At 71.9% G+C, this 57,671-nt stretch carries 52 protein-coding genes and 2 pseudogenes (1 of these 54 only partly in view); 36 read left to right on the top strand and 18 right to left on the bottom strand.

The features are described from left to right. Positions 1–481 carry the 3' portion of a hypothetical protein gene (locus tag ACLZOT_RS08630; protein WP_416968166.1) on the top strand. It extends 311 nt beyond the left edge of the window, so only the last 481 of its 792 coding nucleotides appear in the window; its start codon lies beyond the left edge, outside the window; it ends in the stop codon at positions 479–481. 34 nt (positions 482–515) lie between these two features. On the opposite strand, the gene ACLZOT_RS08625 is transcribed toward ACLZOT_RS08630, so the two are convergent. The 9 genes and pseudogenes from ACLZOT_RS08625 to ACLZOT_RS08585 all read right to left on the bottom strand — a co-directional run bounded on the left by ACLZOT_RS08625 (position 516) and on the right by ACLZOT_RS08585 (position 11,312). After that, positions 516–1,076 carry a hypothetical protein gene (locus ACLZOT_RS08625; protein ID WP_416968165.1) on the bottom strand — a complete coding sequence of 187 codons (561 nt, stop codon included), beginning with the start codon at positions 1,074–1,076 and terminating at the stop codon, positions 516–518. Further along, entirely contained in the window at positions 1,073–3,214 is a 2,142-nt protein-coding gene (locus tag ACLZOT_RS08620; protein ID WP_416968164.1) for an MMPL family transporter, read from the bottom strand. Before ACLZOT_RS08620 ends, ACLZOT_RS08625 begins: the two co-directional genes overlap by 4 nt. 5 nt (positions 3,215–3,219) lie before the next feature. Further along, positions 3,220–5,013 (bottom strand): polyprenyl diphosphate synthase, encoded by a 1,794-nt coding sequence (gene uppS, locus ACLZOT_RS08615; protein ID WP_416968163.1) that lies wholly within the window; start codon positions 5,011–5,013, stop codon positions 3,220–3,222. 56 nt (positions 5,014–5,069) lie between these two features. After that, on the bottom strand, positions 5,070–6,485 hold the full coding sequence (locus ACLZOT_RS08610; RefSeq protein WP_416968162.1) for an NAD(P)/FAD-dependent oxidoreductase: 1,416 nt from the start codon (positions 6,483–6,485) through the stop codon (positions 5,070–5,072). Positions 6,486–6,496: 11 nt separating this feature from the next. Next, positions 6,497–7,171 (bottom strand): hypothetical protein, encoded by a 675-nt coding sequence (locus ACLZOT_RS08605; protein ID WP_416968161.1) that lies wholly within the window; start codon positions 7,169–7,171, stop codon positions 6,497–6,499. Positions 7,172–7,378: 207 nt separating this feature from the next. After that, positions 7,379–8,788, bottom strand: coding sequence for an MFS transporter (locus ACLZOT_RS08600; protein ID WP_416968160.1), 1,410 nt, complete (start codon positions 8,786–8,788; stop codon positions 7,379–7,381). Beyond that, positions 8,785–9,945 (bottom strand): MFS transporter, encoded by a 1,161-nt coding sequence (locus ACLZOT_RS08595; protein ID WP_416968322.1) that lies wholly within the window; start codon positions 9,943–9,945, stop codon positions 8,785–8,787. The genes ACLZOT_RS08600 and ACLZOT_RS08595 overlap by 4 nt, the downstream gene beginning before the upstream one ends. Positions 9,946–10,221: 276 nt before the next feature. Then, positions 10,222–10,698: pseudogene (locus ACLZOT_RS08590) on the bottom strand (potassium channel family protein). Positions 10,699–10,967: 269 nt separating this feature from the next. Beyond that, positions 10,968–11,312: a hypothetical protein gene (locus tag ACLZOT_RS08585; protein WP_416968159.1), complete on the bottom strand. Its 345-nt coding sequence runs from the start codon at positions 11,310–11,312 to the stop codon at positions 10,968–10,970. Between the two features lie 26 nt (positions 11,313–11,338). Here ACLZOT_RS08585 and ACLZOT_RS08580 point away from each other — a divergent pair, with 26 nt between their 5' ends. The 8 genes from ACLZOT_RS08580 to ACLZOT_RS08545 all read left to right on the top strand — a co-directional run bounded on the left by ACLZOT_RS08580 (position 11,339) and on the right by ACLZOT_RS08545 (position 21,384). Next, positions 11,339–11,473 (top strand): hypothetical protein, encoded by a 135-nt coding sequence (locus tag ACLZOT_RS08580; protein ID WP_416968158.1) that lies wholly within the window; start codon positions 11,339–11,341, stop codon positions 11,471–11,473. A 411-nt stretch (positions 11,474–11,884) separates the two neighbouring features. After that, the gene (locus ACLZOT_RS08575) at positions 11,885–12,397 is read left to right on the top strand and encodes a hypothetical protein (protein WP_416968157.1); all 513 of its coding nucleotides are present in this window, start codon (positions 11,885–11,887) and stop codon (positions 12,395–12,397) included. A gap of 120 nt (positions 12,398–12,517) precedes the next feature. Next, positions 12,518–14,443: a flavin monoamine oxidase family protein gene (locus tag ACLZOT_RS08570; protein WP_416968156.1), complete on the top strand. Its 1,926-nt coding sequence runs from the start codon at positions 12,518–12,520 to the stop codon at positions 14,441–14,443. Positions 14,444–14,716: 273 nt separating this feature from the next. After that, positions 14,717–15,577, top strand: a complete 861-nt coding sequence (locus ACLZOT_RS08565) for a hypothetical protein (RefSeq protein ID WP_416968155.1) — start codon at positions 14,717–14,719, stop codon at positions 15,575–15,577. 169 nt (positions 15,578–15,746) lie between these two features. After that, on the top strand, positions 15,747–17,261 hold the full coding sequence (locus ACLZOT_RS08560) for an aminotransferase class V-fold PLP-dependent enzyme (RefSeq protein WP_416968154.1): 1,515 nt from the start codon (positions 15,747–15,749) through the stop codon (positions 17,259–17,261). A 451-nt stretch (positions 17,262–17,712) separates the two neighbouring features. After that, complete coding sequence (locus ACLZOT_RS08555; protein ID WP_416968153.1) at positions 17,713–19,317, top strand: benzoate-CoA ligase family protein; 1,605 nt, start codon at positions 17,713–17,715, stop codon at positions 19,315–19,317. Between the two features lies 1 nt (position 19,318). Further along, positions 19,319–20,584, top strand: coding sequence for a wax ester/triacylglycerol synthase domain-containing protein (locus ACLZOT_RS08550; protein WP_416968152.1), 1,266 nt, complete (start codon positions 19,319–19,321; stop codon positions 20,582–20,584). Further along, positions 20,581–21,384, top strand: a complete 804-nt coding sequence (locus ACLZOT_RS08545) for an SDR family oxidoreductase (RefSeq protein ID WP_416968151.1) — start codon at positions 20,581–20,583, stop codon at positions 21,382–21,384. The genes ACLZOT_RS08550 and ACLZOT_RS08545 overlap by 4 nt, the downstream gene beginning before the upstream one ends. Positions 21,385–21,396: 12 nt before the next feature. Here the strand turns inward: ACLZOT_RS08545 and ACLZOT_RS08540 are convergent, their stop codons facing one another. The 3 genes from ACLZOT_RS08540 to ACLZOT_RS08530 all read right to left on the bottom strand — a co-directional run bounded on the left by ACLZOT_RS08540 (position 21,397) and on the right by ACLZOT_RS08530 (position 23,228). Then, positions 21,397–21,939, bottom strand: coding sequence for a hypothetical protein (locus ACLZOT_RS08540; RefSeq protein ID WP_416968150.1), 543 nt, complete (start codon positions 21,937–21,939; stop codon positions 21,397–21,399). A gap of 5 nt (positions 21,940–21,944) precedes the next feature. Further along, on the bottom strand, positions 21,945–22,496 hold the full coding sequence (locus ACLZOT_RS08535; protein ID WP_416968149.1) for a hypothetical protein: 552 nt from the start codon (positions 22,494–22,496) through the stop codon (positions 21,945–21,947). Between the two features lie 186 nt (positions 22,497–22,682). Continuing rightward, the gene (locus ACLZOT_RS08530; RefSeq protein WP_416968148.1) at positions 22,683–23,228 is read right to left on the bottom strand and encodes an EF-hand domain-containing protein; all 546 of its coding nucleotides are present in this window, start codon (positions 23,226–23,228) and stop codon (positions 22,683–22,685) included. A gap of 56 nt (positions 23,229–23,284) precedes the next feature. Here ACLZOT_RS08530 and ACLZOT_RS08525 point away from each other — a divergent pair, with 56 nt between their 5' ends. From ACLZOT_RS08525 to ACLZOT_RS08480, 10 genes are all read left to right on the top strand, one after another. After that, positions 23,285–24,088 carry a tyrosine-protein phosphatase gene (locus ACLZOT_RS08525; protein WP_416968147.1) on the top strand — a complete coding sequence of 268 codons (804 nt, stop codon included), beginning with the start codon at positions 23,285–23,287 and terminating at the stop codon, positions 24,086–24,088. Positions 24,089–24,149: 61 nt separating this feature from the next. Continuing rightward, complete coding sequence (locus ACLZOT_RS08520; RefSeq protein WP_416968146.1) at positions 24,150–25,244, top strand: LacI family DNA-binding transcriptional regulator; 1,095 nt, start codon at positions 24,150–24,152, stop codon at positions 25,242–25,244. A gap of 76 nt (positions 25,245–25,320) precedes the next feature. Further along, complete coding sequence (locus ACLZOT_RS08515; RefSeq protein ID WP_416968145.1) at positions 25,321–26,919, top strand: FAD-dependent oxidoreductase; 1,599 nt, start codon at positions 25,321–25,323, stop codon at positions 26,917–26,919. Positions 26,920–26,969: 50 nt separating this feature from the next. Further along, positions 26,970–29,099 (top strand): hydantoinase/oxoprolinase family protein, encoded by a 2,130-nt coding sequence (locus tag ACLZOT_RS08510; protein ID WP_416968144.1) that lies wholly within the window; start codon positions 26,970–26,972, stop codon positions 29,097–29,099. After that, on the top strand, positions 29,096–29,719 hold the full coding sequence (locus tag ACLZOT_RS08505; RefSeq protein WP_416968143.1) for a hypothetical protein: 624 nt from the start codon (positions 29,096–29,098) through the stop codon (positions 29,717–29,719). Before ACLZOT_RS08510 ends, ACLZOT_RS08505 begins: the two co-directional genes overlap by 4 nt. Before the next feature lies 1 nt (position 29,720). After that, complete coding sequence (locus ACLZOT_RS08500; protein WP_416968142.1) at positions 29,721–30,992, top strand: transporter; 1,272 nt, start codon at positions 29,721–29,723, stop codon at positions 30,990–30,992. A 15-nt stretch (positions 30,993–31,007) separates the two neighbouring features. After that, the gene (locus ACLZOT_RS08495; RefSeq protein ID WP_416968141.1) at positions 31,008–32,009 is read left to right on the top strand and encodes a hypothetical protein; all 1,002 of its coding nucleotides are present in this window, start codon (positions 31,008–31,010) and stop codon (positions 32,007–32,009) included. A 79-nt stretch (positions 32,010–32,088) separates the two neighbouring features. Further along, positions 32,089–32,934 carry a hypothetical protein gene (locus ACLZOT_RS08490; RefSeq protein WP_416968140.1) on the top strand — a complete coding sequence of 282 codons (846 nt, stop codon included), beginning with the start codon at positions 32,089–32,091 and terminating at the stop codon, positions 32,932–32,934. A 606-nt stretch (positions 32,935–33,540) separates the two neighbouring features. Next, positions 33,541–34,308: a hypothetical protein gene (locus ACLZOT_RS08485; protein WP_416968139.1), complete on the top strand. Its 768-nt coding sequence runs from the start codon at positions 33,541–33,543 to the stop codon at positions 34,306–34,308. 199 nt (positions 34,309–34,507) lie between these two features. Further along, positions 34,508–34,753: a hypothetical protein gene (locus ACLZOT_RS08480; RefSeq protein ID WP_416968138.1), complete on the top strand. Its 246-nt coding sequence runs from the start codon at positions 34,508–34,510 to the stop codon at positions 34,751–34,753. Between the two features lie 27 nt (positions 34,754–34,780). Here the strand turns inward: ACLZOT_RS08480 and ACLZOT_RS08475 are convergent, their stop codons facing one another. Then, on the bottom strand, positions 34,781–35,935 hold the full coding sequence (locus tag ACLZOT_RS08475) for an ROK family transcriptional regulator (RefSeq protein ID WP_416968137.1): 1,155 nt from the start codon (positions 35,933–35,935) through the stop codon (positions 34,781–34,783). Between the two features lie 168 nt (positions 35,936–36,103). On the opposite strand from ACLZOT_RS08475, the gene ACLZOT_RS08470 reads away from it, so the two are divergent. The 9 genes from ACLZOT_RS08470 to ACLZOT_RS08430 all read left to right on the top strand — a co-directional run bounded on the left by ACLZOT_RS08470 (position 36,104) and on the right by ACLZOT_RS08430 (position 44,579). Next, on the top strand, positions 36,104–36,985 hold the full coding sequence (locus ACLZOT_RS08470) for a carbohydrate ABC transporter permease (RefSeq protein WP_416968136.1): 882 nt from the start codon (positions 36,104–36,106) through the stop codon (positions 36,983–36,985). A gap of 15 nt (positions 36,986–37,000) precedes the next feature. Beyond that, positions 37,001–37,900, top strand: a complete 900-nt coding sequence (locus ACLZOT_RS08465) for a carbohydrate ABC transporter permease (protein ID WP_416968135.1) — start codon at positions 37,001–37,003, stop codon at positions 37,898–37,900. 13 nt (positions 37,901–37,913) lie between these two features. Then, positions 37,914–39,242 carry an ABC transporter substrate-binding protein gene (locus tag ACLZOT_RS08460; RefSeq protein WP_416968134.1) on the top strand — a complete coding sequence of 443 codons (1,329 nt, stop codon included), beginning with the start codon at positions 37,914–37,916 and terminating at the stop codon, positions 39,240–39,242. A 29-nt stretch (positions 39,243–39,271) separates the two neighbouring features. Further along, complete coding sequence (locus ACLZOT_RS08455; RefSeq protein ID WP_416968321.1) at positions 39,272–40,474, top strand: Gfo/Idh/MocA family protein; 1,203 nt, start codon at positions 39,272–39,274, stop codon at positions 40,472–40,474. A gap of 106 nt (positions 40,475–40,580) precedes the next feature. Beyond that, the gene (locus ACLZOT_RS08450; RefSeq protein WP_416968133.1) at positions 40,581–40,808 is read left to right on the top strand and encodes a hypothetical protein; all 228 of its coding nucleotides are present in this window, start codon (positions 40,581–40,583) and stop codon (positions 40,806–40,808) included. Continuing rightward, positions 40,805–41,401 carry a methyltransferase domain-containing protein gene (locus ACLZOT_RS08445; RefSeq protein WP_416968132.1) on the top strand — a complete coding sequence of 199 codons (597 nt, stop codon included), beginning with the start codon at positions 40,805–40,807 and terminating at the stop codon, positions 41,399–41,401. Before ACLZOT_RS08450 ends, ACLZOT_RS08445 begins: the two co-directional genes overlap by 4 nt. Beyond that, positions 41,398–42,681, top strand: a complete 1,284-nt coding sequence (locus ACLZOT_RS08440) for a salicylate synthase (RefSeq protein WP_416968131.1) — start codon at positions 41,398–41,400, stop codon at positions 42,679–42,681. Before ACLZOT_RS08445 ends, ACLZOT_RS08440 begins: the two co-directional genes overlap by 4 nt. A gap of 135 nt (positions 42,682–42,816) precedes the next feature. Further along, positions 42,817–43,821: an NADP-dependent oxidoreductase gene (locus tag ACLZOT_RS08435; protein ID WP_416968130.1), complete on the top strand. Its 1,005-nt coding sequence runs from the start codon at positions 42,817–42,819 to the stop codon at positions 43,819–43,821. Positions 43,822–43,907: 86 nt separating this feature from the next. Further along, positions 43,908–44,579 carry a TetR/AcrR family transcriptional regulator gene (locus ACLZOT_RS08430; RefSeq protein ID WP_416968129.1) on the top strand — a complete coding sequence of 224 codons (672 nt, stop codon included), beginning with the start codon at positions 43,908–43,910 and terminating at the stop codon, positions 44,577–44,579. 11 nt (positions 44,580–44,590) lie between these two features. On the opposite strand, the gene ACLZOT_RS08425 is transcribed toward ACLZOT_RS08430, so the two are convergent. Beyond that, positions 44,591–45,103 carry a TetR/AcrR family transcriptional regulator gene (locus ACLZOT_RS08425; RefSeq protein ID WP_416968320.1) on the bottom strand — a complete coding sequence of 171 codons (513 nt, stop codon included), beginning with the start codon at positions 45,101–45,103 and terminating at the stop codon, positions 44,591–44,593. 31 nt (positions 45,104–45,134) lie between these two features. On the opposite strand from ACLZOT_RS08425, the pseudogene ACLZOT_RS08420 reads away from it, so the two are divergent. The 8 genes and pseudogenes from ACLZOT_RS08420 to ACLZOT_RS08385 form a co-directional block, all read left to right on the top strand. Then, positions 45,135–45,854, top strand: a pseudogene (locus ACLZOT_RS08420) (SDR family NAD(P)-dependent oxidoreductase); the annotation flags it as partial. Between the two features lie 9 nt (positions 45,855–45,863). Beyond that, a complete protein-coding gene (locus ACLZOT_RS08415; RefSeq protein WP_416968128.1) occupies positions 45,864–46,328 on the top strand; it encodes a winged helix-turn-helix transcriptional regulator in 465 nt (154 codons plus the stop codon). A gap of 171 nt (positions 46,329–46,499) precedes the next feature. Further along, positions 46,500–47,843, top strand: coding sequence for an SCP2 sterol-binding domain-containing protein (locus tag ACLZOT_RS08410; protein WP_416968127.1), 1,344 nt, complete (start codon positions 46,500–46,502; stop codon positions 47,841–47,843). Positions 47,844–47,893: 50 nt separating this feature from the next. Next, a complete protein-coding gene (locus tag ACLZOT_RS08405) occupies positions 47,894–48,856 on the top strand; it encodes a PDR/VanB family oxidoreductase (protein ID WP_416968126.1) in 963 nt (320 codons plus the stop codon). A gap of 244 nt (positions 48,857–49,100) precedes the next feature. Beyond that, positions 49,101–49,577, top strand: a complete 477-nt coding sequence (locus tag ACLZOT_RS08400; RefSeq protein WP_416968125.1) for an SDR family NAD(P)-dependent oxidoreductase — start codon at positions 49,101–49,103, stop codon at positions 49,575–49,577. Positions 49,578–50,111: 534 nt separating this feature from the next. Beyond that, complete coding sequence (locus ACLZOT_RS08395) at positions 50,112–51,554, top strand: aldehyde dehydrogenase (RefSeq protein ID WP_416968124.1); 1,443 nt, start codon at positions 50,112–50,114, stop codon at positions 51,552–51,554. Between the two features lie 274 nt (positions 51,555–51,828). Continuing rightward, positions 51,829–52,992, top strand: coding sequence for a hypothetical protein (locus ACLZOT_RS08390; protein ID WP_416968123.1), 1,164 nt, complete (start codon positions 51,829–51,831; stop codon positions 52,990–52,992). A 34-nt stretch (positions 52,993–53,026) separates the two neighbouring features. Then, a complete protein-coding gene (locus ACLZOT_RS08385) occupies positions 53,027–54,274 on the top strand; it encodes an ATP-grasp domain-containing protein (RefSeq protein ID WP_416968122.1) in 1,248 nt (415 codons plus the stop codon). A 69-nt stretch (positions 54,275–54,343) separates the two neighbouring features. Here the strand turns inward: ACLZOT_RS08385 and ACLZOT_RS08380 are convergent, their stop codons facing one another. The 4 genes from ACLZOT_RS08380 to ACLZOT_RS08365 form a co-directional block, all read right to left on the bottom strand. Then, on the bottom strand, positions 54,344–55,312 hold the full coding sequence (locus ACLZOT_RS08380) for an alpha/beta fold hydrolase (RefSeq protein ID WP_416968121.1): 969 nt from the start codon (positions 55,310–55,312) through the stop codon (positions 54,344–54,346). 142 nt (positions 55,313–55,454) lie between these two features. Beyond that, positions 55,455–55,580: a hypothetical protein gene (locus ACLZOT_RS08375; RefSeq protein ID WP_416968120.1), complete on the bottom strand. Its 126-nt coding sequence runs from the start codon at positions 55,578–55,580 to the stop codon at positions 55,455–55,457. A 240-nt stretch (positions 55,581–55,820) separates the two neighbouring features. Beyond that, entirely contained in the window at positions 55,821–56,669 is an 849-nt protein-coding gene (locus ACLZOT_RS08370; RefSeq protein WP_416968119.1) for an alpha/beta fold hydrolase, read from the bottom strand. 244 nt (positions 56,670–56,913) lie between these two features. Beyond that, positions 56,914–57,540, bottom strand: a complete 627-nt coding sequence (locus ACLZOT_RS08365; RefSeq protein WP_416968118.1) for a hypothetical protein — start codon at positions 57,538–57,540, stop codon at positions 56,914–56,916. Between the last annotated feature and the right edge of the window lie 131 nt (positions 57,541–57,671).

The raw sequence follows: 57,671 nt of genomic DNA, 5'->3' as shown, positions 1-57,671 counted from the left end.
CAAGGCGGACGCCGCCGACTGCCAGCGCCTCCTCGACGCCCTCTACGACGACGACCTCCTCGGCAAGGTCTCCGGCGCGTCGGCGGTCACCGGTTTCCAGGAGGACGACTCCCGGCTGTACTACCAGACCGCCGCCTACGACTCGCGCGCCCTCGACACCGAGTTGGCCTGGCTGAAGCAACTCCCCGTCACCTGCGCCCAGTTCACCGTCACCGGCGGCTCCGGAGGCACCCGCACCGTCCAGGTCGTCGAGAACCCGCTCCCTGCCGTCGGTGACGCCCGGCAGGGGCTGCGCGTGACCGTCCAGGGCCAGTCGAACGGCGCACCCGCCACACTCACCCTCGACGCCGCCGCCGTCCGCGTCGGTCCGAACGCGATCACCCTCACCAACGGCGGCCTCGACGGCATCGAGACCGACTCGACCGAGCAGGCGGTACGCCTGGGGGCCGAGCGGCTCCAGGACGTGCTTGCGGGGGAGTAGCCGCGTTGTCCCCGCACAGTCCCCGGGAACGGTCTCACCCCAGCACCCGGAACGTCCCCGTCCCGTGCACCGAGCCCAGTCCCCTGCCCGCGCAGGGGGTCACGTCACTGGTCGGGGTGACGCTCCCCGCGGTACGGTGGCCGGACAGGGGACCGCCGGTGATCTTGCCGGCGAGCAGGGAGTCCCCGGGGTTGTAGGTGTTCACCGACGTGAGCGTGGGCTTGAGGGTGGATGTGCCGGCCGGGCGGCCGGAGCGGTCGTACCACTTGATGGTCCCTGAGCCGCTGATCCCTGATGCGCCGCCGCAGCTCGCGCGGCCTGTGCCGGTGGCCGTTCCGGTGCCCATGCGCAGTCGTGAGGCCGTGCCGTCGGACCAGACGCAGCCTGTCAGTTCGAAGGTTCCGGATACCTTGACGGTCCGGGTCCGGAGGGTGAGTTTCGGGGAGAAGGTGATGGGGTGGCCCGGGACGGTCTGGACCCGGCAGCGCAGGGTGGCCGCTGTCTTCTGGTGGGCTGTGGCGGTGGCTGGGGCGGCGAGCGCGGTGAGGGTGACCAGGGCTGTGGCGGCGGCTTTCAGGGCGGCAAGGGAATTCACCGGCGGTCTCCTTGGTGGTAGGTGACGGGATGGGGGTGCGCCTGGGCATCGGCGTCCGGGCGCGGTGGGGGAACGTCGGCGGGCGGCACGTGAGGCGGGGGAAGGAACCGGCTCACCGGGGCCGGCAGCCACCAGTTGCGGTGGCCCAGCAGACGCATCAGGGTCGGGACGACGACCATGCGGATGAGCGTGGCGTCGAGGAGCACGGCGATGGCGACCAGGAATCCGGTCTGCCGGAAGTCCTCGCGGCGGGTGACCATGAGGCCGGCGAAGACGGTGGCCATGGTGGCCGCCGTGAGGGTGATCGGGCGTGCCGTCTCGCCGAGGCCCCGGGCGACGGCCAGGCGGCAGTCTCCGGTGGCCCGGTAGTGCGTGGTGATGCGGTGGACGAGGAAGACCTCGTAGTCCAGGGAGAGACCGAACACAACGGTCGCGGCCAGCAGGGGGATCGCGAGGTGGATGGGGTGTGCCGTGTGCCCGGTCATCCAGACGAGCAGGCCGAAGGAGGCCGCCAGGGACAGGACGTTCATGACGATCGCCTTGAGCGGCAGGAGCAGGCTGCGGAAGGCCAGCAGCATGAGCAGGAAGGCGCCGACCAGGACGATGACGGCTGTCCGGCGCAGTGCGGGGCGCAACGCCTGGTGGAAGTCGGCGAGTTGGGCGGCCGGGCCGGTGGTGTACGCCGGCTGCCCGGACGGCAGGGTGCGGGCGGCGAGTACGCGGATGCGGTCGACCAGGCGTTCGGCTTCGGGGTGGTCGGTCGTGATGCGGTCGGTGACGGTGACCACGGTCAGGTCGCGGCCGTTGTCGAGGGTCGCGACCGTGGTGACGCGCGGGTCGGCGTGCAGGGCGTCGGTCAGGTCGGTGGTGTCCACCGGGCCCGCCGCCGGCCGGTGCGGCAGGGCGAGCAGGGTGACATTGGCCAGGCCGTCCTGTTCCATCTGGGCGAGGCCCCGGCCCGCTTCGGTGTCCGCGATGACGCTCCGGTTCATCTGGAGCCCGGTGCGCAGGGAGCCCACCGGAGCCGCCGCGACGAGCAGGATCGCGAGGGCGGCGAGGAGATAGGGCCAGGGGCGGTCCATCAGCCGCCGTGCCCAACGGGCCCAGTGGTCTTGCCGGTCCGTACGGTCCCGGCGGCGCACCCTGCCCCGGTCGAGCAGCGGGTCGAGGCGGGGCAGGACGGCGGGCAGCAGGGTGGTGGCCGCAGCGGCGGTGACAGCGGCGGTGAGCCCGGCGACCAGGGCCGCCGTGCGGGCGAGCGCCAGCGGGGTCGCCAGGAGCGCGGCGCTGGTGACCAGCACCGCAGCGGCGCACCACAGCACGGCACGCCCGGCCGACCTGATGGCGGCGGCGCTCGCCTGCTGCGGGGCGAGCCCGTCGTCGCGCAGGCTCCGGTAGCGCAGCAGGAGCAACAGGGCGTAGTCGAGGCCCAGTCCGAAGCCGACGGTGGTGACGACGGTCACCATCAGACTGTCGATGTCCAGCACCAGGGCGAGGGCCGCCACCGCGCCCGTGCTGACCAGGACACCCACGGCAGCCGTCGCCAGGACCGTCAGGGCCGAGCCGAAGGAGCCCAGTCCGACGACGAGCAGCAGCAGCGCGGCCGGCACCGTGACCGCCTCCACGGACCGCAGGTCGTCCAGGTCCGCCTTGATCTGCTCGACGAAGACGGGGGTGGCACCGGTCAGGGCGACGGTCACCCGGCCCTGGGAGGCCGCCGCCACCGCCCGGCCGCTCGCCGCGCCCAGCTCGGCCAACACCTCCCGGCGCACGTCGGCGTCACTGTCGATCCCGACGGCCAGGTAGGCGTGGTGCGGGTCGCGGTCCGGGGCGTCCGGCACCGGGATGACCTGGGTCGTGCCGGGCACACCGTCCGCCGCCCCGGCCGCCGCGACCAGCGCCCGCTGGTACGGCTCGCTGTCGGCCGTGAGCGTGCGGGAGTCGAAGGCGAGGGACACCTGTTCGGCGCCGAACGACGGCATCCCGCGCGCGATGAGCGCCGTGGCCCGCGCCGACGAACTCCCCTCCACCTGCACGATCGCGCCCCGCACATGGGCGAGCCCGACCGGCAGTACCAGCACGGCGGCCAGGACCACGACCGCCCACACCGCCACACACAGCCGTCCACCGCGCGCCACGAGCGTCACTCCTCTCCGCCGGCCGGGCCGATGAGCACCGGCGGGCGCGGCGCGGCGGGCACCGTCCCGTACCGGCGCTCGCGGCGCCCGAAGGCGAGCAGCGCCTGCCACAGATCCCGGCGGTCCACGTCGGGCCAGTAGCCGTCGGTGAAGTGAAGCTCGGCGTAAGTCGCCTGCCAGGGAAGGAAGTTGGAGGTGCGGCGCTCTCCGCCGGTACGCCACAGCAGATCCACATCGGGCATGTCCGGATACGGCAGATAGCGGGCCAGGAGGTGTTCGGAGACGCGGTTCGGGTCGAGGTCGCCCGCGACGGCGGCCCGGGCGATCCCGGCCGCGGCGTCGGCGAGTTCCGCGCGGCCGCCGTAGTTGAGACAGACGGTCAGTACGAGATCCGACTCGCCCCGGGTCTCACGCTCGGTGCGCTGCAACCCCTCGACCAGGTCCTCCGGCAGCCCGTCGGGACTCCCGGCCCAGCACAGCCGTACGCCGTCGGCCTCGAAGTCGCATCTCTCCTGCGCGAGCATCTCGAACAGCTTGGCGATCTCGGCCGGTGAGCGTCGCCAGTTCTCGCTGGAGAAGGCGTAGATCGTCAGGTGTCTCAGGCCGATCTCCAGCGCGCCGTGGACGACGTCGCGCAGCGCGGTGTGGCCGGCGCGGTGGCCCTCGTGGCGGGGCAGGCCGCGCTCGGTCGCCCAACGGCCGTTGCCGTCCATGATGATGGCGACGTGCCCGGGCATGCGCTCGGGATCGATCACCGGCGGGCGGACACGGGTGGGGTGGGGGAGCGGGCCACGGCGCGGGACGGCACGGGCTGAGGGCTGCGGTGGGACCGTGGTCGGCCGGACCGGTGGTGGCGCGGGGGTGACGGGGACCTCGACGGGGGTCAGCGTCCAGGCCGCGGCGGCCTTCGTCCGGGCGGGGGCGAGGATCCGCGCCCGGGTGACCGGCCCGAGGCGCGGACCGGCGTGCAGCAGGCGGGGTCCCGCGCGTTCGACGGCCCGCAGCCTGGCCCGGAAGAGGTCGCTGACGGCTCTGAGCAGGATGACGGCTCCCGGGTGCACCGACGTGACGAACCGAGGCGCCTCCACCTGGCGGCGGGCCCGGGCGACGAGATGGGCGATCAGCGCCTGGACGTCCTGGCTCCAGCGCCGTTCCAGCAGGTCGGACGCCTGGACACCGTGGTGTTCGACCACCTCGTTGGGCAGGTGCAGCACACCCCTGTCGAGGTCGGCGGAGAGGTCGACGAGGGTGTCGGTGAGGTAGACGCCGTCCAGGAAGCGGGCGAAGTCACGCTGGTACTGGGGCCGGAGCGGGATGTACAGGCCCGCGCGGCCGAGCAGGGTCAGGCACTGGGCCGCCCAGGTGACGTTGCTGTGCTGGACCCGGGTGCTCCAGTCCGCCCAGGTCGCCGAGCGGCTGCCGGTAGCGTCGGCTTCGATGGCCGCGTACGAGATGTGCAGGTCGCGTGGGGCGAGGTGCCATCGTCGGACCGTGTCGACGATCGCCCGGCGGTAGGGATCGTCGCTGGTGCCCTCGTCGAGGTCCTCCTCCAGCCGCCCGACCCAGGCCCGCATCCGCGCGATCCGCTCGGCGGGAGTTCCGTCCGTGGAGTCGATGATGTTGTCGGGGACGCTGAGCGCCGTCCACAGGGCCCAGCACGCGGGGCGCAGCGCGGCGGGCATGAGCTGCATCAGCGCGTACTCCGTCGGGTTGGCGGCCTGGGCGAATCTGCCGCACGCCGTGTACGCGGCCCGCAGTGCGGGGTCGTCGACGGCGGCCTGAGCGGGGATGCGGGGCAACGGCGGCTTCCTTCGACGAGGGCGGACGAACGGTCCGACGGGGGCGGGTGAGGGAGTTAGGGGAGGGGGAGCCGGGTTTCGATCTCGTGGTCCCGGTCGGGGGTGCGCCGTGGTTGCGGCGGCCGGCCTGACGGCGGCCCGCCGCCCTGACCTGAAGGCACCGACGGCAGCGCGAGCCTCGCGAGGGCGGACACGACCCCGGCCAGGACCCGCGGCGAGAACAGCACCCGCCGCCCCCGCGTCAGATGCGCGAGCCGCAGGCAGGCCCGGGTCACGGCGGCGTCCCGTTCCATGGCGGCGCACAGGGCGGTGCGTGCGAGGTCGGCCGCCCACAGGAACGCGGACCGCCGACGCCCGGACGCGTACGGCCCCACATCGGAGGTGCGGGTGGCGGTCCACGGCACGGTCAGCACCCGCGCGGCCCTGCGGTGGTAGCGCCGGGCCAGCCCCGCGGTCCCGGTGCGCAGACAGTCGCGCAGAGCCTGTGCCTGGAGCGCGGCGACCGACATGCCGTGGGCCAGGGTGGGGTTGGTGGCGCACATCGCGTCACCGATGACGACCAGGCCCTCGGGCGGCCTGCGCAACCGCTCGTAACGACGGCGGAAAGCCTCGGGGAACCGGGCCCGGACGGGTACGTCGAGCGGCTCCGCCTCCCCGAGGATCTGCCGCAGGCCCGGGTCTCCGAGGGAGCAGCCGTACGCCGTGAACGCGTCGGTGTCCAGCGGCGGTTCCTGGTCGAGGACGCCGGCGAGCGTGACCATCCAGCAGCCGTCCTCCGAGGGGTACAGAGCCGCGCCTCGGCGCCGGTCCGGTGTGACGTGCCGTCCGATCGCGAGGATGCCGGGCAGGTGGTGGGATGCGCGCCGGTAGCGCCGGGTCACGTACGTCACCCCGACCCGGACCCGGTCCTCGCGCGGCGGCCGGTACCCCAGCTCCCTCAGCCACAGGGGGGTACGGGAGGCCCGTCCCGAGGCGTCGACCACCAGGTCCGCCCGCAGCTCCAGGACCGGTCCGGGCCGACCGCGCCGTACCGCGCGCACCCCGTCGATCCTGCCGCCCCCGGTGGTCGCCAGCAGACCGGTCACCTCGTGCCGGGGCAGCGTCCGTACGCCGGGCAGGCCCTCGGTGCGAGCCCGGACCCGGCTCTCCAGGAGGGTTCGGCTCATCATCAGGCAGGTCATGTCCGAGGGGGCGCGCTCGACCGGGTGCCCGTCGAAGAACCACGCACAGTCCTGCTGGGGATCGAGCGACGTAGCGCCCTCTGCGACCAGTTCCCCGGAGATCCCCGGGAAGAAGGACTCCAGCGCCTCCAGCCCGCCGGCCAGCAGCCAGTGCGCGTGGCGGGACTGCGGCACCCCGGCGCGGTGCACGGGACCGGACGGCAGAACGTCCCGGTCGACGATCAGCACCTCCTCGTAAGTGCCGGCCAGCGCACGGGCGGCGAGCAGCCCCGCCATGCTCCCGCCGATCACCACGGCTCTCCTCATGACGCCGGGCGCTGCCGCAGGCCCAGCAGCAGCGGCGCCGTGAGGGACGCGAGGCAGTAGATGAAGGCGTATCCGCCGACGATCGCGGACGGCTGAGCGGAGATGGACAGGAGGCCGGTCACGTCATGGGGGCGGTAGCTCACCATGCCCGAGCCGGTCGCCACGAGGTCGTGCGGAACCGTCAGAGCGACGGTCGCGGGAACCCGCGCGGCGGTCTCCGCATGCCGGCACAGGCCCAGGAGCACCACGAACCAGAGAACGTCGACCGTGTCGCCGCGCTCGCCCAGCAGCAGGTCCCAGGCCGCCCACAGCCCGACTCCGGCGAGCGCACAACCGACCGTGAGCCGCCGCGCCGGCAGAGCACGGGTCACCGCGACGACCGCCAGGAAGATGACGGCATGCAGCGCGGGAAGGTACACGGGCAGGTTGCCCAGGCGGTAGTCCCACAGCCCCAGCCACCGGGTGGCCATCACCTCCACCACGGAGGTGATCACGACGACCATCAGCGTCTGCGTACGGACCAGCGCGCCCTCGCGCAGGAGCAGCCCTACGGCCACCGCACCGATCCCCACGGCCAGGGCCAGTTGAGCCGACGGCCCCAGCGGATCCAACAGCCCTACGGCCGAGGAACACACCGCCAGCCCGCCGAACCCGCACAGCAGATCGGTCACCCGGCGACTGTCCACCGGGGGTGACATGTTGCCGACCGCGGTCCCCACAGCAAGATCGCTTTTCACGCCGGGGTAACGAGACATCGGCGCGACGGTCACGCTGAGTGAAGGAACGCCTCCCGGAGGAGCGGCCGGGTGCACCGGGGCGGAGAGGCGAGTGCTCGGACGCGAGGTCCCTCGACGCCATGAAGCGTGAACTCCCTTGCCTCACAAGGCCGTTCGGCTGCTCCACACCGCCGACACCCCCATCAGCAGCACGGCGCCCATCAGGACGAACAGCGGCAGCGGCGGCAGCACCGAGTTCCAGGTGCCCTCCCCGCCCAGGTGGAAGGCGAGGGTGATCAGGGCGACACCGAGGGCCGTGCCCAGAGTCCGGACCATGTTGATCATGCCGCCGCCCGTGCCCGCGAGGTGGGCCGGCACGGCGGCCATGACCATGGTGTTGTTGGGCGGGGTGAAGACGCCCAGCCCGATGCCGAGGACCGCGAGCCAGGCGACCAGCCATCCGTCGGCGGGGGCGGCGAAGGCGAGCCCGGCGAGTCCCGTCAGGGACAGGGCGGCTCCCGCCAGGCAGCGGACGCTGTTGCCCCAGCGCCGGGGCAGCAGCCGCTCCTGGAGGTTGGAGGCGAGCGCGAACCCGGCGGGCAGCGCGGCCAGCAGGAGCCCGGCGCGCATCTCGTCCTCGCCGACGTGTCGTACGAGCGCGAGCGGGACGAGGACCAGCGGGCCGAACAGCACCAGGTACCCGGCGAGCGCGCCGAGCAGTCCCCAGGCGATGTGCCGTTCCCGCAGCAGCGCGGGGGAGACGAGCGGTGCGGGTGCCCGGCTCTCCCGGCGAAGGAAACCGGCGAAGCCCAGCGCGGAGACGGCGATCAGCGTGAGGCCCGCCCAGCCCGGGACGGGGAGTCCGGAGAACACGGAGACCCCGGCGAGGAGCGTCGCCACGGCCGCCGCGAGCCACGCCGTACCGCGCAGGTCGAAGCGGGCGTCGTCGGCGCGTTCGACCGTACGGGGCAGGAGGTACCGGCCGAGGAGGATGGCGGCGACGCCGACCGGGACGTTGATCCAGAACACCCACCGCCAGCCGACCGTCGAGACCAGCACACCACCGACCGTCGGCCCCACCGCGAGCCCCAGCGCCTGCCCGGCCGCCTGCACCCCCAGCGCCGTACGCAGCTTCTCCCAGGGTGCGGCCAGGGTGACGAGGGCGACGCTGTTGGCGGACAGCATCACCGCGCCGAGCGCCTGGACGACCCGGCAGCACACCAGGACCGTCAGGTTCGGGGAGAGGGAGCAGGCCGCCCAGGAGACGGTGAACACCGCGAAGCCGTACAGGTAGAGGAGTTTGCGGCCGAGCAGGTCGGAGAGGTGGCCGACCGTGACCATCGCCGCGGCCAGGACCAGCAGGTAGGCCAGGGAGACCCACTGCACGGTGGCCACCCGCTCGCCGAACTCCTTCTCCAGGCTGGGGTAGATGAGCGTGACGATGCTGGCGTCCAACTGCCCCATGAACGCGCCGAAACACACCGCCACCACGGCCAGTCGCCACGAGTACGGCGACGCGCGCACCCACTCGGGCCGTTCCCGTTCGTCGAGGAGCCGCTCCCGCAGGGTCACCGGCGCTCCCCGGCCGCCGCGCCGAGCGGGGCCGCGACATCCTCCAGCGGGGCCCGTTCCGCCTTGACGCCGACGAACGCCTCCAGCAGTCCGCCGGCGATCATGACGGCGGCGGCGAAGAGGTAGCCGCCGAGCAGCCGGGTCGGGTCCGGGTGGGCCTCGTCGCCGATGAGCGCGGCGAACACGGTCGGCCCGGCCGCCCCCACGAGCTGGCCGATCGCGAAGAACAGGGAGATCGCGCGGGCCCGTACCTCGACCGGGAAGATCTCGCTGACCGTCAGGTACGCCGAACTCGCCGCGGCCGAGGCGATGAAGAAGACGACCACCCACCGGACCGTCTGGGTGGTGGCGTCCAGCACTCCGGCGTGGAAGAGGAAACCGCTGACCGCCAGCAGCGCCCCGGAGACGATGTACGTGCCGCTGATCATCGGCTTGCGGCCCACGGTGTCGAAGAACCGGCCCAGCACCAGCGGACCGAGCAGATTTCCGACGGCGAAGGCGAACAGGTACTTCGGGGTCTGGTGGTCGGGGACGCCGTAGAAGTGTGTCAACACCAGTGCGTAGGTGAAGAAGACCGCGTTGTAGAGGAACGACTGGCTGATCATCAGGGTCGCGCCGAGCAGCGAGCGCGACGGGTAGTCCCGGAAGAGCGTGCGGGCGACGGCCGTCAGCGGGGTCCTGGGCTGAGGCCGGATCTCGATCGCCCGCGCGGGGTCGACCGGCGCCAACTCCCCTTTCCCCACGCCGCGTTCCATCTCCGCGGCCGCCTCCTCGGCCTCCCGCTCCCTGCCGTGCAGCAGCAGCCAGCGCGGGGACTCCGGGATACGGCGGCGCAGCGGCCACACCGCGAGGGCGAGGAGCGGGCCGATGAGGAAGCCGATGCGCCAGCCCACGTCGGAGCCGAGGAGGTCGGGGTCGAGCAGGACGTACGTACCGAGGGTGCCGATGATCGAGCCGAGCCAGTACGTGCCGTTGACGGCGAGGTCGGTACGGCCCCGGTAGCGGGCCGGGATCATCTCGTCGATCGCGGAGTTGATCGCCGCGTACTCGCCGCCGATGCCGAGCCCGGCCACGAAGCGCAGGACGAGGAAGATCCAGAAGTCCCAGGACAGGGCGGTCAGTCCGCTGGCGACCAGATACAGGCCGAGGGTGAGCAGGAACAGTTTGCGCCGCCCCAGCCGGTCGGACAGGTCGCCGAAGACGAGCGAGCACCTGCCCGACCAGGTAGACCGTCGCTGTCAGTCCGACCTGATAGCTGCTCAGGTGCAGGGTGTCGGCCCGTTGCAGCACCGGGCCGACCGCGCTCGCCACGGTGATCTCCAGCCCGTCCAGCACCCAGGCGATGCCGAGCGCGACCACCATCCGGGTGTGGAACGGCGACCAGGACAGGCGGTCGATCCGGGCGGGCACCAGCGACCGTACGGTCTCGTTCATCAGCGTTCTCCCGCGTCGTTCACCAGATGTTCCAGCCGGTCGAAACGTTCGTGCAGGGTGCGGGCGGTCTCGGCCCACAGTCGCTGCGCGTCCGCCTCGGCGCTCCGGACGAGGTGATGACGGCGTTTCGTCTCCCGGCCGACGAACCACGTCGCGAACGCGGCGGTGACCATGCCGTACGCGGTGATATCGACGACCATCACCACCGCGCCGACCACCCGCCCCCACGGGGTCACCGGGTAGAAGTCGCCGTAACCCACCGTGGTCGCCGTCTCGACCGACTACCACAGGGCCTTGGGATACGACGTCAGGGTGGCGCCTTTCGTGCCCGATTCCGCGGCGACGGCCGCCCACGAGCCGGCCGGCATCGTCACGATCAGGGCCGCGGTCGCGCTCCCGGCCGCCTTGACGTGCAGGGAACGGCCCTCCCTGCCGGGCAGCAACTCGATCGTCTTGGTCAGGAATCCCGGCAGCATGATCGGATCGTGCGCGACGATTCCCGGACCCGGTGATCCGACCCGCCCGCAGGTCACCCCATCAGCCGTCGCGCCGCGTGGGCGACGCGGAGTCCGCGTGATCGGGTGCGGAGCGGGTCCGGGCATCGCCCGCCGAGGTTCGAGCCCGAGCCGACTTCGCCTCCACCGGGAGGTTGTTCAGGGGCGGCTGGTGAACGCGGCGAGGCCGGTCACCTCGCCGGCCGGTCCGGTGCCGAGGAACCTGGCGGGGCTGTCGGACGCGTCCAGGTTCACCATGGCGATCTCCCCGGTGGTTGGGGCAACTGACGTACGCGTACGCCCCGGAGACCGCCGCCGTCCTCGAAGGGGACGTTGCCGCAGCCGGTGAGGGTGCGGACCGGGGTGAGGCCGTCACGTGTCTCGTTGATCTTCCAGAGCCTGCCGTCCTCCTGGTCGTCGACCCCCGCGACGTAGTCCAGGGTGGTGACGGCGCGGGAGGCGGTGTCGACCACCGAGATCGTGTTGTCCGCGGTGCTGACGGTGTAGACGTACGTCCCGTCCGGACTCACCGTCAGCGCGGAGACCGTACCCGGCAGCTCCAGCGCGGCTCCCACTGTCTTCGCCGCCGGGTCCACGGCCTTCAGGACGTCCTTTCTTTCGAGTGGCGTCCGACGCGCCGCGCGGAGCGCTGCGGGCCATGGGGATCGTCGTCCCCACCGGCCGGGGCACCCAGGGCAACCGGTCCGCCGCGCACCACCTGTTCGGACTGCTGTCGGTCGACGGAGGAGCCGCATGACGAACGCTGAACCCCGCCGCCGTACCTTTGTCGTCGCCGCCCTCGGCTGGCCCTGCCCGCCGCCCCGACCCGGGCCACGGCCTCACCGGCCCGCACCAACCAGGTCAACCTGTACAGCCAGATCGACCCCGTGGTCATCGGCGCCGACGGCACCGGCACCGCCGAGGTGGTCTGCGGGAACTTCGGCCCCGACGACGCGTGGGGTCCCGTCTCGCTGAAGTTCGTGCTGCCGCCGTACTTCGACGTCCCCGCCCTGCCGGCCGTCCCCGGCGCCTGCGTGGACTGGCTGCACTACTTCACCGCCGTCGGTCTTCCGGGTCCGCTTCCCGTGCGGCATCAAGGCCGGCACCACCCGGGCCGTGTCCTTCACGGCTGTCGTGGACGACCGCTGCCCCGCCCTCGGGCCGGGCCGTGTTCAGCACCGACCCCGGCGACACCTGCGACGTGGACATCGACACCAGCCGCGACGCCCCGACCGTCCGCCCGGTCCGCTCCGCGCTGACCACACCTCCGCCGGGCACCGCCAACCTGGCGTTCAGCCACCGCTCGTTCCCCCTCGTCGCGGGCGGAGACGCGGTGAAGATCCCGTTCAGCTTCGTCAACCTGGCCGGGACCTGCACCCGGCACCCCGCCCGCTTCACCTTCTGCACGCCGTACCACTGCGACATCCCCACCGAAGACCGGCCCCCGGACCTCACCGCCCTCTACGAGAACACCAGCGACCCGACGATCCCCTCCGTCCACCAGCTGGAGATCCCACCCGGCCCCACGGGCAGGCCCCACACCGTCGAGATCCCCTTCCGGATCGCGGCCGGCGCTCCCGTCGGCCCGACGAAGGTCCAGGGCATCATCGTGCCGACGGGCACCGACACCCAGGGCGATCGGTCCACCGCGCACCGCAAGTTCGGGCTGATGTCGGTGTAGGCACGTCGAACCCGCCGGGAGGCTCCCGCGCGCACGTTTACGCGCCCGCGCGCCTACACGATGCGGTGACCGGCACTCAGGTCCCTGCTGTCCCGCGACCGGACGCCGTATCCAGGGAGCATGGACGATCTTCGCGACCACCGACTCCCGCTCTCGCGCCGCCGGTTCACCGCAGCCGCCACGACCGCCGCACTCCTCACCCCGGCGGCGGCCGTCCCAGCCACCGCCGCACCCTCGAAGCAGACCGCCGACTGGGACACCTGCCTCGCAGTAGCGCGAGCGTTGTTGCTCGTCGACGAGGACGACCGCCCCCTCGCCCCCGCGTACGAGAGGTACCTCACCGACGGCCTGCCCCACGCCGGCGCGAAGGCGAGGCGGGTCCTCGTCGTCGGCGCCGGGCCCGCCGGCCTCGTCGCCGCCTGGCTGCTGAAGCGGGCCGGGCACAAGGTGACGCTGATCGAGGCCAACGGCAACCGCGTCGGCGGCCGGATCAAGACCTTCCGCACCGGCGGCCACGAACAGGCGGCGCAGCCCTTCGCCGACCCCCGCCAGTACGCCGAGGCCGGCGCCATGCGCATCCCCGGCAGCCATCCGCTGGTGATGTCCCTCATCGACCAACTCGGCGTGAAACGACAGCCGTTCCACCTCCAGGACGTCGACGGCCAGGGCAAGCCGGTCAACAACAGCTGGCTGTACGTCAACGGCGTCCGCGTCCGCCGGTCCGCGTACGCCCGCTCCCCGCGCCGCGTCAACCGCTCCTTCGGCGTCCCGCGCGACCTGTGGGACACACCGTCGGCGACGATCCTGCGCCGCGCCCTGGACCCCGTACGCGACGAGTTCAGCACTGTCGGAGCCGACGGCAAGCGCGTCGACAAGCCGCTGCCGGAACGGGTGCGGGGGTGGGCGCGGGTGATCCAGCGGTTCGGGGACTGGTCGATGTACCGGTTCCTGACCGAGGAGGCCGGCTTCGACGAGCGCACGGTCGATCTCGTCGGCACCCTGGAGAACCTCACCTCACGGCTGCCGCTGTCCTTCGTGCACAGCTTCATCAGCCAGTCGCTGATCAGCCCGGACACCGTGTTCTGGGAGCTCGTCGGCGGCACCGCGAGCCTGCCGGACGCGCTCCTCGAACACGTCCGTGACGTCCTGCGCACCGACCGCCGCGCCACCCGCATCGAGTACGGCCGGGGCGTGTCCGTCGACACCGTCTCCGAGGGCCGCGACGGCACGGTCGTCCGCGAACGGTTCACCGGCGACCTCGCGATCGTCACCGTGCCGTTCTCCGGGCTGCGGCAGGTGCAGATCAGCCCCCTGATGTCGTACGGCAAACGCCGCGCGATCGCCGAACTGCACTACGACAGCGCCACCAAGGTGCTCCTCGAATTCGGGCGCCGCTGGTGGGAGTTCAGCGAGGACGACTGGAGGCGGGAGCTGGACGCGGTGCGGCCCGGGCTGTACGAGGAGTACCGGGCCGGGAAGGCGCCGGACGACGGCAGTCTCCTCGGCGCCCATCCCTCCGTACCCTCAGGGCACATCAGCGACGCCCAGCGCGCCCACTACGCCGCCACCCGCTGGGACACCCGCGAACAGCCCGAGGCCGCGCACGTCGTCGGCGGCGGCTCGGTCGCCGACAACTCCAACCGGTTCATGATCCACCCCTCGCACCCGGTGCCCGGCAGCCAGGGCGGTGTCCTCCTCGCCTCCTACAGCTGGGCCGACGACGCCTCCCGCTGGGACTCCCTGCCCGACGACGCCCGCTACCCGCACGCCCTGCGCGGCCTCCAACAGGTCTACGGCCAGCGCGTCGAGGTCTTCTACACCGGCGCCGGCCGCACCCAGAGCTGGCTGCGCGACCCCTACGCGTACGGCGAGGCGTCGGTGCTCCTCCCCGGCCAGCACACCGAACTCCTCGCAGCCATCCGCACCCCCGAAGGCCCGCTGCACTTCGCGGGCGACCACACCTCCGTCAAACCGTCCTGGATCGAGGGCGCGGTCGAGTCGGGGGTGCGGGCCGCGCTGGAGGTGCACCGGGCGGCGAGAACTTGACGGACGTCGAGACGCCGGTCACGGGGGCCGGGAGAGTGTGCCGGCCCGCCGCCGTGACCCTGCTGTGCACCCTGTGGGCGCTGGCAGGCTGCTTCCTCAGCGCCGCCGAGTGGCGCTCGCGGGGCCCGGCGGCGCTCGGCGACCCGTGGTTCGGCGCCGCCGTGGCCTTCGGCACCGTCGTCGCGATGAGTACGGAGACCCTGGCCCGCCCGGCCCTGGACGGCGCCGCCCGCCCGGCTGTGGGCGGCCGGCGCCGCCTGCACCCTCGCCTGCGTGGCGGCCCTCCCGCTGTGCTGGAACGTCATCGGCCACAGCGACGGCCGCAACCTGTCGCCCGGCCACATCGTGCGCACCGACCCGCAGGCCCGCCACCACGACGCCGGCATGATGGCGGGCCGACGGATCACCCTCGTCCCCACCGGCGTCTACAACGTCGTCCTGCGCCAGTGCTTCGACTACGGCTCCTACCCCCTGGACCGGCAGAACGTGTGGCTGCGCATGTGGCAGCCGGACTTCGCCGAAGACGCCGTCCTCGTCCCCGACTTCTCCTCCTATCCGCCCTGGCACGATCAGCAGATGCTGGCGACGGACCCGGAGATGGCGACGGGGGAGTGGCGGGCCCGCTACACCGCCTACAGCTACGCCCGCCACGGCTACACCAGCAGCTTCGGGCTCGGCGCCTACGACCGGCCGGTCGACTATCCCGACCTGTACTTCAACATGGTGTACGAGCGGACCCGCACCGGCGAGGTCGTCGGCAGCCTGATGCCGGCCGCGCTGATCACCCTCGTCGTCTTCGCCTCGCTGTTCGTGTGCACCCGCGAACGGCTGGGCGCGTTCGGCTCCAACCTGTTCGCGGTGATCGCGTGCCTGATGACGATCCTGCTGGTCCTGGTCGTCAAGCGCAACGCCGTACGGGACATCTCCGCCGACGGCGCGGTCATGTACCTGGAGTACGTCTACTTCGGCATCTACCTGCTGCTTCTGTTGGCCACCGCGAACGCCCTCCTCATCGCCCTCGCCCCACCCGGCTCGGCCTTCCCCGCCTGGGGCCACCTCGTGGCACGAGTCCTGTACTGGCCGCTCTACGCGGGACTGATGCTGGCGGCCACGATCGGGGTGTTCTTCAGCTGAAGGCGCGTCATGCCGAGGTTAACCGGATGGTCGTATGAATACGTGTGCGCTGTGCGTGCCTACGGAATGCACTGAGCGCCGCTCGCACGCCCTTGAAGCGGTTCACCCCCGTCGGCTGGACTGAATACCGGACGACAGGTTGGATTCCGTATCAGTGGGGGAGTTCCCGATGGCCGAGGAATACCTTTCCGGCGACTTCACGGCGTGCGTGAGACGGGAATTCCCGGCGCTGGCGCACAAGGCGTATCTCGACAGCGCGTGCATCGGGGTGGCGCCGCTGAGGGCGGTTCGGGCCGTGACGGATCTCGTGCAGGGAATGCAGTACTGCCCGGCGGAATCGGGCACCGCCATGCACGGCCGGCTGAACGAACTGCGGGCCCTGACAAGACCCTTGGCCGCGCGGCTCATCGGCGCGCAGACGAGTGACATCGCGCTGACCGAGAGCGCGACCCACGGTCTGAAGATCGCGCTGGAGTCCCTTCCGCTCGGCGCCGGCGACGAAGTCCTCATCCCCGACCTGGAGTTCATCCAGATGGGCGTCATGTGGCGGCAGCTCAAGGACCGTGGCATCACGGTGCGGACCGTCCCGCACGACGAGGCGGGCCGGATCGGGGTGGACGCCGCACGAGCCGAACTCACCAGGGAAGTCAAGGTACTTGCGCTGAGCTCGGTCCAGTGGACCAACGGCTTCCGGGCCGATCTCGCGGCGCTGTCCGAGCTGTGCCGGAAGCGGGATGTCTGGCTGGTCGTCGACGCGGCCCAGCACCTCGGCGCGCTGCCGCTGGACGTCCGCCGTACCCCCGTAGACATCCTGGTCTGCGGCGGACACAAATGGCTGTGCGCACCGTTCGGCACGGGCTTCCTCTATCTGAACCCCGAGGCCCGTCCCCGCCTGCGCCGCCCACTCGCCGGCTTCTTCGCGGCGAGGCCGCCCGCCCGTACCTGGGGCGAGGCGTTCCTGAGACCCGACCTCACGCCGGTGCAGGACTACGAGTTCAGCGAGGACGCCTACGCCTGGGAGACCGGCGGCACCGGCAACTACCCCGGCGCGGTGGGACTTTCGGCCGCCCTTTCCCTCCTGCTCGAACTCGGCCCCCAGCACATCGAAGACCATCTGCGCGCCCTCACCGACCATGTGACCGGCGGCCTCGACCGCCTCGGCCTCACCGTCGTCAGCCCGCGCGAACCCCGGCACCGCTCCGGCATCGTCACCTTCACCACCGGACGCCCCACTGCCGACGTCGCCCTCATGGGCGCGCTGCTCGCGGCGGGCGTCGCGGTCAGCGTCCGCTTCACCTCCGGGGTGGGCGGCGTGCGGGTCAGCTGCCACCTCTACAACACCCTTGCCGACCTGGACGCGCTGCTGGCGGCCACCGCCGACTGGCAGCGCCGCCCCCGCAGCGGCGGCCGACCCGGTGCCCCCACCCCGCCCCGCCGCTCCGCCGCCGCGCAGATCGTGCGCCAACGCGCCCTGATCGACGCCCTCGACGACGACCTGATGGGCCTGATCACCGCCCGCGGCGGAGTCAGCCGCGGCATCCGCCGCTCCCGCCTCGAAGGCGCCATGTCCCGCACCGACCTCGCCCGCGAACGCGAGATCGTCGAACGCTTCCACCACCGCCTCGGCCAGGACGGCACCCGCCTGGCCCTGGAACTCCTGCGGATGTGCAAGGGCGACACGTGACCCTCCGGGGGTGAGGCGGGGGTTCATCATCCCGGCGGACTCGGACTCGGACTCGGACTCGGACTCGGACTCGGACTCGGACGCGGAGACGGCTCCGGCGGTCGGCGCGGGCGTCGAACCCGGCCTGCCCTTCGAACCACCCGACGCCCCTGGGCTCCGCCCGGCCCGACGCCGGCCCTCTCCCTCAGCCCGGCTCCGTTGTGCCGCCGACCAATTGACGAACCCTCCGCCCCCCCCGGACCTCCTGAACCCCGGCCCCCGGACCCCCGGACCCCCGGACCCCCGGACCCCCGGACCTGCCTCTCCCCTCCGCCGCGATGCGCGAACCCCACGCGCCACCTCGCCTCAGCCCTCACGGCCACCCCTGACCGGCCAGAGCCCCGCACCCAGCCCCCCGCCCGCCCTCGCTCCCCTCACCTCACCCCGACCCCCCCGTCGTGAAGGAAGCCCCATGAACGTCCCCTTCAACGCCGCCACCTACCTCGTCGACCGCCAGATATCCCGCGGCCTCGCCGACCGCCCCGCCCTCATAGGCCCCCGAACCACCCTGACGTACGCCGAACTCGCCACCCGCGTCGCCGTCGCCTGCGCCGGCTGGCGGGCCCTCGGGGTCCGGCCCGAGGAACGCGTCCTGATCCACGCGGCCGACGCCCCGGACACCGTCGTCGCCCTGCTCGCGCTGATGCGCATGGGCGCCGTACCCGTCCCGGTGTCCACCATGAGCACCCCCGCCGAACTGACCGCGCTGATCGCGGACTCCCGTTGCCGTCACGTGCTCGCCGGGCCGGAGTTCTGCGACCGGGTGCAGACGGCCGTACGGGACTGCGCGGCCGTTCCCGACCTGGTGGGGGTCGTCGTGCTGGACGACGCGCCCGTGCAGCCTCCGCGTGATCTTCCGCGCATCCGCTGGGAGCACCTGATCGCGGCCGGGGAGGCGGCGGGGCCCGCCGACCGCGCGGCCGATCGCACCACCGAGGACTCCCCGGCCCTGTGGCTCTACACCTCAGGCACGACCGGCACACCGAAGGCGGCGATGCACCGGCACGGGAGCATCCGTTTCGTCGCCGAGCGGTACGGGCAGCAGGTGCTGGGGCTGCGCCCGGACGACCGCTGCTTCTCGGTCGCCAAGCTCTTCTTCGCGTACGGCATCGGCAACTCCTGCTTCTTCCCGCTCGCCGCCGGTGCCGCCGCCGTCCTCGACCCCGCCCCGCCCACGCCCGAGACCATGGCCCGGCGTCTCGCCGAGGACGCGCCGACGGTGTTCTTCGGCGTCCCCACCTCGTACGCGGCGCTCCTGAGGGCCGACGGCATCCCCGGCGACGCCTTTCGCGGCGTACGCGTGGCCGTCTCCGCGGGCGAACCTCTCCCGGCCGAGTTGCAGCACCGTTTCCGCGCCCGTTTCGGCGTCGACCTCGTCAACGCGATGGGGTCCACCGAGGCCCTGCACATCTTCCTCTCCCAGCGGCCCGGCGAGGTCCGCCCCGGCACCCTCGGCACGCCCGTACCCGGCTACGACCTGCGCATCGAGGATGACGGCGTCCTCAAGGTGCGGGCCCCATCCGCTGCCGTCGGGTACTGGTGCCGCAGTGACGCGACCCGCACCGTGTTCGAGGGGGAGTGGCTCAACACCGGCGACCTGTTCACCAGGGACGCCGACGGTCACTACGTCTGTCACGGACGCGCCGGCGACATGATCAAGAGCGGTGGCATCTGGGTCTCCCCGGCCGAGGTCGAGAACCTCCTCCTGCGTCACCCCGCCGTGGCCGCGGCGTGCGTGGTGGCCGCACCCGACCCGGACGGCCTCGACCGGCCGGTGGCGTGTGTGGTGCCGGCGACGGGCGACCTGGACCCGGCTGACCTGGCTGGTTTCTGCCGCGAACGCCTCCCCGCCCACAAACGCCCACGCCGCTTCCTCGCCGTCCCCGCCCTGCCCACCACCGCGACCGGCAAGGTCGACCGGCGCCGGGTACGACGGGACGCGCTCGCCCGGCTGGCCTCCCGTACCGACACGCCTGAGCGGATCACCGAACTCCCCCTCCCCGCTGGAGCCGACTGACATGACCGTCCTCTCCTCGGTCCTCACGCCGCCCGCCCCGGGCCCCGTGGACCTCCTCTTCCACACCGCGGACCGCCACGCCTCCCACCCGGAGGCCACCGCCCGCGTCGGAATCGTCCTCCACCTCACCGGCACCACCCCCGACCTGCCCCGCCTGCGCGAGCGCGTCGCCCGCCGGCTGCACCGCCTGCCCTGCCTCACCCACGTCCTGGACGCCGACGAGGGCCCGCCCCGCTGGACCCCGTCCGCCCCCGACCTCGACGCACACGTCACCGAACAGCAGGTCACGGGGAACCTGGACGACACGGTCCGCGCCCTCCTGCACCGCCCCCTCCCCACCGACGCCCCCGCCTGGCGCCTGACCGTTCTCTCGGGCCACGCACCCCGCGCGTACTGCCTCGCCCTGATCACCACCCACGCCGTGCAGGACGCCGCCAATCTCGTGACCGTCGCTCAGACCCTGCTCGCTTCCGACGACGCCCCGCTCGCCGACCCGACGGTCGCCACGATCCCGCCCCCCGAACCGCGACAGCTCCTGGAGACCTCGGCACACCTCTGGCGCAACACCCACCCGCACGACCTGTGGAACGACCCGGACCGCCCCCTCTCCGGCCGCCGGCACATCCTCTGGGAGGAGGTCCCCACCCGGCTCCTGCGGGAGACGGCCCAGGCGTACGACGCGACGACCAACGACGTCCATCTCGCGGCCCTCGCCCACGCGTTCGGCCGCTGGGCCGCCGAACACCGCCCCGACGCCGACCGGAACCCGCTGCCGGTGATGATCCCCGTGAACCTGCGCGCCCGCGAGGAGACGGCCTTGCCCGGCAACCGCTTCTTCCTCGCCCGCCTCGACCTGCCCGGCGGCCCCATGACCGCCGCCCGCCGCCTGACCCGCACCCTCGCCGCCACCGCCCCGCTGCGGGACCCGGCCCACCGGCCCACCCTGCACCGGATGATCCGCCAGGACCCCGCCGAATACGCCCAGTTGATCGCCCGCACCGCCGCCCCCGGCTCCCTCACCCTCGTCGGCTCGACGTACCGCATCCGCGAACGCCTCACCCACCTCGGCGACCCCGTCGACCGCGCCGCCCCGATCATCTGCTGCCCCGACGGCTTCCCCCTCACCACCGGCCTCTTCCTCTACGGCGACACCTCCACCGCCTCCTTCCAGATCGACCGCGCCCTGCCCGGCGCCGAGACCATCCCCCGCCTCTGGCGCCGCGCCCTCGACGACATGGCGACCTGCGCACCCGGAGGCGACCGGTGACCGGCGCCCTGTTCGAGGACCGCACCGCACTGGTCGTCTCCGCGAGCCGGGGCATCGGATACGCCATCGCCGCCGAACTCGCCCGCCAAGGCGCCTCGGTGGCCCTCACGGCCCGCACCGAGGACCCACTGCGCGAGGCCGCCGTCCGGATCCACGAGGAGACCGGCCGGCGCACCCTCGCGATCACTGCCCACAGCAGGGAGCAGAAGGACCGGCAGGCGGCCGTCGAAGCGGTGATGGACACCTTCGGCCGCCTCGACCTGCTCGTCTACGCCACCGGCATCAACCCCGCCCTCGACCTCCCGGCGGTCGACCTCGACCTCGACTGCGTACGCCGGATGTTCGAGACGAACGTGCTGGGCGCCCTCCACTTCACCCAACTCGCCTGGGACGCCTGGATGAAGGAGAACGGCGGCTCGGTGCTGATGCTCAACACGGTCGCCGCGCACGCCACGTTCCGGATGCCGGCGTACAGCGCGAGCAAGGCTGCCCTGCACCGCCTCACGGAGGACCTCGCCGACCAACTCGCCCCACGCGTACGGGTCAACGCCCTCGCCCCCGCCTTCATCCGCACCTCCTTCATGGAACCCATCACCTCGGTCCCCCCGGAGACAGCGGCGTCCAGCTACCCCCTCGGCCGCCTCGGCGAACCCCAGGACGTCGCCCACGCGGCAGCCTTCCTCCTCTCCCCCCGCGCCTCCTGGATCACCGGCACGACCCTGCGCATAGACGGCGGCAAGTCGGTGGCGACAGCCACCCAGGACCGCCCGCATCCGGCACCGGGGCGGCCGGTGCTGTGACGGCAACCTCGGTCAGAGGCCGATTTCGAGTACGGCCTGACCCGACGCGGTGGTGAGCGGGGTGAGGAGGCAGCTGCCGAGGCCGGGCGGGCTGAGGACGACGATGATTTTGGCGCTCTTCGTGGAGAAGGAGCCGGAGGTGATGGTGCCGGTGCAGGTCTGGACGATTTGGCCCGCCACGACGGTGGTGGTGAGGCTGTAGGTGAACACGCTGGTGGTGGGGGAGCCGAAGTTCCAGTTGACGTTGCGGGTGCCCGTGCGGGTGGAGGAGGGCAGGACGCAGGAGAGGTTCTGGCTGGCGGTCTCGTTCCAGTAGGCCGTCTTGTAGGTGGCGTTCGCGGTGCCGTCGGAGTTGAGGCAGGCGGCCGACAGGGCCTCGTCTTTGACCGTGACGGACTGGGTGGTGAGGGTCAGAGCGGGGGTGAAGTCGGTGGTGTTGCTGCCGGTGCAGACGAGGAGCGCGGGGTCCGCCGCGCGGGCGGCGGGTGCGGTGGCCAGAGCGGCGGCGGCCGTGAGGAGGAGCGCGGCGGCCGGGGCGGCGAGAGTGCGGGGCATCGGCATCACAGCACCTTCAGCGCGGTGAACGGGGCGGTGGCCGAGGAGAGTTGGTTGACTCCGGCGCCCGCGCAGTCGGTCACCTGGGGGGTGGTGATCGCCACGGTCCCGGCGACGGTCGCGTCCTGGAACTGGCCGTTGGTGATCGTGCCGGTGTTGGCGTAGACGAACTGCCCGTTGACCGTCGTCATCGTGCGTTCGAAGCGGTAGGTGCCCTTCGCCGAGACGTTGACGTCGCCGTAGTGCCACTTCAGCTGGATGGTGCCCAGGCTCGCGGCGAGCACCGTCGTGCAGGACGTGGTGATGTCGGTGCTGGTGTAGTCGTAGGACAGGACGGCGTAGTTCTCGTTGCCGGCGGATACGTGTATGCCGCAGGTGTACGTGCCCTGGATGTGGATCGTGTGGCTCTGCACGGTGTTGGTCAGGGAGGGCGTGAAGTTCTGCACCTCCACGCCCGTGCAGGTGTAGGACACGGTGACGTTGTACGAGGCGTGCGCGGGCGCCTGGGCGAAAGCGACCGCCAGCAGGGCGGACGCGGTGACGGCGGCGACGCGCATCGGGCGGTGTCTCGGATGTTTGCGTCCCGGAGTGATGACAGGCGTGGGCGCTCCTTGGGCGGGTGCGGTGAGCATGGCGACCAAGGAGCGCCCAGGCAAGGGAGGACGGATCCGCTCCGGGGGCGCGAAGGGGTGAAGGGAGCGCGTTCGACGGTTCAGCCATCGGGGAAGGGGCCATCGCCTCTGTCAGACCCGGCCCATCAGCAGGTTCCCCCGGCTGTCGGGCGCGGAGTCCAGGTAGAAGGCGCGCGCCGCGTCCATGAGCTCGGTGACGGTCAGGAATCCGTCGCCGTCGGTGTCCAGGGCGGCGAACGCTTCGGTGGCCTCGTCCTCGGCGACGCCGTAGACGCGCATGAGGCGCCGGTACTCGTGGACGTCGAGGTGCCCGTCGCCGTCGGTGTCGGCGAGGGCCGCGACGATCGCCACATGCGGGCCGTACACCCGGTCGAAGGACGCGCGGTCGGTGATGCCGTGCTCCACCGAGGCGACGAACTCCTCCCTGGCGACCCGTCCGTCGCCGTCGGTGTCCATCGGGAGGATGAAGTTCACCCAGAAGTCGCGGTAGGCGGCGAGGAGTTGCCGTGCGGTGGGGGAGTCGGCGGGGTGGGCGAAGGCGAGGGCCAGGCGGCGGGCGTGGGCCTCGAAGTCGTCCCATTCGAGGAAGCCGTTGCCGTCGGCGTCCAACTGGTCGAAGCGCTTGGAGAGTTTGCGGTCGCGGAGGGTGCTGGTCATGGGTTACTCCTTGAGAGTCGCGTGTGTCACTTATAGGGCGATAGGCGGTTTTTCGCATGGTGAGTGGTGGACTGGCCGGTGCGCCGAACAGCAGGTGCCTGGGTGGCCTGGCCGGTGACGGTGGCCGGCTGACGCGTGAGGGCCTGCTGCTGCGCTCCTCCGGCCTGGGCGCCCTGACCGCGCACGACGTGTCCACGCTGCGGACGATGGGCCTGCGCCACGTGATCGACCTGCGCGGCCCGCACGAGATCGCGACGCTCGGCCCGGACCGGCTGCCGCCGGGCCCCGCGCTGGTGAACCTGCCCGTCCACGACCCGGACGTCACCGCCTTCGCCCTGGTCTGCGCCCCGCCGGACGGCACACCTCCGGGCCACTGGAACCGCCTCCTCGCGGACGGCGGCGCCGAGCGCGCCATGATCGACCTGTACCGGGCCTTCGTCGCGCTGCCCTCCCTGCGGACCGCGTTCGCCGACGCCCTGGCCCTCGTCGCCGACCCCGCGGCCCGCCCGCTGCTGTTCCACTGCACGGCCGGCAAGGACCGCACCGGCTGGCTCGCCGCGATCCTGCTCACCGCCCTCGGCGTGCCCCGCGCCGACGTCCTCGCCGACTACCTGCGCACCAACGCCTGCCTGGGCCCGGCCGTCCGCGGCGCCCTGGAGACGCTGTGCGCGCGACAGGGCGTCCACGACCCGGCCCTGATGGCCCCGCTGACCGTCGCCGACCCCCGCTACCTCGCCGCGTCCTTCGCCGAGGCGGACCGGCTGTACGGGTCGTTCGACGCCTATCTGTACGAGGGGCTGGGCGTGGACGAGGCGATGGTGAGGGGGCTGCGGGACACGCTCCTCGATGTCGGTCGGTAGTGCTACAGTCCGCGTTAATGCGCATTACCTAATACGCATTAACAACGCGGGGGAGGCCGCTGTGGAACCCAGGAAACGCCCTGGCCGTACGCCCGCACCGACCGGGCGTACGGGACGCCCACGCCAGGCCGAGGTCGCCCGCCTCGCGGGCGTCTCGCAGGCGACCGTCTCCCTCGTGCTCTCCCCGAACCCCGACGGCAAGGGCCGCATCATCTCCGAGGAGACCCGCCACCGCGTCCTGGAAGCGGCCCGCAGCCTGGGATACGTCCCCGACCCGGCCGCCCGGCGACTGGCCGCCGCCCGCAACAACCTCCTCGGCGTCTTCAGTTTCACCGCCACGTTCCCCACCGACGTGCAGCACTCCTACTATCCGTTCCTCGTCGGCGTGGAGCGCGAGGCGGCGGCGCTCGGCTACGACCTCGTGCTGTTCACGGGGTCGAGCAGCGCGGGCGCGGACGCGCTGGGCCGGGTCCGGCTCGCCGACGGCTGCCTCTTCATGGGCCGGCACACACCCCGCGCGGAGCTGAAGCGGCTGGTCGAGGACGGCTTCCCGGTGGTGCACCTGGGCCGCCGCGAGGAGCTGGAGGGCATGGCGTCGGTGGGCGCGGACTACGTCGAGGCGACCCGTGAAGTCGTGGCCCATCTCGCCGGGCTGGGGCACCAGCGCATCGTCCTGGTCCGCGAGGACGACGACGCGCTCGCCTCGGCGGACCGCCAGCAGGGTTTCCTGGAGGGCGTGCAGGCGGCAGGTCTGCCCGCGTCTGTCTACCGCACCGCCGACCCGCACCGGGACCTCACCCCCGAGCGGCTGCGCGCCTGGTCTGACGAGGGGGTGACGGCCTTCGTCGCGGAGGAGACCGACACCAGCGCGGCCTGGCGGGGCCTGCTGTCCGCCGTACGCGGAGCGGGTCTCGACTGCCCCGGGGACGTATCGCTCGCGCTGCTCGGGAGCCCGCCCTCCGATCTGGCGGACGAGCCGATGCCGACCGGGTTCGACATACCCCGGGCGCGGTTGGGGGCGGCGGCCGTACGGCTGCTGGCGGGACTCGTAGAGAACGAAGGCGACAGCGGGGCGACACGAGCCCGTGAGCCGCTGGTCGCCTGCGTGTTCCGGCCGGGGCCGACGACCGGACCGCCGCCGTCCTCCCGCCGCTGAGCGCACCTGCCCTTCTGGGCGTTCCGCTCGCCTTCCCACCCTGACCGCCCCCCGTGAAGCACCAGCTAGGAGCAGCGTGATACCCGAAGCGGACATCCTCGTCGTGGGCGGCGGCCTCGGTGGCGTGGCCGCGGCGCTCGCCGCCTGCCGGGCGGGGCGCAGCGTCGTGCTGACGGAGGAGACGGACTGGATCGGCGGCCAGCTCACCAGCCAGGCCGTACCGCCGGACGAGCACCCGTGGGTGGAGAGCTTCGGTACGACCGCCTCGTACCGGCGGCTGCGCGAGGAGATCCGGCGCTACTACCGGCACTGGTACCCGCTGCGCGCCGAGGCGCGGGCGCTGCCCGACCTCAACCCGGGCGCGGGCCGCGTCAGCAAGCTCTGCCACGAGCCGAGGGTCGCCCTCGCGGTCCTGGAGGGCATGCTCGCGCCGCACCGGGCGGCGGGCCGGCTGACGGTCCTGACCGAACACCGGCCGGTGGCCGCCGAGTCCGACCGCGACGTCGTCCGGTCGGTGACCCTGCGGGACGTACGCGACGGGACCCGGCGCACCCTCACCGCGCGGTACGTCCTGGACGCCACCGAGACCGGTGAACTCCTGCACCTCGCGGGCGTCGAGCACGCGAGCGGAGCCGAGGCGCGCGCCGAGTTCGACGAACCGCACGCCCCGGACGAGGCCCAGCCCGACAACCAGCAGGGCATCACGGTCTGCTTAGCCCTCTCCCACCACGAGGGCGAGAACCACACCATCGACCGCCCGGACGACTACGCCTTCTGGCGCGAGTACCGCCCCCCGTTCTGGCCCGGCCCGCTCCTCGGCTTCGAGGCACCCGACCCGCGCACGCTGGAGCCGGTGGCGCGGACCTTCGTACCGAACCCCGACCTCGACCCGCTCGCCGTCCGCGCCGACCAGAGCGCCGACGCCGGTGACAAGGAGCTGTGGGGCTTCCGCCGTATCCTCGCCCGCCGGATGCACGCGCCGGGCGCCTTCGACTCCGACATCACGCTCGTCAACTGGCCGCTGAACGACTACTGGCTGAAGCCGTACGTCGGCCAGGAGGCCGAAGCCCTGCACGGGGCACGGCAGTTGTCGCTGTCGCTGCTGTACTGGCTCCAGACCGAGGCGCCCCGCGAGGACGGCGGCACCGGCTTCCCGGGCCTGAGGATCCGCCCGGACGTGACCGGTACACCGGACGGGCTCGCCAAGGCGCCGTACGTCCGCGAGTCGCGCCGGATCAAGGCCGTCACCACGGTCGCCGAGGACGACGTGGCGATCGACATCGTCGGCCCGTACGGCGGCACCCGGTACGAGGACTCCGTAGGAGTGGGCGGCTACCGCATCGACCTGCACCCCTCGACCGGCGGTGACACCTACGTCGACATCGGGTCGGTGCCGTTCGAGATCCCGCTCGGCGCGCTCGTACCGCGCCGGGTGCGCAACCTGCTGCCGGCCGGCAAGAACATCGGCACCACCCACATCACCAACGGCTGCTACCGCCTGCACCCGGTGGAGTGGAACGTCGGCGAGGTCGCCGGGGCGCTGGCCGCGCACTGCCTGGCCGAGGGCGTCGAACCGCGGCAGGTGCAGGCGGACGGGAAGCGGTTCGAGGAGTTCGCGCGCCTGCTCGACCGCGCCGGGGTGCAGCGCCATTGGCCGGACGTACGCGGCTACTGAACTCTCCGTACCCGCACGGCACAAGGAGGTGTCCCGGCATGAAATCTGACATGAGCACATCCCGCATTCGCGTCGGCGTCGACGTGGGCGGAACCTTCACCGACGCCGTGGCCGTGGACGCCGCGACCCTCGAACTCCTGGGACAGGCCAAGGTCCCCACCAGCCACCGTCACCCGGACGGCGTCGCCCACGGCATCGTCGAGGCGCTGGATCGCCTGCTGGAGCAGACCGGTCGTGCGGCGGCCGACATCGCTTTTCTCGCCCACGGCACCACCCAGGCCACCAACGCCCTCCTGGAGGGCGACGTGGCGACCGTCGGCCTGATCGGCATCGGCGCCGGCCCCTCGGCGGTGTTCACCCGCCGCCTCGCCTCCTTCGCCAAGCTCGAACTCGCCCCCGGCAGACGGCTACCGCTGCACTACGCGCACGTCACCGACCCCGCCGACACGGCAGCCGTCCACCGCGCCGTCGAGCACCTCAAGGACGCCGGCGCCCAGGTCCTCGTCGCCAGCCAGCCGTTCAGCGTCGACCGGCCCGAGGGCGAGCGGGCCGTCCTGGACGCGGCGCGGCCGTACGGGCTGCCGATGACCGCCGCCCACGAGATCACCTCCCTGTACGGACTGCGCAAACGCACCCGCACCGCCGTCGTCAACGCGGCGATCCTGCCCCGCATGCTGGCCACCGCCGACCTCGTCGACGCCGCCGTCACCAAGGCCGGTGTGACCGCGCCCCTGATGGTGATGCGCTGCGACGGAGGGGTGATGTCCCTCGACGAGATGCGCCGCCGCCCCCTCCTGACGGTCCTGTCGGGCCCGGCCGCCGGAGTCGCGGGCGCGCTGATGCGGGAGCGGGTCGGCGAGGGCGTGTTCCTGGAGACCGGCGGCACCTCGACCGACATCAGCGTCGTCCGGCGCGGCAAGGTCGCCGTCCGCCACGCCACCGTCCTCGGCCGCACCTCCTACCTCAACGCCCTCGACGTCCGCACCGTCGGCGTCGGCGGCGGGTCCCTGGTGCGGATCGGCGCGGGCCGCGTGACCGGGGTCGGGCCGCGCAGCGCGCACATCGCGGGGCTGCCGTACGCCTGCTTCGCCGACCCCGGCGAGCTGCGCGACGCCGTGGTGACCACGGTCCGGCCGGTGGACGGCGACTCTGACGACCACGTCGTCCTCGACGCGGCGGGCCGGCGGTTCGCCGTCACCCTGACCTGCGCCGCCAACGCCCTCGGCCGGGTCCCCGAGGGGGACTTCGCGCGCAGCGACCCCGAGAGCGCGCGGGCCGCTATCGCGCCGCTGGCCGCCCTGCTCGGCACCGACGTCGCGACGGCGGCCACGCAGATCCTCGACGCGGGTGTGGCCCAGGTGAAGGCCGTGGTGGACGCCCTGGTCCGCGACTACCGGCTCGACAAGGACACGGCCGTCGTCGTCGGCGGGGGCGGCGGCGCCGCGTCCGTGACCCCGCACCTCGCCCTCACCACCGGCATGGAGGGGCGGATCGCCCGGCACAACGAGGTCATCAGCCCCATCGGCGTCGCCCTCGCCCTCGTCCGCGAACAGGTCGAGCGCATCGTCCCCGGCGCCACGCAGGAACAGATCCTCGCCGTCCGCGCCGAGGCCGAGCGCGCGGTCGTCGCCCAAGGCGCCGCCCCCGACGGCGTCGAGGTCGAGGTCACCGTCGACCCCCAGACCTCCACCGTTCGCGCGACCGCCACCGGCGCCACCGAACTACGCACCCACAACCGCGCCCACCACGCCGACGCCACCGAACGCCTCCACGCGGCAGCCGCCAGCCTCAAGACCGACCCGGCAGCGGTCCACATCCTCGCGGCCACCCCCGCCCACACCGTCTACGGCACCGAGACACCCCGCCGCCTGCGACCCGCCCGCCGCCCCGTCCGGATCGTCGACATGGACGGCGTCGTACGCCACCACGCCCCCGACGCCCGCGTGGAGACCACCACCGTGTCCGCCGCCCCCGAGACGCTCGCCCGGCTGGTGGGGGAGTCCACCTCCTACGGCGACGGCGGGGTCCGCGCTCCTGCGCTGCGGCTGCTGGTCGGCTCCCGGATCGCCGACCTGTCCGGCGTCCTCGACCCCGGCCCGCTGCTGGCCCTGGCCCGCAGCGAACTGCGCACCCGCGCGGGCGACGAACCGGTGGTCGCCGTCCTGGAGGTGCGGTCATGACGAACCCGGATCTCGCCACCGTCGACGACCTCGGATGGGCCGTCCGGCTGCTGGCCGCCACCCCCACCCACGAGGGACGCGACCACGCGCTCCTGCGTGAATGGGCCTCCAGGGCCGACGAGTTCGGGGCCCGGCTCGCCCTGACCCCGGTCCCGTCCACCGCCCGCGTGATCGAACGGCACGACGGCCGGGAGCGGCTGCTGCTCGCCCGCTACACCTCACGGCCCCCCACGGTCGAGCTGTACACGGACACCCTCGCCCTTGCCGAGGACGTGATCGACGCCCACGGCTGGCGGACCTGGTACCCGCCGGGTTCGGTGCGCGCGGCGGCGCTCGCCCACGAGGCCGTGCATGCCCACCTCCACCACGACGGCTCGGCGAAGGCCGCGCTCAAGCGGGCGCTCGGCCATACCGCGCTGCGCCTCGGACGTCTGCGGGTGCCCGGCCATGTCGCCGGCGCCGAAGAGGTCGCCGCCCACGCGTACGCGCGCACCGTCTGCGGGCTCGGCCGCAGCCCGCTGCTCCTGACCGCCGCACTGCGCGACGCGCTCGCCCGGCCCGAGGCGCCCGCACAGAGAAGCGCCCGGCCCGGGGTGCCCGCCGCGAGAAGAGAGACCTGACATGGGCGTCGTCATCCTCCTCACCATGGCCGTCGGCGTCGGCCTGATGCTCACTCGCAGACTCCCCACCGCCTTCGCGCTGGTCCTGCTCGCCGTGGTGATCGCCTTCCTCGCCGGGGCACCGCTGACCGGCAAGAACAGCGTGCTGGACACCGTCCTCCAGGAGGGCGCCCCGACGCTGGCCGCCACCATGATCGCGATCATCCTCGGGTCCTGGCTCGGGAAGCTCCTCGACGAGACCGGCATCGCGGGCACCCTCGTCCGCAAGATCGTCGAGTTCGGCGGCGACCGCCCGACCGTGGTCGCCCTCGGCGTCCTCGGCGTCTCCGCCCTGGTCGGGACGGTGACCGGCTCGGCGCCCGCCGCGATGCTCGCCGGGATCATCGGCATCCCCGCGATGATCGCCGTCGGCGTGCCCAAGGTGACCGCCGCCGGCACGGTCCTGATGGGCATCGCCGTCGGCATCCCCTTCGAGCTGCCGGTGTGGCAGTTCTTCTCCACCGCGCTGGAGCTGCCGGTCTCGACCGTGCGCGACTTCATGGTGAAGCTGTTCCCGTTCGCCCTGGTCGCCGCGCTCGCGTACGTCCTCGTCGAGACGCGGCGGCGCGGCACGGAACACGCCTGGTCGCTCACGGCCATGGACCGGACACGCCGTACGGAACTGGGCGACGCCCCCTGGTACGCGCTCCTCGCCCCCGCCGTCCCCCTCGTCCTCGCCCTCGGGTTCGAAGTCGCCATCATCCCCTCCCTGTTGGCGGGCGTCCTGTACGCCCTGGTCACCACGACCCGGCCCGGCGAGTGGAACAAGCGGCTGCTGCGCACCCTGTACGGCGGCTTCGAGGTGGCCGCCCCGCCGATCGCCCTGTTCGTCGCCATCGGCATCCTCCTCACCGCGGTGAAGCTCCCCGGCGCCGTCGACGCGCTTGAACCACTCGTCAAGGCCGTCAGCCCGCAGAACTCCGTGCTGTTCGTCCTCGTCTTCACCCTCCTCGTCCCCCTGTGCCTCTACCGCGGCCCCCTCAACGTCTTCGGCCTCGGCGCGGGCATCGCGGGTGTCCTCATCGCCACCGGCATCTACCCCGCGGCCGTCGTCCTCGGCCTGACCACCTCGTACAACCAGGTCCTCGGCGTCGCCGACCCCACCAGCACCCAGACCGTGTGGAGCGCCCAGTACGCGGGCGTCACCCCGCAGCAGGTCATGGCGCGCACCCTCCCGTACGTCTGGGCGGTCGCCCTCGGCGGGCTGTGCGTCACCGCCGCCACCCACTTCTGAGCCTCGGAGCCCACCTTGAACGAGCCCCACCTCGACCGGCGCCTCTTCCTGCGGGCCGGCGCCGCCACCACCGCCGCGCTGACCGTCGGGACGACCCTGGGCGCCCAGCCAGCCGTCGCCGCGCCCGGCGGATTCCCCGACTACAAGTACGTCCGCACCCTGCTGACGGCGTCCCAGCTCAAGTACAACCCCACCGGCGAGATCATCTTCCCCTGCGTCCGGGGCGTCTACGACAAGCTGTCCTCCCGCCTCGGCCGCTACTACCTCTACTACGCGCCGCACGACGCGCCCGGTGGGATCTGCCTGGCCTACGGCGACTCCCTGGAGGGGCCGTTCACGGAGTACCCGGCGAACCCGATCGTCTCCAACAAGTGGGCGCCCCACTACTCCGTCACCCACGTCTCCTCGCCCCACGTCCTGTGGAACCAGGACGCCAAGGAGTTCTGGCTCTACTTCCACGGCGAGAACACCACGACCCGCCTCGCCCGCTCCACCGACGGCATCCACTTCACCTACGACAAGGTCGTGCTGTCGGCGTCCATGCTCCCCTCGGGCACCACCGAGACGTCGTACGCCCGGGTCTTCCGCCACGACCTGCCCGCGCGCGGCGCCCGCTACGTCATGGTCTTCATGCTGAACAACACCACCAACCACCGTGACATCCACTGGGGTTGGTCCGCCGACGGCCGCACCTGGACCTACGACCAGAAGCCGCTGATCCGGCACAGCGACGTCGGCGCCGTCAACGTCGGCGGCCCGCACCTGCTCCAGCGGGACGGCAGCACGTACGTCGTCTACAACAAGGACAAGTCCAGCGGCGGCGACATCATGATCACCGAGGTCGGCAACGACTTCAGCAAGCGCAACCACCTCGGTGTCTTCTACAACTCCCGCAGCTCGGCCCCGGAGAACGGAAGGGCCGCCGCGCCCGCCTTCGGCACCGACGGCGGCGTCCCCTACATGATCTTCGAGGCGGGCGAGCGGCTCGCGGGCGCGATAGCCGTGGCCCGGGGCTGAGCCCCCTCGACGCACGACCGGGGGCCGGCATCCATGCGTCCGGCTCCCTCAGCACCACCACCTCGGAAGGAACCACCCCATGCTCAACCGCCACCTGCGCCAGGCCGTCGTCGCGACCGCCGCGATCACCGCCGGGATGCTGATGACGGCGTGCCAGAGCGGCACCGACGACTCCTCCTCCGGCGCGAAGGAATCGGCCGCCGCGGTGTCCAACGCCAAGGACGCGAAGAACGGCGTCAGCGGCTCGTTCACCAACGGCAAGGTCACCTACCTCGCACCGGGCAAGTACACCGTCGCCGTGCCGGGCAAGGCCGACCAGGCGTTCACGGTCGCCGACGACACGAAGGTGTACGGCACCGGGACGATCTGCGGCGAGGCCGGGTCCAAGGTCGACGCGCCCTGCACGCTGGAGGAGTTGGAGGCGGCTGCGAAGAAGGGGGCCGTCGACGCGGATGTGGAGATGAAGGACGGGGTCGCGACGCTGGTGACCGAGCGGCGGGGGGCCTCGGGCTCGGGGTCGTCCGGGTCCGGGTCGTCGTCGTCCGGGACGTCGGGTTCCGGTTCCGGCTCTGGCCAGGGCTCCGGGTCCGGTTCCGGTTCGGGTTCCGACTCCCGCGACACCGTCGTCGAGGACATCAACAAGGGCAAGGGCGTCAGCGGGACCTGGTTCGGCAACGTCTCCTACCTCGCGCCGGGCAAGTACACCGTCTCCGACATGAAGGGCACCGAGCAGCAGTTCCTCGTCGCCGAGGACACGAAGATCATCGGCTACGACGACATCTGCGACGCCGTGAACACCGGGCCGGGCGGCGAGGGCGGCGTCGAATGCACCGAGGCCCAGTTGGAAGCCGCCGCGAAGAAGGGCTTCACGGCCGAGGTCGTCATCAGCAACGGCATCGCGACGAGCATCCGCGACGACAACTAACCGCCGTTCCGGTGGACGGGCCTCGTGCCCTGACACCGTGACGACGGTCCTCGCCACTCAGTTGTGAGCGGCGAGGACCGTCGTTGGTATCCGCACTCCGTCACATGAGCTCGTTCCCGGCATGCGCGAACCACCCCCGGGGGCGCGGGGGTGAACCGAACGTCGACGGCGCTTTGTACTCCTGGAGGAGGTCCATCAGCCGTTCAGTGGGCTTGCCCGGTGGCCGTCGGAGGTGAGCGCGATGTACTTGTCCTTCCGGCAGCCCGCCGGCCCCGGCGGTACTCCTGCTCCGGACGCGATCCGGTCACGCTCCTCGCGTGGGGATAGCGCCACCACGGCCAGGGTCAGGCTTCGGCGCCGGCGAAGCCTCGGCGGGCCTGTGCCTGTCGCACGGACCGGTGACGGCGCGAGCGCATTTCGCAGACGATCTGGTGCGCCGTGCGCCCGATGTGTGCGCTCTTGTAGGCATGGAAGATCCGGCCGAGGATCGTTGCTCGACGGGCTGCTCTCTTTTCTCTCGGCCTGCTGTCCAGGGCACCTTTCTTTCGAGAAGGGTGCCGTCGGCCGCCGCCGATGACAACGAAGCACTCACAGAACAGGATTCGCATGACTCGACGGACGGTCAGCCGCGCCTGGCGGCTGGTGCTCAGTGCGACGGCCGGCCTGTGCGCCTTCACGGCCACGGCCTCGACGGCCACCGCGTCGTCGCCGGAGCGGGATGCCGGACGAGCGGCAGCTTCCGGTTATCTGAACCTGCACCAGTGCTCGTACTACGCGAGCTCGCTCGACGACCATTTCAGCACGTTCGTGACCCCGAGCGGCGACGGCCGGTACTCCACCGGCACGAAACGCTCCACCACCGCCGACACCACGGCGGTCTGCGGCCCGGGCAACGGCAATCACGTACCCGTCCCGATCCTGCACGGCGTCAAAGCGCTGCCCCTCGCCTCGGGGCGCTACCTCAACCTCCAGCAGTGCGACTACTACCGCAGCGCGAGTACCGACCGTTTCACCACGCTGGTGACGCCGAGTGGCGACGGCCGGTACTCCACCGGCACGGCGGTCTCCGACACGCCCGTGACCAGTCCGGCCTGCGGCCCGGGCAACGGCAGCCACGTGCCCAACCCGGGGCTCTCGGGCGCCGTCGCCCTGGACCTCACCGCCGGCCGCTACCTCAACCTGCACCAGTGCGTGTACTACTCGGAGAGGCTCGCCAGCCACCTCACGAGCGTGGTGACGGCCCCCGACACCCGCTACCGGACCGGCACGAAGGTCTCCGACACCGCCGACTCCAGCCCGTCCTGCGGCCCCGGCAACGGGGACTACGTCCTCATCCCGCTCCTGTCGGCCGTCAAGAGCATCTCCCTGAGCTGACCTGACCGGCACGGCCCTCGTCCGCCCTCGTACTGTCCCGTTGAGCACCGGCTCGGCGGGGCAGCGTGTCCTGCGGAGCAGCCGAAGTCCGGTCTGAGGCGTTGCCCAGGGACAGCGTCCGGCTTCTCGGACGGAGCCCGTGCGCCGACTGCCGCGGCGGCCCGTTCCCGGTGCCCGGGCGGTCGGGCCGGACCGGCCGATGTGTCACCACGGCCTGGAGGCCGACGGCAGTGTGCGCATCTTCCTGGCTGAAGAGGCCGGCAGGGACGCCGGGTTCACCGAACGGTTCGTGATGTTCTTCCTCGTGTCCTTTTGGCGGGGCGGGAAGCTCCCCCGCACCTGGATGAAGACGGTCGCCCAACTTCCCATGACCGTGGGCGACTCCACCTACGACCCGCTGTTCCCCTACGGCTTCGGCCTCACCTACGCCGGCACGTCCCGCTGATCCCGCGCTGGCGCCCCGGCCGGTTCTTCAGGAAGCCGCCCCCAGCACCAGCATCTGAATGGCCAGCACAGCCGCCCCCCGGGCCCAGTCGTGGAAGTCGGACACCTTCGTCTCCAGGTCGACCGGCGCGGCCAGGGGGTGCCGGTTGGCGCGGATCGTCTCCCGGACCGTCTCCCCGGCCGCGTCCATGATGCCGACGCCCTCCCCGGCGAGCAGGATCTTCTGGGGGAGGGCGAAGTTGGCGATCTGGGCGACGAGGGTGCCGAGGGCGCGGGCGGCCTCGGTGATGACGCGGGCGGCCATGGGGTGGCCTTGGGCGGCGAGGGCGAGGATCTCCTCGTAGGTGAGGTCGTCGCCGGTGGCGGCTCGGAGCTGGTAGCGGATGCTGGGGATGGTGAGGAGGGAGACGGCGCTGCCGCGTTCGCCGTCGGGGGTGAGGGGGCCGTCGGAGGCGACGATCCAGTGGCGGCCGACGCCGCGGTCCTCCTCCGTGGAGGGCACTCGCCGGCCGCCGAGGACGAGGCCGTAGCCGATCCCGGCGCCGATGGTCAGCACGGCGAAGCGGTCGAGGCCCCGGCCCGCGCCGAACCAGGTCTCCGCCTCGACCAGCCCCGCGACGTCGTTCTCGACGACCACCGGCAGCCCGGTGCGCGTCTCGACGAGCGCGGCGAGCGGTACGTCGCGCCACCCGAGGAACGAGGACTCCTTCACCAGGGCCCGGTCGTGGACGAGACCGCCCACGCCGATGCCGATCCCGGCGAGGGACGGGTGGCGCAGGGCGAGTTCGGCGGTCATCTCGGCCAGCAGGTCGGCGACGTCGTCCGGGTCGTGGCCGGTGAGGGGGAGGTCGAGGCGGTCGACGACCTCGCTCCTGAGGGTGGTGACGACGCCGTACACCATGTCGGCGGTGATCTTGAAGCCGAGGAAGGAGCGGGACTCGGCGACGATGTCCAGCGGCTGGGAGGGACGCCCCTGGCGCAGTCCGGCCGGGGCGCCCGCCTCGGGGACCTCGACCAGCAGGCCCGATTCGATGAGCGGCTTGGTCAGCCGGGTGAGGCTGCCCTGGGAGAGGCCGAGGCGGCGGGCGAGTTCGGTGCGCGAGAGCGGGCCGTGGCCGAGCACCTCGATCGCCACCGAGCGTTCTCCGGGGCTCAGCGGCAGCCAGCTGGCGGTTGTGGTCATGGACGCGGACCCTCACATGATTTCTTCTGCTGTGAAAGCAACTGGGGCCAGCTTAGGTCGAGAACGGCTCACCGGGGAAGGTTTGTGCACGCCTCTTGACGTCACATACTTCCGGCTCAAAAGTATGTGGCGGCAGGGTGAGCCACCGCAGACCTAGGGAGTCGCCCTATGACCAGTCCCCCAGCACGAGGCGACGGCCGCCTCGCCGCCGTGTTCCTCGCCCCCGCCCTGCTGGGCTTCACCGTGTTCCTCCTCTGGCCCACCCTGCGGGGCGTCTACCTCAGCTTCACCCGCTACAACCTGCTCACCCCGGCCGAGTTCACCGGCCTCGACAACTACGTCCGCATGGCGCGCGACCCGATCTTCTGGAACTCACTGAAGGTCACGGTCGCCTACGTGTTCATGAACATCGGCGTGCAGACCGTCACCGCCCTCGCGATAGCCGTCCTCCTCCAGCGCCTGACCCGCTCCGCCACCCTGCGCGGGATCGTGCTCGCGCCGTACCTGATGTCGAACGTCGTCGCCGGCGTCGTCTGGCTGTGGATCCTCGACACCCAGATCGGCATCGGCAACGAGATCGTCACCGCGCTCGGCCTCGACCGCATCCCCTTCCTCGCCGACGAGACCTGGGCCCTGCCGACGATCGCCCTGATCAACGTGTGGCGGCACGTCGGCTACACCGCGCTGCTGCTCTTCGCCGGGCTCCAGGCCATCCCGGACACCCTGTACGAAGCCGCCCGGGTGGACGGCGCGGGGGAGTGGCGGATGTTCTGGCGGATCACGATGCCGCTGCTGCGCCCGGTCCTCGCGGTCGTCCTGATCATGACGGTCATCGGGTCGTTCCAGGTCTTCGACACCGTCGCCGTGACGACCGGCGGCGGCCCGGCGAACGCGACCGACGTGCTCCAGCTCTACATCTACCAATCCGCCTTCGGCCGCTTCCAGATCGGCTACGCGTCCGCGATGTCGGTCGCCCTGCTGGTCGTCCTGAGCGCGATCACCGTCCTGCAGTACCGGCTCACCCGGGCCGGCCGCACCGACCTCGGCTGACGGAAGGAGCCCGACATGACCGGCATACGTCCGCCCGCGCGCAGGTTCTCCCCCGGCCGGGCCCTGGCCTGGACCGCGCTGGGACTGATCGTCCTGATCACCCTGCTGCCGTTCTACTGGATCCTGCGCACCGCGCTGTCCACCAACGCCGGACTCACCGCCCACCCCACCGACCCGCTGCCCGTCGGCCTCACCGGCTCCGGCTTCGCCCGCGCACTGGGCCTCCAGTCGGCGAAAGAGGCCATCGCACAGGGCGGTTCGGGCGGCGGGCTCAAGTTCTGGCGCTACCTCCTCAACTCCGTGACCGTCTCGACCCTGGTCACCGGCTGCCAGATCTTCTTCTCCTCGATGGCCGCCTACGCCTTCGCCCGGCTGCGCTGGCGCGGCCGGGACGCGGTGTTCGGCCTGTTCCTCGCGGGCCTCATGGTCCCGGCCCTGTTCACGCTGCTGCCCAACTTCGTCCTCATCAAGGACCTCGGCCTGATCGACACCCTGCCCGGGATCGCCCTGCCGACGATGTTCATGACGCCGTTCGCGGTGTTCTTCCTGCGCCAGTTCTTCATGAACATCCCCACCGAGGTCGAGGAGGCCGCCCTCCTCGACGGCGCGGGCAAGGTGCGGATCTTCTTCCGGGTGCTCCTGCCGATGGCGTCCGGGCCGGTCCTCACCCTGGCCGTCCTGACGTACATCACCGCCTGGAACGACTACTTCTGGCCCCTGATGGTCTCCTACAGCGACAGCTCACGGGTCCTGACCGTGGCGCTCGCCGTCTTCCGGTCCCAGAGCCCGCAGTCCGGCACCGACTGGTCGGGCCTGATGGCCGCCACCCTCATCACGGCCCTGCCGATGCTGCTGCTGTTCGCGTTCAGCGCCCGCCGCATCGTCGGCTCCATCGGCTTCACCGGAATCAAGTAGAGGGGACACGGACATGCGGAGACGCGGAGCGAGGGCGCTGACCGGAGCGCTGGCGCTGTCCCTGACGGCGGCCTGCGGAGCGGGCGCGGGGGCGTCGTCGGACACGGTGACGTACTGGCTGTGGGACGCCAACCAGCTGCCCGCCTACCAGGCGTGCGCGCGGGCCTTCGAGCGGGAGAACCCCGAACTGCACGTGAAGATCACCCAGTTGGGCTGGGAGGACTACTGGACCAAGCTGACTGCGAGCTTCATCGCCGGCACCCAGCCCGACGTGTTCACCGACCACGTCCAGAAGTTCGGCCAGTTCGCCGACCTCAAGGTGCTCCAGCCCATCGACGGCCTCGACCCCGCCGCCTACCAGCCGGGCCTCGCCGACAACTGGACCGGCCAGGACGGCCGCCGCTACGGCGCCCCGAAGGACTGGGACACCGTCGCCCTCTTCTACAACACCCGCTACACGAAGGCGGCCGGCCTCACCGCCGCACAGCTCAACGACCTCTCCTGGAACCCCCGGGACGGCGGCACCTTCGAGAAGGCCATCGCCCGCCTCACCGTCGACGAGAAGGGCCGCCGGGGCGACGAACCCGGCTTCGACCGACACCATGTCAAGGTGTACGGCCTCGCCAGCGGCGGCGCCGGAGACGCCGACGGCCAGACCCAGTGGAGCACCTTCGCCGCCTCCGCCGGCTGGACCTACACCGACGAGAAACGCTGGGGCACCGAGTACCAGTACGACAGCGAGACGTTCCAGTCCGTCGTCCGCTGGTACTTCGGGCTCGCCGAGAAGGGTTACCTCGCCCCCTTCAGCACCTACTCCGTCTCCAACCCGGCGAACGTCCAGGTCTCCTCCGGCAAGGCCGCCGCCGCGTTCGACGGCGCCTGGATGATCTCGACGTACGCCGCCGCGAAGAACCTGGACGCCGCCACCGCCGTCCCGCCCGCGGGCCCCACCGGGAAACGCGCCACCATGATGAACGGCCTCGCCGACTCGGTCACCCGCAAGGCCCGCAACCTGCCCGGCGCCCTGAAATGGGTGAAGTACCTGTCCTCCGACGCCTGCCAGAAGGCGGTGGGGGAGTACGGCATCGTCTTCCCGGCCACCCCCGAGGGCACCCGGGCGGCCGTCGCGGCCTACCGGAAGAAGGGCATCGACGTCAGCGCCTTCACCCGGCCGGTCACCGACACGAAGGACTTCACGACCTTCTCCTTCCCGATCACGAACTACGCGGCCGACGTGTACGCGCTCATGCGCCCGGCCATGCAGGACATCTACGCCAACGGGAAACCGGTCAGCGGACTGGACGAGACCAACCGCCAGATCAACCTGATCCTCTCCCAGTGACCCCCCGACCCATGAAGGGCACGCACCCCATGACGTTCTCGCTCGGCATCGTCGGCGCAGGCCAGTTCTCCGGCCAGTTCGCCACCCTCTTCCAGGCCCACCCCGGCGTCGGCGACGTCTACGTCACCGACCTGCTGCCCGAAAGGGCCGAGCAACTCGCCGCCGCACAAGGGCTTTCGGGCACCTTCCCCACGTACGACGCCATGCTGGAGTCGAAGGCCGTCGACGCCGTCGCCATCTTCACCCAGCGCTGGACCCACGGCCCGCTCGTCGTCCAGGCGCTCGGCGCCGGGAAGCACGTCTACTCCGCCGTGCCCATGGCCGTCAGCACCGAGGAGATCGCGGCGATCATCGACGCCGTCCGGGCGACCGGGCTGACGTACATGATGGGGGAGACCAGCCAGTACAACCCGGCGACCGTGCACGCCCGCGACCAGATCGCCAAGGGCGCCTTCGGACGGCTCTTCTACGCCGAGGGCGACTACGTCCACGACATGGACCTCGGGTTCTACGAGGCGTACCGGTACAGCGGCGGCGCCAACTGGAAGGCCACCGCCAGCTATCCGCCCCTCCTGTACCCGACCCACGCCGTCGGCGGGGTGCTCGGCGCCTGGCAGACCCACGCGGTCAGCGTGTCCGCGCTCGGCGTCGTGGACGAGCGGGGCGACGGGGTGTTCGACAAGGCGGTCAGCCAGTTCGGCAACGACGTCTCCAACGCGACCGCGCTGTTCGAGGTCGCGGGCGGCGGGTCGTTCCGTACGAACGAGTTCCGGCGCGTCGGCTATCCCTCCCACATCCGGGAGTCACGGTTCCGGTTCTTCGGCACCGAGGCCAGCATGGAACAGCTCGCGACGGTCGCCCTGTGGCAGGACAAGCAGGGGGTCACGGACATCAGCGAACTCCTCGAACCCAAGCCCACGCTGTCCCCCGACGACCCCTCGCTCCAGCACATCGCCCCCGACCTGCGCGCCGCCTTCACCTCCGGCTCCGCCCCCGTCCACGACCGCACCCGCCTGCCCCGCGCCTTCGACCACCTCCACAACGGCCACGAAGGCAGCCACCACTTCCTCGTCGACGACTTCGTCACCGCCGTCACCACCCGCACCCTCCCCCCGGTCAACGCCTGGCAGGCCGCCCGCTACACCCTCCCCGGCGTCATCGCCCACGACTCCGCCCGCCAGGGCGGAGCACGCCTCCAGATCCCGGACTTCGGGGACGCGCCGCAGGGGTGACGGGCGCGTACGGAGTGATGTGACTTGTATGAAGGCGCCGAAGTGCACCGGAACGGGGCGCTCACTCTGTTCCGGAGGGGCGGGCGTCAGGGCGACTCTGTGATCGATGGCCGCGAGGGCCACGACCCGGAGGTGCGCCGTGTACCTGTTCGACAACACCTGCGCCCAGGTCGCCGGACGTTCCACCGCCCTGGAGACGTCCTACGACCCCATATCGCGCCGCCAGCTGGAGCTGACCGGGCTCGCCGAGGGCTGGCGTTGCCTGGAGGTCGGCGGGGCGGCGGTTCGCTGGGCGCCTGGCTCGGGGAACGGGTCGGCCCAGACGGCCAGGTGACGGTCACCGACCTCGAACCCCGCTGGTCCGACGGCCACGCATGGCCCGACCATGTACGCCCGCAGCGCCACGACATCGTCCGCGACCCGCTTCCGCCGGACGCCTACGACCTCGTCCACGCCCGTCTGGTCCTCCTGCACCTGCCCGAACGCCACCAGGTGCTGCGCCGCCTCGTGGCCGCCCTCAAGCCCGGCGGCCGGCTGGTGCTGGAGGAGTTCGACTGCGGCTGGACCCCCGTCCTGCACGCCCCGGACGCCGCCGCGGCCACCCTCTTCGAGAAGGTCCACACCGCGGTGATGGACCTCCTCCGGGACGCCGGCGCCGACCCCCTCTGGGGCCGACGGGTCCTCGGGGCGATGGCGCGGGCCGGGCTGACCGACCTGACCGCGACCACCTACGCCGAGGCGTGGCACGGCGGCGGCGCCGGGATCGCGCTGCACCGCGTCAACGTCGACCAGATCGCCGACACGATCGGCGTGAGCGGTACCGAACTCGCCGAGTTCAGGGCCCTGTTGGCCGACCCGGCGTTCACCGTCAACTCGTACCCCCTGATCAGCGCCCGGGGCCGCCGCCCCCACGAGGAGCCACAATGACCCGACGGCACTACCGGGAGGCCCGCCTGCCGCTGGCGGAGCAACCGCCCGACCTGATGGCACGCCTGGTGCGCACCGGCCGGTTCGCGCCGTACGTCGTGTACGAGAACGACGGCGAGTGGGCGCTGGCCGGCGGCGCCCTGGCCGACGTACGGCTCAGAGACAGACCGCCGGGTGACCTCGCCCAGGTCGGGGAGGAACTGGCCGGTCTGCCGGTCGACGGCTGGCGTGCCTACGGGTGGGCGGTGTTCGAGCTGGGGCCCGCGCTCGCCGGAGCCGACCCGGCCGGCCTCGGCACGCTGCTGCACCTCATCGTGCCGGCCGAGGAGGTACGGGCCCGGCACGGCGAGGTGCTCGTCCGGTCCGTGGACCCCGACCGGCTGGACGCGCTGATCCGCCTGGTGAACGCCGGTCCCGGCGCCGAACCGAAGCCGCCCGAGCCGCTCGTGCTGTCCCTGGAGGACACCGGGAACTACCGGGCGGCGGTCGCGGCGGCCCTGGTCGAACTGCGTGCCCCCGGACCGCTGGAGAAGGTGATCCTCTCCCGGCGCGTCCCCGTCGCCGCCGACGTGGACCTCGTCGCCACCTACCTGGCCGGACGCCGCGCCAACACCCCCGCCCGCTCCTTCCTCCTCGACCTCGGCGGGATCCAGGCCGCCGGCTTCAGCCCCGAGACGGTCGCCGAGGTCACCTCCGACGGCCGCGTCACCACCCGCCCCCTGGCCGGCACCCGCGCCCGCACCGGACACCCCGCCGAGGACGCCCGCCTGCGCGCCGAACTCCTCGGCGACCCCAAGGAGATCCACGAGCACGCCATCTCCGTGAAACTCGCCCTGGAGGACATCGCCGCCGCCTGCAACGACACGTACGTCAGCGACTACCTCACCGTCGTCCCCCGCGGCACCGTCCAGCACCTCGCCTCCACCGTCACCGGACGACTGCGCCCCGGCCTCGGCCCCTGGCAGGCGCTCGCCGCGCTCTTCCCCGCCGTCACCGCCACCGGCATCCCCAAAGCCCCCGCCTACCCCCTGATCCGCGACCTCGAAGGCGGACCGCGCGGCCTGTACGCGGGCGCGGTCCTCACCTGCGACGCCGACGGCACCCTCGACGCCGCCCTCGTCCTGCGCACCGTCTTCCGGCGGGGCGGCCACTGCTGGCTCCAGGCCGGCGCCGGGATCGTCCGCCACTCCACACCCGACCGGGAACACGAGGAGACCTGCGAGAAACTGCGCGGCGTCGCGGACCATCTCGTCCCGGTACGGCCGGCAGGGCGGTCCTGACCGCGTCCAGACCGCCCCCGTAGCCCGCGCGCCCTGGCACATGCCGTGGTTATGTACGCCGTACATGTACGCTATACATGTACGGCGGAAGAGGCGCGCGCCGAGCGTGCCCGAACCAGGACGAGGAGCGGTGCGATGCGGGGATACGTGTTGACCAAGTACGGGAAGCCGGACGTCATGGAGCTGAGGGAGGTCCCGAAGCCCGTGCCGGGGGCCGGGGAGCTGCTGATCCGGGTGCGCGCGGCGGGGCTGAACCCCGTTGATTACAAGATCCGGGAGGGGCAGCTCAAGGTGATCCACCGGCTGCCTCTTCCGGTGGTCGCCGGCTCCGAGCTGGCCGGTGTCGTGGAAGGCATGGGGGCCGGTGTCGAGGGGTTCGAGGTCGGCGACAGGGTGATGACCCGTGTCGATCCGAACCGCCTCGGTGCCCTCGCCCCGTACGCGACCGTCGCCGCTGACCTGGTCGCGCCGATGCCCGAGAAGCTCGACTTCGACCAGGCGGCGGGGCTGCCGCTGGCCGCACTGACGGCGCTCCAGGCGCTGCGGGACGAGATGCGCGTACGGCCGGGCCAGCGGATCCTCATCATCGGCGGCGCCGGGGGAGTGGGGACGTACGCCATCCAGCTCGCCGTATGGATGGGCGCGCACGTGACGACCACGGCATCGTCCGCCGGCGAGGAACTGGTGCGCTCGCTGGGCGCGGAGCGGGTCATCGACTACAAGACCACCCGCTTCAAGGACGTCCTGAGCGGCATGGACGGCGTCTTCGACCTGGTCGGCGGGCAGGATCTGACGGACAGTTTCGGCGTCGTCAGGTCCGGTACGACGGTGGTGTCCGTCGGCGGCGTGCCCGAACCCCTCACCGCCCGCAAGGACCTCGGTGCGGGCTTCGTTCTCGCCGGACTGTTCTCCGTGATGAGCGCGAAGACCCGCCGCCAGGCCAAGGCGCACGGCGTCGGCTACCGCTTCCTGATGATGCGGCCCAGCGGAACGGACCTGCGCACCCTCGCCGACCTCGTCGACGAAGGACACGTACGGGCCGTCGTGGACCGGACGTTCCCGCTGGAGCGGGCGGCGGACGCCTTCGCCTACCTGGAGACCGGCCGCGCCAAGGGCAAGGTGGTCGTACAGATGCCCTGAACAGCGCCGACCCCTGATCGCGTACGGTGGGTGAGCCCCGGCCGCACCCGGGGCGCACGCCCGTCAGGAAGGAAGCGGAGACCGCGATGACCTCTCCCTCGCAGGGCCGGGGCCGCCGGGCCGGCCTCTCCCGCCCGGTCCTCGTGGCCGGCGCGACCGAACTCGCCGACGCGGAGGGCTTGGACGCCGTGACGATCCGGCGTCTGGCGCAGCGGCACGGGGTGTCGCCGATGGCGATCTACGCGCACTTCAGCGACAAGGACGCGCTGCTCGATGCGCTGGGGGATGCGGTGCTGGCGCAGGCGCAGCGCGTGGGGGGCGGGCCGGAACGGGGTCTGGAGGAGATTCTTACCGAGTTCGTCGCCCTCCTGCGCACGCATCCCGTCCTTGCCCCGCTTGCCGCCCGCCGCATCCTGGACTGCGACGCCGGACGCGACGTCGTCGAGTCCGTCCTGACCCGCCTCGGCGACGAGGGCCACACCCCTCAGGAAGCCGCCTCGGCCAGTCAGTTCCTCCTCTCGGCCCTCGTGGCCCTCGTCACCGGCGAACCCGGCCGCACGACCGGCACGGACGACGTCCAGGCCCATGGCCAGTCGGTACGCGAACGCCGCGCCCGCCTTCTCGCCCTCGACCCGGCCCGCCATCCCCGCGTCATCGCCGCCGCCGACGTGTTCGCGGACTGCGCCGATCCCGAGACGTACTACGCGGACGGGGTGCGGAGGTTGGTGGCGGGGGTGCGGGTGAAGATCGGCCGCTGAGGGGCAGCCCGTCAGGTGAGGCCGCGGACGGCGTGCACCGCCGTGTCGTAGAGATCGAACAGGTCGGCCTGCCCGCGCAGGCGTGTCCATTCCTGTGAGGCGGCCTGCATGCAGGTGATCGCCGAGGCCGTGATCGCGCGAGCCTGGAGGGTGCGGCGGTCGGAGGCGGGCAGCCGTGGCTCGATCAGCGGTGTGAACAGGTCCTGCCAGTGGGCCTGCTTCTCGGCGTGCCCGGCGCGCAGGGAGTCGTTCCCGAACAGGGGCGTCATCACTTCGAGGCTGCTCTCGGCGCTGGTCTCGATCTCGTCGAGCACCTGGAACGCCGCGCGCAGCGCCGACCAGGGGTCCTCGTCGGCGGGGCGTCCGGCGAGTCGCGCGGCGATCAGTTCGCCCTGCTGGTCGAGGCCGCTGAGGGCCAGGTCCTCCTTGGCGCGGAAGTAGTCGAACAGGGTCCGCCGGGAGACACCGGCCGCGGCGGCCACCTCGTCGACCGTGGTGGCGTCGTAGCCCTGGGCGGCGAACAGCTCCGGCGAGCAGGGAGCGCATCACCGCGCGGGTCTGTTCGTCGCCCGCCGCGCCGACCGGCTGGAGGAACTGGCCGCCGAACTCGCCCGCGCCCACGGCGTCACCGTGACCGCCATCGCCCGCGACCTCGGCGAGCCCGGCGCCGGCCGCACCCTGCGCGCCGGCCTCGAAGCGCGCGGGATCCACGCCACCGGGCTGGTCGACAACGCCGGCTTCGCGGACGAGGACCCCGACCGCCTCCAGAGCATGATCGCGTTGAACGTCGGCGCCCTGGTCGACCTCAGCCGCGCCTACCTCGAACCGCTCACCGCCGCCCGCACCGGCATCCTGATCAACGTCGCGAGCCTCCTGGGCTTCCAGCCGACCCCGTACCTGAGCGTCTACGGCGCCACCAAAGCCTTCGTCCTCGGTTTCACCGAGTCGCTGTGGGAGGAGACCCGCGGCAGCGGGCTGCGTGTCCTGGCCGTGTGCCCCGGCGTGATGGACAGCGAGTTCTTCGACGCCGCCGGCAGCCAGTCGGCCGACTACGGCACGAAACGCGTCTCCGCCGAGTACGTCGCCAAGAAGGCCCTGGACACCCTCGACCGCCGCTCCGCGCCCCCGTCGCTGCTCACCAACGGCCGGGCCCTGGCGCTGACGGGCAGGCTCCTGCCCGCCGCCGGGTCGTTCAGGCCATGGGTGCGATGCGGCACGTCTGACGGTCGGACAGGCGCGGCTCGACGCTCTCGGTTGCGTGAAGCAACGTGCTAGGTTCGCAGCATGTTGGGCCGTATGTACGACAGTCAACTGTGCTCCATCGCCCGGACTCTGGAAGTCGTGGGGGAGCGCTGGACCTTGCTGATCATCCGCGACGCGCAACTCGGTCTGCGCCGCTTCGAGGAGTTCCAGGACAGTCTCGGGATCGCCCGCAACGTCCTCACCAACCGGCTCTCCAAGCTCGTCGACGACGGGCTGCTGGAGCGGGTCTGCTACCAGGAGCGGCCCGCCCGCTACGAGTACCGGCCCACCGAGAAGACCAGGGATCTGCTCGCCGCGATTCTCGGCCTGATGCACTGGGGTGACGAGCACGCCGCGGATCCGGCCGGCCCGCCGCGGATCGCGAGCCATGTGGGGTGCGGGGGAGACGTCAGGGAACGGCTCGTGTGCACCCGGTGCGAGCAGACGGTGGGGGCGGACGCCGTCGACCTGCTTCCCGGCCCGGCGCTCACGGATGCGCCGGCCTGACGTGTGAAACGCCGGTCGCCCGGTCCGGGGTGACGTCGCGCCGAACGGTGTGACCGTCGACCCGGCCGATGATCATGGTTCATCGTGAGTTGCTTCATGCAACTCACTTGGCTAGGGTGCGAGTTGCTTAATAAAACTTGCAATCACTCTCCCCCCATGAGGTGACGTTCGATGGCCAGGAACAGGCTCGAAGACCACCCCACCGTCGTCCAGGCCCGCAGCCGCGACCGCACCGCCGCCCGGCCCGCCGAACCGCTGGACGCGTCGTGGCTGCGCCAGTTGTGTCTCGACGCGGGAGCGGACGACGTCGGCTTCGTCGAGATCGGCCGGCCGGACATCGCCGACCAGCGAGAGGACCTGGACGCCGCGCTGCCGGGCGTCCGGACGCTGATCAGCTTCGTGACCCGGATGAACCGGCAGAACATCCGCACCCCGGCGCGCTCGGTCGCCAACCTGGAGTTCCATCACACCGGCGACCACACCAACGAGATCGGCCGCCAAGTGGTGGGCGAACTCGAAGCGTTGGGCGTACGGGCCATCAACCCCGCGATGGGCTTTCCCATGGAGATGGACAAGTTCCCCAGGAAGGCGTGGGTCGTCTCGCACAAGCCGGTCGCCGTGGCGGCGGGGCTCGGCAAGATGGGAATCCACCGCAACGTCATCCACCCGAAGTTCGGCAACTTCGTCCTGCTGGGCACGATCCTCGTCGATGCCGAGGTCAGCGAATACACCCGGCCGATCGAGTACAACCCCTGCCTGGAATGCAAGTTGTGCGTGACGGCCTGCCCGACCGGCGCTATCGCCTCCGACGGCCACTTCAACTTCTCCGCCTGCTACACGCACAACTACCGCGAGTTCATGGGCGGTTTCGGCGACTGGGCCGAGCAGGTGGCCGAGAGCCGTGACGCCCACGACTACCGGGCGCGCGTCAGCGACAGCGAGAGCGCCTCGATGTGGCAGAGCCTGTCCTTCGGCGCCAACTACAAAGCCGCCTACTGCATGTCGGTCTGCCCGGCCGGGGAAGACGTCATCGGCCCCTGGCTGGACGACCGCAAGGCACACCTGACCCAGGTCGTACGCCCGCTGACGGACAAGGAGGAGACCGTCTACGTCGTCGAGGGCTCCGACGCCGAACAGCACGTGGCCGCCCGGTTCCCCAACAAGCGGACGAAGCACGTGGCGATGAGCCTGCGCGCGCACAGCATCGACGGCCTGGTGGAGGGCCTGCCGCTGATCTTCCAGCGCGAACAGGCCAAGGACATGTCCGCCACCTACCACTTCACCTTCACCGGCGACGAGTCCCGGCAGATCACCGTGACCATCCGCGACCGCGAACTCGACGTCGCCGAGGGGCACCACGGCGAGGCGGATCTCCGGGTCACCGCCGACACGCGCACCTGGCTGGCCTTCCTCGCCAAGCCGTCGACGCTGGCGTGGGCGCTGGTGCGCCGGCAGATCAAATTGCACGGCTCCCCCCGACTGCTGCGCGACTTCGGACGGTGCTTCCCGTCCTGACCGGACCCGACCAGCACGCTTCTGTACGGCGAGACAAGGAAAGGCAGCTCATGAGCACGCCCAGCATCGACGTCGGACTCGACCTCGTGGCGGAACGCAAGGAAACGGTGGCCGATGGCGTCGTCCTGCTGACCCTTCGCGCCCCGGACGGCCGTCCGCTGCCGCAATGGCAGCCCGGAGCCCATATCGACCTCGTACTGGGAGCCGGTCTGGTCCGGCAGTACTCGCTGTGCGGGGACCCGGCGGACCGCTCCCGCTACCAGGTCGCGGTCCTGCGGGAGCCGGAGAGCCGGGGCGGGTCACGTCACGTGCACGACGCCCTCGCGGAAGGCGAACCGGTACGCGTACACGGGCCCCGCAACCACTTTCCGCTCGTGAAGGCCAAGAAGTACCTGTTCATCGCGGGCGGCATCGGGATCACCCCCATCCTGCCGATGATCGCCGCCGTCAACGCGACCCGCGCCGACTGGACCCTCCTCTACGGGGGCCGCACCCGGGCCTCGATGGCGTTCGGCGAGACGCTGCAACGGGCCTACGGGAAGCGGGTGAGCCTGCGGCCCCAGGACGAGTACGGGCTGCTGGACCTGCCCGCGCTGCTCGGCAAGCCGCAGCGGAAGGCCGTCGTCTACACCTGCGGTCCCGAACCGCTGCTCGCGGCCGTCGAGGCCGGCTGTGAGAAGTGGCCGAGCGGAACTCTGCACCTGGAGCGCTTCGCCCCGAAACAGGACCTCGCCGCCGAGCCGCTCACCACCTTCGAGGTCGAACTGGCCCGGTCCGGCAGGACGCTGACGGTCTCCGAGGGCATGTCCGTCCTCGAAGCCGTCGAGAACGCGGGCGTGCCGGTGATGACCTCGTGCGAGGAGGGGATCTGCGGGACCTGCGAGACCAAGGTGCTGTCCGGCGAGATCGACCACCGTGACTCGGTACTGGACGAGCAGGAGCGCGCCGCTGGCGACACCATGATGATCTGCGTCTCCCGGGCCAAGGGGAACCGCCTGGTCCTCGACCTCTGACCGACTGGGCGGAGAGGCGTACGGCCGGTGATGGCCTGCATTCGCTGTGGCGGGGCGGGACGGCGTCCTGTGCTTGGCCGGAGATCTGGAGCTCGGCGTGCTGGGATCTGCCGGCCGATCGGGCGTCGTTCCGTTCGTCCGGGGTCTCGGACTTGTCGGTAGAGACCGATCGGTTTGCAATGATGGAAACTGATCGGTTTTCTGTGTGTGGGGCGAGATGGTGACAGGGCGGCCGACGGCACTCATGACGGATGTGTCCTGCGGCGTCGGGAAGGTGACCGCACTCGCGCTGGTCGCGGCGGGTTCCGGCGTGGTCCAGGAGGCGATCGAGCGGTTCGGGCGGATCGACGTCCTGGTCGATGATGCCGGCGTCGGCTCGCCGGGCGGCGTGGAGGAAACCCGTGTCGAGCAGGTCCGGGCCGTCTTCGACTGCAACGTCTTCGGGGTCAGGCGCTCGGTGACGGCTGTCCTGTCGCGCCTGCGGGCCCGCAAGTACGGATGCGTCATCAGCATCTCGTCAGTCCTCGGCTTCATGTCCCAGCCGTGCATGGCCGTCCACGCCGCCTCCAAGTGTGCGATCGAGGGCTACTCCGAGTCCCTCGACCGCGAGGTCCGCGAACACGGCATCCGCTCGATCCTCGTCGAACCCGCCTGCACCCGAACCGGATTCGAGGCCGGCAGCGCCAAGGCGGACACGCCCCTGCATGCCTACGCGCGGTAGCGGTGCGCGGCGGCGACCGACGCCAGGCCCGAGCCGGCACCGTCGGCCGCGTGAGCGCACCGCGCCGCCTGCTCCTCGCGCGGGCCTTCGCCAAGCAGGCCTGACCGGCTGACCCGCGAACGCACGCGTCCACGGCAGGGGCGTGACGTCCTCGCCCCGTCCGGATACTGACGAGTTCCTGCAATCCCGTGAACGTGTCCGGAGCCCGGGGTGTCAGGGCGTCGAGGCGTCGTCGAGCCGGTCCAGAAGGGGCTTCGACGGGACTGAACCGGTCAGCTTCCACTCGGTGCCGGGAGCGACCCTGTCGTGTGCCGGCCGAAGGTCCCCCGCCGCTGGATCGCGGTGAAGCCCCGGATCCCCGTGTCAGCAGCGTGTGATCGGGATGTCCCGTCCTCCGGCGAGGGGGCGGATAGGTCCGGCCGGTTTTCGCCTCCCCGACACGTCACCGGTTTGACCGGTGACGTGCATACCTGCCACGCTCCTTCTGCAGCCGTCACCGCACGGTGCTCGGCAGATGGAAGGAGAGGGAGACGCGTGAACGTCCACGACCGGCTCTTCATCGGAGGTTCTTGGGAGAAGCCGAGCGACCCGGCCCTCCTCGACCTCGTCTCGCCGCACGACCGCTCGATCGTCGGCCGCGCGGCCCAGGCGCGGCCGGCGGACATCGACCGCGCCCTGTCCGCCGCGCGGACCTCGTTCGACAAGGGAACCTGGCGCGACACCCCGCCCGCCCACCGGACAGCGCTCCTGCGCCGTTTCGACGCCCTGCGTGAGCGGGACGCGGAGGAGATCGCCCGGCTGATCACGCTGGAGAACGGCTCGCCGCTCTGGTTCACCCGCGCCGGACAGGCGAGCCTGACGCTCCAGGCGAACGCCTACCTGAAGGCCGCCGAGGACTTCGCCTGGGAGGAGGCAGTGACACCCTCCGATGCGAAATCACCGGTTCAAGGGGTGATCCTGCGTGTGCCGGTCGGCGTCGTCGCGGCCGTGATCCCGTGGAACTCGCCGTTCTCCTCGGCTACGTCGAAGCTCCTCCCGGCGCTCCTGGCCGGTAACTCCGTGGTCCTCAAGGTGTCCCCGGAGAACTCGCTGAGCATGAACTTCCTGGCCGGACTGCTGGAGCGCACGGGGCTGCCCGAGGGTGTCGTCAGTGTCCTGCCCGCCGACCGCGACACCAGCGAGTACCTGGTGTCGCACCCGGAGGTCGACAAGATCGCCTTCACCGGCTCGACCCGGGCCGGCCGCCGTATCGCCTCGATCGCGGGGGAGCGGCTCAAGCGGGTCAGCCTGGAACTCGGCGGCAAGTCCGCCGCCGTCGTTCTGCCGGACGCCGACCTCGGCGAGACCGTCGCGGGACTGAAGTCCGCCGCCCTCCTCAACAACGGCGAGTCGTGCGTCGCCCAGACCAGGATCCTCGCACCGCGCGAGCGGTACGAGGAGGTCGTCACCGCGCTCAAGGAACTGGTCGAGTCGCTGACGGTGGGCGACCCGAACGACCCCGGTACCTACCTCGGCCCTCTGGTCAGTCCCGGCCAGCAACAGCGCGTGCGCACCTATATCCGCCTCGGCATCGAGGAGGGCGCCCGCCTGGTCACTGGCGGACCGCAGATCCCCGAGGGCCTGGAGCACGGCAACTACGTCACCCCCACCCTCTTCGCCGACGTCGACAACACGATGCGCGTCGCCCGGGAGGAGATCTTCGGCCCGGTCCTCGTCGTCATCCCTTACGACGACGAGGACGACGCCGTACGGATCGCGAACGACTCCCCGTACGGCCTGTCCGGCGGCGTGTGGTCGCGCGACGCGGACCATGCCCGGGCGGTCGCCCGCCGGCTGCGCACCGGAACCGTCACGGTCAACGGCGCCCCCTTCACCTTCGACGGCCCGTTCGGGGGCTTCAAGGACAGCGGGATCGGCCGCGAGTTCGGCCCGGCGGGCCTCGGCACCTACACCGAGTTCCAGACCATCACCCACTGAAAGCCACCGTCCGGGCCGGCGAGGCCAGGCCCGACGCACCGTGCGCCCCCCCACCCCTGACCGGAAGGTATGAGACCGTGCGAACCACCCAGTCCGTCGCCCCAGGCCGCTCACCCCTCCCCGGGCAACAGCCGGCGCGGGACCTGATCCTGCGCTCTCCCGCACGAGAACGCGCGGCCGGACCGGAGAACCCCAGGCCGAGAACAGGCGTGACGGCGTACGGCGTGCAGACGCTCCCGGCGACCCGGCGGCCCGCCCGCGCCGGAGGCCGGCCGTGAAGAAGACGGACCTGTTCTCCCGTACGGAGTACCCGCGTCACACCCCGGCGCGCACCAGGACGTCCCCGTCGCGCTCCCCGCTCGCGCCCTACGTGCTCGGCCACCTGCCCGCCGACCTGACCGCCGTCGCCCACGGCCGCGGGACCTACGGAGAGCTCGCGGCGAAGCAGTGCCGCATCCTGCGCGAACTCGACGACGGCATACCGCAGGTCACCGACGCCGACTCCGCCGCCCTGCTCCAGCTCGACCTGCTGTTCATGCTGAACGGCTACCTCCCGGCCGGCCCGTCGGCGTTCCCGCGCCCCCTGCTGGACGCCGTCGCCGCGCAGCGCGCCCGGTTCCCCATGCTGGACCTGTACCTGAGCTACGAGACGCTCATCGACGTCAACTGCGCCGAGTGGGACCGCACCGGAGACATCAGGGTCTTCTCCGAAAGCCGCCTCGGGCTCCTGGAACGCGACTTCTACCTCGGCCACCACCTCGCGGAGCCACCCGCCAGGATCGCCTTCGACCTGCTGCGCGCGCTGGTCCTGGAGCCCGACGCTGTGGGCACGGCCGCCTTCCTCGAAGGAGCGCTCCACAGCCTGGACGACTTCCGGTCCCATATGGCCCAGTACGGCAGGCTGCCCACCGAGGCGTTCCACGCGTTCCGCCCATACCACATGAGCTACCCGGGCGGCCCGCGCGGTGCGAGCGGCGCGTTCATGCCGAGCGTGCACCTGCTGGAACTGGTCCTGCTGCCGCCCACCCCGCAGTACGGCGTCTACCTCGACGAGTCCCTGCCCTACTTCCCGACCTGGGCCAGACCCCTCGTCACCGAGTGGCGCACGCTGTCGGGGCAGGGCGACAACGTCATGGACGCCGTGCTCGACGGCCGGCTCAAGCTCGACGACCGCGCCGCCACCACGCTGCTGCGGGTGATCGACACGTTCACCGACTTCCGCATGGCGCACCTCGGCATCACCAGGAAGGCGCTGCCGGAGGCGTTCGCCGCCGACGCCAGGCCGACCCGCAAGGCCATCGCCGCCCAGGCCGGCGAACGCGACGTCCTCGGCCGGGGCGCCCCGGGCACCTCCGGCTTCACCGTGCAGGGCGTCCTCACGAACGCCGTGTACCGGCTGCTCGCGGCCCGCCGCAGCCTCACCGAGTTCCTCGACTGACACCGAGGCAGAGACACCGAAGGAAAGCACCCCCATGCCCGCATTCCAGGTCGCCGTAGTGGACGCCTTCGGCACCTCGCACCGCTACGTGGACGCCTTCGCCGCGGCCGGCGGCGAGGTCGTCCACGTCCGCAGCACCCCCGGTCTCCTGCCCGGCGTCGCGCCCGTCGCCCCGGCCCGCTTCAGCCACACCCTCCACCACGAGGGAGACCTCGACGCCCTGACCCGGAGACTGGCGGCTCTGAACCCGCGCGCCGTCCTGCCCGGCCGCGAGTCCGGCGTGGAACTCGCCGACGCCCTGTCGGAGCGGCTGGGCCTGCCGACCAACGGGACGGCGCTCAGCGCGGGCCGCCGCGACAAGTACGTACAGATCGAACTCCTCAGAGCGGCGGGCGTCCCTGCGATGCGCCAGCTGCGCACCGGCGACGCGGACCGGCTGCGCACCTGGCACACCGACCTCGGCCGGACCGCCGTGGTCAAACCCCTGCGCGGCGCCCTCGGGCACGGGGTGACGTTCTGCGACACCCCCGACGACTCGGCCGCCGCCCTCACGGCCCTCATGAACACCGTTTCCGCCCTGGGCGAGCCGGTCACCGAGGCCGTCGCCCAGGAGTACCTGACCGGCGCCGAGTACGTCGTCAACACCGTGAGCTGCGCCGGTGTCCACACCGTCACCGACGTCTGGAGCACCGACCGCGTCACCGCCAACGGCGTCCGTGACCTCGCCGTCGCCCAGATCCTGCTGCGCAGCGACGACCAGCACGTCGGCGCCCTCGTCCCGTACGCCCACCGGGTCCTCGACGCCCTCGGCATCCGCTACGGCCCCGCCCACCTGGAGATCAAGCTCACCCCCACCGGCCCGCGCCTGGTGGAGGCCGGTGCCCGTCCGTCCGGCCTGCCCTACCATGTCGCGGACGCCATCGGCGAGGGCCAACTGGAGCGGTCCGTCGACGCGTACATCCACCCGGACCGCTTCCACTCCCGCGCCGGCACGCCGTACGTCCGCAGAACCGCCGCGGCGTGGGCGGCCCTCGTCTCCCCGGCCGCCGGGCGCCTCGTCGCCTACCGCGCCCTCGACGAGGTCCGCGCGCTGGAGAGCTTGCGCGAACTGACCGTGCTGGTCCGGCCGGGGCAGGACATCGTCGCCACCACCTGGGACCTCGCCTATCCCGTCGTCCTGAGCCTGCGTCACCCGGTCGAGGCGGTACTCAGACGGGACCTGAACACGCTGCGGTACCTCGACGGAGCGGGCATGTACGAGATCGCCCCGCAGGGTTCCTGACCACGTGTGCCCCTGTCACGGGGCTTTTCCGACGGCCCGAGCGGGCAGAGACCGGGGCGTCCCCCGGTGTCAGGACGTCACCACCGCCAGCCACCCGGTCAACAGGCGGTTGACCTCCTCGGGGCGTTCCTGCTGGATCCAGTGGCCGCAGCCGTCGAGGACGTGCGACGCGTGAAGGGCGGGCAGCGTCGTGGGGAACGCCTCGATCGCGTCGGTGAGCCAGGTGGTGGAGGCGTCCAGGGAGCCGCCGAGGAAGAGGGACGGCTGAGGGAGGGGTGCGCCGGCGTACGGGGCGAGGTCTGCCCAGTCGCGGTCCATGTTGCGGTAGCGGGACAGGGCGCCGGTCATGCCGGTGCGCTCGAACTCCCCTGCGTACACGTCGAGTTCGCGCTCGGTCAGCCAGGACGGCAGGCTGCCCGCAGGGAAGCGGTCCCGCATCCGGCCGCCGGGGCGGACGAACAGGGGGCTCAGGGCGGAGGGCCCGGCGTCGCCGGACAGTGCCGCGTACAGGCCCGCGAGCCAGCCCCGTACGTCGGGCTCGATCTCCGCCTCCGCGCGGCCGGGCCGCTGGAAGTAGGAGACGTACAGCTCCTCCTCCCCGCCCATCCCCGCGAACACCTCGGACGGCTTCGGCCCGCCGTGCGGCGTGTACGGCACGCTCAGCAGGGCGACGGCGCGGTACACGTCGGGCCGCACCAGCGCGGAGTCGGCCGCGATCGTCGCGCCCCAGTCGTGGCCGACGACGATCGCGTCGCGTTCGCCGAGGGCGTGCACGACAGCGACGTTGTCCTCGATCAGGTCGAGCATCCGGTACGCGTCCACCGCGCCGGGCCGCGAGGAACGGCCGTAGCCCCGGACGTCGACCGCCACCGCGCGGTAGCCGGCGGCGGCCAGCGCGGGGAGCTGACGGCGCCACGAGTACCAGGACTCCGGGAACCCGTGCACGAGCAGGACCAGAGGCCCGCTGCCCTGCTCCACCAGGTGGATCCGGCCGGCGGGGGAGGGCACCAGACGGTGCGTGGCGGACGTCGGTGACATGGCGGCTCCGTAGGTCGTCGGGCGGGGCACCACCGGCAATCCTTCAGCGGAGGCCCCGCCGCGCGCGAGCGTTGTTGCCGGTCCGGCAAAACGTCCCCGGCGGGTTTGAACGCCCGTTGTCCAACGGTGAGTCGAGGCCGAGTCATGCGAGGGAGGGGAGCGCCATCTGCTCGAAGGCGGTGACGGGGACATCCGCTCCGGGGAAGGAGCCGTTCGCGGTGAGGGGGCAGGTGAAGGCGGGGACGCAGAGGCCGGCGTAGGGGCCCATGACCGTGCTTCGGCAGCAACCCCGCCGGGATGCGCATGGCGGGGACTGGATCCTCAACGGCGGCATCGCGCGCGGGCCGCCCTCTTGCCTGAACGAGGTCCTCTTCGGCGCGGTCGGTGCCGGCCGTGACTCCCTCCAGGCGGCCATCGTGTACGCCGACACCCGCGTCCGGCTCTCCGTACGAGGAGTACGAGGAACCCTCGCACTCCCCGCCGCCCCTTCTGCCGCGGCCTTTGCCGGTCAGCCCAGCTTCGTGACGATGTCGGCCACCTGCTCCGGCATCGACAGGAACGGCGAATGCGAGGAGTCCAGCGCCACCACGGAGGTCGGGTTGTCCGGGAAGGCGATGTCCGCGTCGAGGACGAACTTCTGCTGGAGGGCCGGGCGGACGATCATGTCCTGGGCGCAGGTGACGTACGTGCGGGGCACCGAGCCCCAGCCCTCGTGGGTCAGCGTGGTCGACTGGAGCGCGATGCCGACCGGGGCGTCCGGACTCATCAGCGCCAGTGCCGCGTCGGCGACGGCCGGGTCGACGTCGTTGAAGAACGCGTCCCGCAGCCGCTGCCGGTAGGCGGGATCGTCCGAGGCCAGGTCGAGCCGCAGGGCACCGGTCACGGCGGGATCGGCCCGGACGGCCGGGGCAACCATGTCGCCCTCGTTCTCGGGGAGTTGCGCGCAGGCGAGAGCCGGTACGTCCGAGGCGGGCATGAACGCGGTGAGGTACACGGCGTGCGCCACCAGGTCGGGCACCTGCTGGGCCGCCCGCGTCAGCACGGTCCCGCCCATGCTGTGCGCCACCACCGTCACGGGGGCGCCGCGTCCGAGTTCCTTGATCTGCGCGACGAGCAACTCTCCCGCCTCGTCGAGGTCCACCCCCGCGACCGGCGAGACCTCGGTCGCCACCGCCCCCACGTCGTACGGGCGTCTGCTGAGACACTCCGGACGCCCGGCCCGCAGCCCGTGCCCCGCCATGTCCACCGCCACCGCCACACGCCCCGCCGCCGCGACACGGGCGACGACATCGGTCCAGCACCAGGACCCGTGCCAGTAACCGTGCAGGAAGAGCAACGGAGTCGAACCTGTGGCCATGACGGCTCCTCTGGTCACCTCGACGGCACTGTGCGCGTCGTGGGGAAGTGGGGAGGATTCGATCGGAAACCCGGGGCCCCGCGCCAGTCGATTTCCGTCCGAGGGAAGGGACGGCGGAAGGCCGACGCTGATGTCGCGGCGGGCGAACGGGAAGGCGCCGGACACTCTGCTCTTCACGGGGGCTTTGTTCATGAGAAGTGACAACGCCTCCCGGCGTCGCCGTTCAGGGGACTGACGGCGGTCGTCACGCGTTCCGTTCTCCCGGTGTGAACGGGCCGGTCACCGGGGCTACGCACTTGTCGACGACGGTCTGCTCGCCGGCCGCCGAACCGTCCAGGCAGAGCCTGCCGCCTTGGTCGCGCAGGTCGAGGAAGAACCGCGTGGTCGTACCGGACTGCCGGAGATCGTGGATGCGCTCGTCGATGTAGCCGAGATCGTTGAGGATCGCCCTGACCTTGGTGGGGGTGGGTTCCGCCAGATTCCAGAGTGCTTCCGCGATGCGCTGTTCATGCAGATTCCCCGCGCACCAGTCGCGCGCGTTGAGCTCCACCTCCGGTCCCGCCGTAGGAGCGATCGGTTCGATCGCGTCGCTCGGTGGTGCCTCCCCGGCGGGCAACGTCTCTGCCGGACCGCTCGGCGGAGCCTCCGGCGCAGCGCTCGGGGGACACTGCTGTGCGACCTTGCCGAGCATCTCGGTGAAGGCCGTCGCGGGCCGGGCCCCGGCGACGCCGGCGGCACTGCTGTGCGGTCGGCCGGCGCTGGTCTGCTCGGTGCCGCAGGCGGTGAGTGCCAGTGCGGCGAGTGCTGCCGTCGCAAGCATGAGGTGCGGCGAGCGGGTGGCTGTGCCGGCCGAGGCGGAGGTTCGTCTCATGCGCCAAGTCTTCGAGCCGGCCACACCTTTGCCTTGAGTACGCGTACTCAAGTGAGTAGGGCCGCGCGCTCAAACCGTGCTGTGGAACTGGCCTTCGCCGCCGCGTACGCAGAACCGTACCGCCCTCTGGG

It is taken from the genome of Streptomyces sp. 4F14, from assembly GCF_048159485.1.
Lineage (GTDB): Bacteria > Actinomycetota > Actinomycetes > Streptomycetales > Streptomycetaceae > Streptomyces.
This window is presented reverse-complemented; position numbering and strand designations above follow the sequence as displayed.

Bases quoted from the DNA above. Each gene is read 5' to 3' on its own strand.
- ACLZOT_RS08570 (WP_416968156.1), top strand. From the start codon at position 12,518: ATGGACGATCTTCGCGACCACCGACTCCCGCTCTCGCGCCGCCGGTTC.
- ACLZOT_RS08560 (WP_416968154.1), top strand. From the start codon at position 15,747: ATGGCCGAGGAATACCTTTCCGGCGACTTCACGGCGTGCGTGAGACGG.
- ACLZOT_RS08555 (WP_416968153.1), top strand. From the start codon at position 17,713: ATGAACGTCCCCTTCAACGCCGCCACCTACCTCGTCGACCGCCAGATA.
- ACLZOT_RS08550 (WP_416968152.1), top strand. From the start codon at position 19,319: ATGACCGTCCTCTCCTCGGTCCTCACGCCGCCCGCCCCGGGCCCCGTG.
- ACLZOT_RS08540 (WP_416968150.1), bottom strand. From the start codon at position 21,939: ATGCCCCGCACTCTCGCCGCCCCGGCCGCCGCGCTCCTCCTCACGGCC.
- ACLZOT_RS08535 (WP_416968149.1), bottom strand. From the start codon at position 22,496: ATGCGCGTCGCCGCCGTCACCGCGTCCGCCCTGCTGGCGGTCGCTTTC.
- ACLZOT_RS08530 (WP_416968148.1), bottom strand. From the start codon at position 23,228: ATGACCAGCACCCTCCGCGACCGCAAACTCTCCAAGCGCTTCGACCAG.
- ACLZOT_RS08525 (WP_416968147.1), top strand. From the start codon at position 23,285: ATGGTGAGTGGTGGACTGGCCGGTGCGCCGAACAGCAGGTGCCTGGGT.
- ACLZOT_RS08510 (WP_416968144.1), top strand. From the start codon at position 26,970: ATGAGCACATCCCGCATTCGCGTCGGCGTCGACGTGGGCGGAACCTTC.
- ACLZOT_RS08505 (WP_416968143.1), top strand. From the start codon at position 29,096: ATGACGAACCCGGATCTCGCCACCGTCGACGACCTCGGATGGGCCGTC.
- ACLZOT_RS08500 (WP_416968142.1), top strand. From the start codon at position 29,721: ATGGGCGTCGTCATCCTCCTCACCATGGCCGTCGGCGTCGGCCTGATG.
- ACLZOT_RS08490 (WP_416968140.1), top strand. From the start codon at position 32,089: ATGCTCAACCGCCACCTGCGCCAGGCCGTCGTCGCGACCGCCGCGATC.
- ACLZOT_RS08485 (WP_416968139.1), top strand. From the start codon at position 33,541: ATGACTCGACGGACGGTCAGCCGCGCCTGGCGGCTGGTGCTCAGTGCG.
- ACLZOT_RS08480 (WP_416968138.1), top strand. From the start codon at position 34,508: ATGTGTCACCACGGCCTGGAGGCCGACGGCAGTGTGCGCATCTTCCTG.
- ACLZOT_RS08475 (WP_416968137.1), bottom strand. From the start codon at position 35,935: ATGACCACAACCGCCAGCTGGCTGCCGCTGAGCCCCGGAGAACGCTCG.
- ACLZOT_RS08470 (WP_416968136.1), top strand. From the start codon at position 36,104: ATGACCAGTCCCCCAGCACGAGGCGACGGCCGCCTCGCCGCCGTGTTC.
- ACLZOT_RS08465 (WP_416968135.1), top strand. From the start codon at position 37,001: ATGACCGGCATACGTCCGCCCGCGCGCAGGTTCTCCCCCGGCCGGGCC.
- ACLZOT_RS08460 (WP_416968134.1), top strand. From the start codon at position 37,914: ATGCGGAGACGCGGAGCGAGGGCGCTGACCGGAGCGCTGGCGCTGTCC.
- ACLZOT_RS08455 (WP_416968321.1), top strand. From the start codon at position 39,272: ATGACGTTCTCGCTCGGCATCGTCGGCGCAGGCCAGTTCTCCGGCCAG.
- ACLZOT_RS08450 (WP_416968133.1), top strand. From the start codon at position 40,581: ATGGCCGCGAGGGCCACGACCCGGAGGTGCGCCGTGTACCTGTTCGAC.
- ACLZOT_RS08440 (WP_416968131.1), top strand. From the start codon at position 41,398: ATGACCCGACGGCACTACCGGGAGGCCCGCCTGCCGCTGGCGGAGCAA.
- ACLZOT_RS08435 (WP_416968130.1), top strand. From the start codon at position 42,817: ATGCGGGGATACGTGTTGACCAAGTACGGGAAGCCGGACGTCATGGAG.
- ACLZOT_RS08430 (WP_416968129.1), top strand. From the start codon at position 43,908: ATGACCTCTCCCTCGCAGGGCCGGGGCCGCCGGGCCGGCCTCTCCCGC.
- ACLZOT_RS08415 (WP_416968128.1), top strand. From the start codon at position 45,864: ATGTTGGGCCGTATGTACGACAGTCAACTGTGCTCCATCGCCCGGACT.
- ACLZOT_RS08410 (WP_416968127.1), top strand. From the start codon at position 46,500: ATGGCCAGGAACAGGCTCGAAGACCACCCCACCGTCGTCCAGGCCCGC.
- ACLZOT_RS08405 (WP_416968126.1), top strand. From the start codon at position 47,894: ATGAGCACGCCCAGCATCGACGTCGGACTCGACCTCGTGGCGGAACGC.
- ACLZOT_RS08400 (WP_416968125.1), top strand. From the start codon at position 49,101: ATGACGGATGTGTCCTGCGGCGTCGGGAAGGTGACCGCACTCGCGCTG.
- ACLZOT_RS08385 (WP_416968122.1), top strand. From the start codon at position 53,027: ATGCCCGCATTCCAGGTCGCCGTAGTGGACGCCTTCGGCACCTCGCAC.
- ACLZOT_RS08380 (WP_416968121.1), bottom strand. From the start codon at position 55,312: ATGTCACCGACGTCCGCCACGCACCGTCTGGTGCCCTCCCCCGCCGGC.
- ACLZOT_RS08375 (WP_416968120.1), bottom strand. From the start codon at position 55,580: ATGGGCCCCTACGCCGGCCTCTGCGTCCCCGCCTTCACCTGCCCCCTC.
- ACLZOT_RS08370 (WP_416968119.1), bottom strand. From the start codon at position 56,669: ATGGCCACAGGTTCGACTCCGTTGCTCTTCCTGCACGGTTACTGGCAC.
- ACLZOT_RS08365 (WP_416968118.1), bottom strand. From the start codon at position 57,540: ATGAGACGAACCTCCGCCTCGGCCGGCACAGCCACCCGCTCGCCGCAC.